General features: G+C 69.8%; 37 protein-coding genes (1 of these 37 only partly in view). 18 read left to right on the top strand and 19 right to left on the bottom strand.

Translation table 11 applies throughout. The annotated features are described in order from the left end of the window. Nucleotides 1-1167, top strand: a 1167-nt coding sequence (locus tag ACFVJQ_RS33815) for a xanthine dehydrogenase family protein molybdopterin-binding subunit (protein WP_385789426.1), incomplete at its 5' end; no start/stop codon positions are given. A 15-nt stretch (nt 1168-1182) separates the two neighbouring features. Here the strand turns inward: ACFVJQ_RS33815 and ACFVJQ_RS33810 are convergent. Next, complete coding sequence (locus ACFVJQ_RS33810) at nt 1183-2391, bottom strand: FAD-dependent monooxygenase (RefSeq protein ID WP_385789424.1); 1209 nt, start codon at nt 2389-2391, stop codon at nt 1183-1185. A gap of 110 nt (nt 2392-2501) precedes the next feature. On the opposite strand from ACFVJQ_RS33810, the gene ACFVJQ_RS33805 reads away from it, so the two are divergent. Next, the gene (locus tag ACFVJQ_RS33805) at nt 2502-3203 is read left to right on the top strand and encodes a TetR/AcrR family transcriptional regulator (RefSeq protein WP_385789422.1); all 702 of its coding nucleotides are present in this window, start codon (nt 2502-2504) and stop codon (nt 3201-3203) included. A 61-nt stretch (nt 3204-3264) separates the two neighbouring features. Here ACFVJQ_RS33805 and ACFVJQ_RS33800 read toward each other — a convergent pair whose 3' ends face one another. Next, nucleotides 3265-3621, bottom strand: a complete 357-nt coding sequence (locus tag ACFVJQ_RS33800) for a PRC-barrel domain-containing protein (protein WP_385515751.1) — start codon at nt 3619-3621, stop codon at nt 3265-3267. A 238-nt stretch (nt 3622-3859) separates the two neighbouring features. On the opposite strand from ACFVJQ_RS33800, the gene ACFVJQ_RS33795 reads away from it, so the two are divergent. Next, nucleotides 3860-4030 carry a hypothetical protein gene (locus ACFVJQ_RS33795; RefSeq protein ID WP_385789420.1) on the top strand — a complete coding sequence of 57 codons (171 nt, stop codon included), beginning with the start codon at nt 3860-3862 and terminating at the stop codon, nt 4028-4030. A gap of 946 nt (nt 4031-4976) precedes the next feature. On the opposite strand, the gene ACFVJQ_RS33790 is transcribed toward ACFVJQ_RS33795, so the two are convergent. The 7 genes from ACFVJQ_RS33790 to ACFVJQ_RS33760 form a co-directional block, all read right to left on the bottom strand. Then, nucleotides 4977-6374, bottom strand: coding sequence for a glycoside hydrolase family 172 protein (locus ACFVJQ_RS33790; RefSeq protein WP_385789418.1), 1398 nt, complete (start codon nt 6372-6374; stop codon nt 4977-4979). Between the two features lie 59 nt (nt 6375-6433). Then, nucleotides 6434-7273 carry a carbohydrate ABC transporter permease gene (locus ACFVJQ_RS33785; RefSeq protein WP_385789416.1) on the bottom strand — a complete coding sequence of 280 codons (840 nt, stop codon included), beginning with the start codon at nt 7271-7273 and terminating at the stop codon, nt 6434-6436. Continuing rightward, a complete protein-coding gene (locus ACFVJQ_RS33780; protein ID WP_385514158.1) occupies nt 7270-8232 on the bottom strand; it encodes a carbohydrate ABC transporter permease in 963 nt (320 codons plus the stop codon). The genes ACFVJQ_RS33785 and ACFVJQ_RS33780 overlap by 4 nt, the downstream gene beginning before the upstream one ends. Further along, a complete protein-coding gene (locus tag ACFVJQ_RS33775; RefSeq protein WP_385789414.1) occupies nt 8222-9520 on the bottom strand; it encodes an ABC transporter substrate-binding protein in 1299 nt (432 codons plus the stop codon). Before ACFVJQ_RS33775 ends, ACFVJQ_RS33780 begins: the two co-directional genes overlap by 11 nt. Before the next feature lie 99 nt (nt 9521-9619). Then, nucleotides 9620-10525 carry a carbohydrate ABC transporter permease gene (locus ACFVJQ_RS33770; protein ID WP_385789412.1) on the bottom strand — a complete coding sequence of 302 codons (906 nt, stop codon included), beginning with the start codon at nt 10523-10525 and terminating at the stop codon, nt 9620-9622. Next, the gene (locus ACFVJQ_RS33765) at nt 10522-11397 is read right to left on the bottom strand and encodes a carbohydrate ABC transporter permease (RefSeq protein ID WP_385514161.1); all 876 of its coding nucleotides are present in this window, start codon (nt 11395-11397) and stop codon (nt 10522-10524) included. The genes ACFVJQ_RS33770 and ACFVJQ_RS33765 overlap by 4 nt, the downstream gene beginning before the upstream one ends. Further along, nucleotides 11394-12755 carry an ABC transporter substrate-binding protein gene (locus ACFVJQ_RS33760; protein ID WP_385789410.1) on the bottom strand — a complete coding sequence of 454 codons (1362 nt, stop codon included), beginning with the start codon at nt 12753-12755 and terminating at the stop codon, nt 11394-11396. Before ACFVJQ_RS33760 ends, ACFVJQ_RS33765 begins: the two co-directional genes overlap by 4 nt. A gap of 385 nt (nt 12756-13140) precedes the next feature. Here ACFVJQ_RS33760 and ACFVJQ_RS33755 point away from each other — a divergent pair, with 385 nt between their 5' ends. The 4 genes from ACFVJQ_RS33755 (at nt 13141) to ACFVJQ_RS33740 (ending at nt 18442) form a co-directional block, all read left to right on the top strand. Further along, a complete protein-coding gene (locus ACFVJQ_RS33755) occupies nt 13141-14145 on the top strand; it encodes a LacI family DNA-binding transcriptional regulator (protein ID WP_385514163.1) in 1005 nt (334 codons plus the stop codon). A gap of 154 nt (nt 14146-14299) precedes the next feature. After that, on the top strand, nt 14300-15538 hold the full coding sequence (locus ACFVJQ_RS33750) for an RNA-guided endonuclease InsQ/TnpB family protein (RefSeq protein WP_385789435.1): 1239 nt from the start codon (nt 14300-14302) through the stop codon (nt 15536-15538). Nucleotides 15539-15582: 44 nt separating this feature from the next. After that, nucleotides 15583-16962, top strand: coding sequence for a glycoside hydrolase family 172 protein (locus ACFVJQ_RS33745; RefSeq protein WP_385789408.1), 1380 nt, complete (start codon nt 15583-15585; stop codon nt 16960-16962). Beyond that, nucleotides 16955-18442, top strand: a complete 1488-nt coding sequence (locus tag ACFVJQ_RS33740; RefSeq protein WP_385789406.1) for a glycoside hydrolase family 32 protein — start codon at nt 16955-16957, stop codon at nt 18440-18442. The genes ACFVJQ_RS33745 and ACFVJQ_RS33740 overlap by 8 nt, the downstream gene beginning before the upstream one ends. 266 nt (nt 18443-18708) lie before the next feature. Here ACFVJQ_RS33740 and ACFVJQ_RS33735 read toward each other — a convergent pair whose 3' ends face one another. Next, entirely contained in the window at nt 18709-21642 is a 2934-nt protein-coding gene (locus ACFVJQ_RS33735; RefSeq protein WP_385789404.1) for a GH32 C-terminal domain-containing protein, read from the bottom strand. Nucleotides 21643-21906: 264 nt separating this feature from the next. On the opposite strand from ACFVJQ_RS33735, the gene ACFVJQ_RS33730 reads away from it, so the two are divergent. From ACFVJQ_RS33730 to ACFVJQ_RS33710, 5 genes are all read left to right on the top strand, one after another. Further along, nucleotides 21907-22941: a LacI family DNA-binding transcriptional regulator gene (locus ACFVJQ_RS33730; protein WP_385514168.1), complete on the top strand. Its 1035-nt coding sequence runs from the start codon at nt 21907-21909 to the stop codon at nt 22939-22941. Nucleotides 22942-23085: 144 nt separating this feature from the next. After that, nucleotides 23086-24390: a sugar ABC transporter substrate-binding protein gene (locus ACFVJQ_RS33725; protein WP_385789402.1), complete on the top strand. Its 1305-nt coding sequence runs from the start codon at nt 23086-23088 to the stop codon at nt 24388-24390. Nucleotides 24391-24476: 86 nt separating this feature from the next. Then, entirely contained in the window at nt 24477-25403 is a 927-nt protein-coding gene (locus tag ACFVJQ_RS33720; protein WP_385514251.1) for a carbohydrate ABC transporter permease, read from the top strand. 2 nt (nt 25404-25405) lie between these two features. Then, the gene (locus tag ACFVJQ_RS33715) at nt 25406-26278 is read left to right on the top strand and encodes a carbohydrate ABC transporter permease (RefSeq protein WP_385514170.1); all 873 of its coding nucleotides are present in this window, start codon (nt 25406-25408) and stop codon (nt 26276-26278) included. Nucleotides 26279-26373: 95 nt separating this feature from the next. Beyond that, nucleotides 26374-27828 carry a glycoside hydrolase family 32 protein gene (locus ACFVJQ_RS33710; RefSeq protein WP_385789399.1) on the top strand — a complete coding sequence of 485 codons (1455 nt, stop codon included), beginning with the start codon at nt 26374-26376 and terminating at the stop codon, nt 27826-27828. Here the strand turns inward: ACFVJQ_RS33710 and ACFVJQ_RS33705 are convergent. Next, nucleotides 27808-29295, bottom strand: a complete 1488-nt coding sequence (locus tag ACFVJQ_RS33705) for an IS200/IS605 family accessory protein TnpB-related protein (RefSeq protein ID WP_385789433.1) — start codon at nt 29293-29295, stop codon at nt 27808-27810. The two genes, ACFVJQ_RS33710 and ACFVJQ_RS33705, sit on opposite strands and share 21 nt — an antisense overlap. Beyond that, on the bottom strand, nt 29292-30257 hold the full coding sequence (locus ACFVJQ_RS33700; RefSeq protein ID WP_385789397.1) for a pirin family protein: 966 nt from the start codon (nt 30255-30257) through the stop codon (nt 29292-29294). The genes ACFVJQ_RS33705 and ACFVJQ_RS33700 overlap by 4 nt, the downstream gene beginning before the upstream one ends. A 132-nt stretch (nt 30258-30389) precedes the next feature. On the opposite strand from ACFVJQ_RS33700, the gene ACFVJQ_RS33695 reads away from it, so the two are divergent. Next, nucleotides 30390-30884, top strand: coding sequence for a MarR family winged helix-turn-helix transcriptional regulator (locus tag ACFVJQ_RS33695; protein WP_385514229.1), 495 nt, complete (start codon nt 30390-30392; stop codon nt 30882-30884). Further along, a complete protein-coding gene (locus tag ACFVJQ_RS33690; protein ID WP_385789395.1) occupies nt 30881-31321 on the top strand; it encodes a MarR family winged helix-turn-helix transcriptional regulator in 441 nt (146 codons plus the stop codon). The genes ACFVJQ_RS33695 and ACFVJQ_RS33690 overlap by 4 nt, the downstream gene beginning before the upstream one ends. A gap of 183 nt (nt 31322-31504) precedes the next feature. On the opposite strand, the gene ACFVJQ_RS33685 is transcribed toward ACFVJQ_RS33690, so the two are convergent. Then, nucleotides 31505-32923, bottom strand: a complete 1419-nt coding sequence (locus ACFVJQ_RS33685) for a PepSY-associated TM helix domain-containing protein (RefSeq protein ID WP_385789393.1) — start codon at nt 32921-32923, stop codon at nt 31505-31507. Between the two features lie 133 nt (nt 32924-33056). On the opposite strand from ACFVJQ_RS33685, the gene ACFVJQ_RS33680 reads away from it, so the two are divergent. Next, on the top strand, nt 33057-33704 hold the full coding sequence (locus ACFVJQ_RS33680; RefSeq protein WP_385514232.1) for a peptide deformylase: 648 nt from the start codon (nt 33057-33059) through the stop codon (nt 33702-33704). A gap of 39 nt (nt 33705-33743) precedes the next feature. On the opposite strand, the gene ACFVJQ_RS33675 is transcribed toward ACFVJQ_RS33680, so the two are convergent. Continuing rightward, on the bottom strand, nt 33744-35177 hold the full coding sequence (locus tag ACFVJQ_RS33675; protein ID WP_385789391.1) for a dihydrolipoyl dehydrogenase family protein: 1434 nt from the start codon (nt 35175-35177) through the stop codon (nt 33744-33746). Between the two features lie 143 nt (nt 35178-35320). On the opposite strand from ACFVJQ_RS33675, the gene trxA reads away from it, so the two are divergent. Next, nucleotides 35321-35704, top strand: a complete 384-nt coding sequence (gene trxA, locus ACFVJQ_RS33670) for a thioredoxin (protein WP_385514234.1) — start codon at nt 35321-35323, stop codon at nt 35702-35704. A gap of 25 nt (nt 35705-35729) precedes the next feature. Here the strand turns inward: trxA and ACFVJQ_RS33665 are convergent, their stop codons facing one another. The 3 genes from ACFVJQ_RS33665 to ACFVJQ_RS33655 all read right to left on the bottom strand — a co-directional run bounded on the left by ACFVJQ_RS33665 (nt 35730) and on the right by ACFVJQ_RS33655 (nt 39026). Then, on the bottom strand, nt 35730-37166 hold the full coding sequence (locus tag ACFVJQ_RS33665) for a benzaldehyde dehydrogenase (RefSeq protein WP_385789389.1): 1437 nt from the start codon (nt 37164-37166) through the stop codon (nt 35730-35732). Nucleotides 37167-37248: 82 nt separating this feature from the next. Beyond that, on the bottom strand, nt 37249-38283 hold the full coding sequence (locus ACFVJQ_RS33660; RefSeq protein WP_385514236.1) for a LacI family DNA-binding transcriptional regulator: 1035 nt from the start codon (nt 38281-38283) through the stop codon (nt 37249-37251). 80 nt (nt 38284-38363) lie between these two features. Then, a complete protein-coding gene (locus tag ACFVJQ_RS33655) occupies nt 38364-39026 on the bottom strand; it encodes a TetR/AcrR family transcriptional regulator (protein ID WP_385514237.1) in 663 nt (220 codons plus the stop codon). A 114-nt stretch (nt 39027-39140) separates the two neighbouring features. On the opposite strand from ACFVJQ_RS33655, the gene ACFVJQ_RS33650 reads away from it, so the two are divergent. Both ACFVJQ_RS33650 and ACFVJQ_RS33645 read left to right on the top strand, forming a co-directional pair. Continuing rightward, nucleotides 39141-39704, top strand: a complete 564-nt coding sequence (locus ACFVJQ_RS33650) for an NAD(P)H-dependent oxidoreductase (protein ID WP_385789387.1) — start codon at nt 39141-39143, stop codon at nt 39702-39704. Nucleotides 39705-39878: 174 nt separating this feature from the next. Then, complete coding sequence (locus ACFVJQ_RS33645; protein ID WP_385789385.1) at nt 39879-40886, top strand: FkbM family methyltransferase; 1008 nt, start codon at nt 39879-39881, stop codon at nt 40884-40886. A gap of 7 nt (nt 40887-40893) precedes the next feature. On the opposite strand, the gene ACFVJQ_RS33640 is transcribed toward ACFVJQ_RS33645, so the two are convergent. Both ACFVJQ_RS33640 and ACFVJQ_RS33635 read right to left on the bottom strand, forming a co-directional pair. After that, nucleotides 40894-41859: a TerC family protein gene (locus ACFVJQ_RS33640; protein ID WP_385789383.1), complete on the bottom strand. Its 966-nt coding sequence runs from the start codon at nt 41857-41859 to the stop codon at nt 40894-40896. Nucleotides 41860-42110: 251 nt separating this feature from the next. Then, nucleotides 42111-42820, bottom strand: partial view of a LacI family DNA-binding transcriptional regulator gene (locus ACFVJQ_RS33635; RefSeq protein ID WP_385789431.1) — the 3' portion only. Its footprint extends 295 nt past the window's final position; 710 of the gene's 1005 nt are visible here — the last part of the coding sequence; its start codon lies off the right edge, out of view; it ends in the stop codon at nt 42111-42113.

The following is a 42820-nucleotide window of genomic DNA, read 5'->3' as shown; positions in this document are numbered from 1 at the left end:
GAGGGGCAGGGCAACTTCGCCCTCGAGTCCGCGATTGACGAAGTCGCCCACGCCATCGGCATGGACCCCCTCGAGATCCGCCTGCGCAACTACGCCGAGGAGCACCCGGTCCTCGGCCTTCCCTGGTCGAGCAAGGCGCTGCGGGAGTGCTATCTCGAGGGCGCCGAGCGGTTCGGCTGGTCGCGGCGCACCCCGGAACCCGGCTCCATGCGCGACGGCCGCTGGCTCGTGGGCTACGGCCTGGCCGGTGTCTCCTACCCCTTCTACCAGGTGCCGTGCCAGGCCCGTGCCTCGGTGCGCCACGACGGCTCGGCATACGTGCGCAGCGCCGCCACCGACATCGGAACCGGCACCTACACGGTCATGACCCAGCTGGCGGCCGAGCTCCTCGGCGTCGACGTCACCCGGGTGCGGTTCGACCTCGGCGACTCCGACATGCCCTACGCCCCCCAGGCCGGCGGCTCCGGCCTCACCGGCGCCCTCGGCAACGCCGTCCACGCCGCCTGCCGGCGCCTGCTGCGGGAGTTCCTCGACGTGGTGCGCGACGACACCGCCTCCCCGCTGCACGGCGCCGCGCCCGACGACGTGACCGTCACCGACGGGCGCATCCACCGCATCACGGACCCCGGACAAGGCGAGTCCTACGTCGACATCCTGGGCCGGCATGGTCTGGAGGAGCTCAGCGCCGACGGCAGAAGCACGCCTCCTCGGGCGGAGGAGCTGGGGATGGCGCTCTCCGGCGCCTTCGGGGCGAAGTTCGTCGAGGTGCGCCTCGACCCCGAACTGGGCCTGCTGCGGGTGGCACGGGTGGTCTCCGCGATCGACGGCGGGCGCATCCTCAACGAGAAGACCGCCACCAGCCAGATCATCGGCGGCACCGTCGGCGGCATCAGCCAGGCGATGTTCGAGGAGACGGCCACCGACCAGGTCACCGGGCGCATCGCCAACGCCACCTTCGGCGACTACCTGATGCCGGTGAACGCGGATGTTCCCGACATGGAGGTGCTCTTCGTCGGCGGACCCGACCGGGCAACCGCGGTGGGGACCAAGGGAGTCGGCGAGGTCGGCCTGGTCGGGCTGGCCGCGGCCATCGGCAACGCCGTCTTCCACGCCACCGGCCGCCGCATCCGCTCCCTCCCGATCACCATCGACCGACTCATGCTGTGAGGTCTGACGGGCCGGTCAGGCCGCGGCGATGTCGATCAACTTGTCCTGGAACTTCCTGGCAGTGAGGGCCTTCATCGCCCGCTTGCCGACCGGATTGCCCAGCAGGTTCTGCGTGAGAGTACGGGTCGCCTTGTCCCGGGGTGTCTGGGGGACGAACATCACCAGGTCCTTGCGTCCGATCTTCTGGTGGGTGGCCATGAAGGGCCGCAGCTTCTGCTCCCACTCGCGCAGTGCCCGGGCGGGGTTGCCGGGGTTGCGCTGCAGGCTGGTGCCGAGCAGGTCGGCGCCGGCCAGGGCGGTGGACGCACCCATGCCCGAATAGAGGGTCAGGCACCAGGCCGAGTCGCCGAGGAGGACGACGCGGTCGGTGTGCCAGGTGGGCATCAGTACCTGGTGCGTGGAGTCGAAGAGGAAGTCATCGGCCTCCTCGAACTGCTGGAGGAGGTTCTCCAGCACGGCTCCGGTCGGTTCGGGGCCGAAGGCGCGGCGCAGTGACTCGATGGGCGGGCGCCGGAACTCGGCGTCCTCGTCGTCGGTGCGGTAGTTGAAGAGCACGGTCGGCTGGTGGTCGGCGAACGGGAAGACCCAGGCGGAGCGGCCCGGCTCGGCGAGGACGAGGCCGTCGGTGGGCCGGTACCCGGGTACGGGGCTCTTGAGGACCGTGGCGCCGATGATGTGGTGGAGGGGCTGGAGGTAGTCGGTGTCCGGACCGAAGGCCAGGCGGCGCACCGTGGAGCGCAGGCCGTCGGCCCCTACGACGAGGTCGAACCGCTCGGTGGTGTCGACGGTGGCGCCCGCTGTCGTACGCAGCGTGACGTCCACGCCCTCGGGACCCTCGTCGATGGCCAGCGGCGTCGTGGCGAAGCGCATCTCGGTCAGGGGCTCGACGGCGTCGTAGAGGGCGGCCTCGATGTCGCCCCGGAGGACCAGGCGGGGGGAACCGGGCAGGTCGCCGTAGCCCAGGCCCGGCCGGCGACGGCGGCCTTCCCGGTCGATGTCGTAGGTCGTGCTCGTGGCGTCGTACCGGTTGCCGATGGCGTCGAGCACACCCAGCCGCTGCGCGGCGGCGCGGCCAGTGCCGAAGAGCCCGATGAAGTATCCGGAGGCACGGCGTTCGGGGGCGCGTTCGACGAGCAGGGTGTCCCAGCCGATGTCGTGCAGGCGCAGTGCCGTGGCCAGGCCTCCGATACCCATGCCCACGACGAGGGCGCGCGGCTTGTTCATGTCGGTCCTCTCCTGTGGATGCCGAGGTCACCATTATTGACTGCTAAAACGCTGCCAGTCAAAAACCTGCCAAGGCAGCTACCATGCAGGCAGGCGAGAGGAGAGACGGCGTGGCACGTCCGGCACAGGACCGAGCGGAAGCGATCCTGGCTGCGGCCAGGGCACAGTTCCGTGAGACCGGCGCGGAGCGCACGACGGTCGACGACATCGCGGCTCGCGCCGGCGTCGGCAAGGGGACGGTCTTCCTCTACTGGCCGTCCAAGGCACGCCTGCGGGATGCCGTTCTCCAGCTCGAGCTCGCCGGGCATTTCGCCGTGCTCGCGGACGACCTCCGCAACGATCCGTCCCTCCTGCGTCTGGGCACCGTCATCCGGCGTGAGATCGCGGCCGGCCTGGACAATCCGGACATGGCCCCGCTGCTGGCCGACCAGCCCATTGGGTCGCCCGGCCGCTTTGAGCCGCCGACCCGGGCGCTGTACCGGGTTCTGGCCGTCATGCGCGCCCACCACCTGGTCCGCGAGGTGGCCGACGACGAGATCGTCATGGGGATCGAGGCAGTCCTGGGCGGTGCACTCGTGAGGGGCTTCGCAGATCCCGATGGGCGAGACCTGCTCCTGGACGCCGTGGAGCGCCTCGTGTCCTCCAGCTACGACCGCGAGGACGTCGACCAAGGTGCCGTCGAGGCGGCGGTCCCCGACGTGGTCGACGCGCTGGAAGACGGCATCGACCAACTGGTCGCCGCCGCCGCGCCCGACCGACCGACCACAGCCCGGCTCAGACCCCGGCAGCGCCCGGCCACCACCCGAAGCTGACACCAGCCACCGCCGGTCACCGCGCCATCGGGCGAGTGCCTCCTCGGGTGTGGCGGCCGGTTCAGCGGCGTGCGAGTTGCCGCTCGCCTTTGGTGCCGGGGCGGTAGGTCATGCCGTAGTGGTGGAAGATCGCTGGTTCGTCCTCGGCGGGCAGTACGCCGTCCGTGCCGATGGACGGAGCTTTCCGTACCTGCCCCTTGGTGTACGCGACCTTGAGGTAGTCCGGGCCGACGATCGCCTCGTCGAGCGGGACGAACACAAGGCGCTGGCGAGTGGGCAGCCCTGTCCGGACAGTGGCCATGGCCGGTTCGTCGGTGGTGGTGTCCACGTAGACCGCTTCCAACGCGCCGATCTTGCGTCCCTTCGGGTCGACGACGTCGTGGTCGCACCATTCACGGATGTCGGCTGGCTGAATCATGCGTTCCGCTCCCTGGACAGACCGTGGTCGGAGTGGCCGCCCACGGCGGCAAGAGCGGCTTACGAGCCCCGGACGGTCACCCTGCGCTCTCCAGCCTGCCCCGGTGCGCCGTCGGCTGCCACGCGGCAGCCGCGCTGCGAGTGACCGGGCCCGAGGGCCGGCCCGCCGATCCGGAACGTCAGGGCTCGCTTACCTTGGCGGGGTCTTGGCCGCGCGGCAGTGGATGCAGTCGGCCCCGGTGACGCCCAGCAGGCGGTTGCCTTCGGTGGCCTCGTACGGAGCCGGAGCGGTACGACGTCTCGGCGGGCTCGGGGCGTCCTCACCGCAGCAGCTGACGGCCAGGGCGGAAACGCTGGCGGCGATCGTGGTCAACGGTCTGCTGGCGACAGGTCCGGGCGGCAGCCGCTGAGCCGGACGTGGCTGCCGTCCGGAAGGCCGGTCCCGGACGGGGAGTCAGCGCCTACACGTCATCGCCGCCGAGGGCGGCCTCGAGTTCCGATGCGGGCACCCGGCTGGCGTGGAATCCGATGGAGACACGGTGGTTGAGCTTGACGCCTGCCCCGGGCAATGATTGCTCTGTGCCCTGACTGCCATGCTCTTGAGACCCGCGGCACTGTGACCGACGAGTTCCGCCAACTGTTGCACGCTACTGCCCTCGCCAAGCACCGGCGACTGCTCGCCGACGCTTGATGAGCCTGCTAGGGGCTGACATTGAGCGGCACCACCATGGTCGATGTGCCACGTGGTCCCCGTTGCAGGCGGTGGTGAGCCTGGAGCCAAGCAACCGTCCACGTTGGGCGCCAGCACCCCCGCGCAGGCTAGGCGATTCGGCCATTTGCGCTGCCAGCTCCACCGCACTCGCGTGGCCAAGGCGCGCCGTGAGGGGCGCGGTTTCCCTGCAGGTGGGGCTTCGTCGTCCCACGCGCGCTCTCACACAGCTCTCACCAACTGCGCCGACTCCCCCGGACCGGATGCCCTGAGCTGGCATTACACGCCCGTCCTGGACTGGCCTGGACGCCCACGGACAGTCGTTACAACCTGTGCCAGGTGGGACCGTTCTGTCCCAGAGCGAGTGGCCACTGCCCTGCGGCCACGGCCGGCGCATTATCGCCCTGCTTCAGCAAGGTGCGGGCTTGAGCAAGCAGGGCGGCGTCAGCCAGTGCCGCCGCTGTCCGACCGGGAGTCCAAGCGCTTGCCGCAGGACCCGGCGGGCTGCCCGGAAAGAGTTCCGGTCATCGGCACTGGCCGTCATTCAATGGAGAAAGGGCGCCTGAGCTGAGCAGATGCCCGTCAGGCGCTCTTTCGGCGTTCCATGCTGTCGCCAAGTACGCGAACGCAGCAGAGGCGCGACGTGATCAGCGCCGTGCGCCGACGAGGAACCTGGCACGCACCTCGGCGGCGAACTCCTTGTTCCTGGCGGCGCGTTCGCGGGATTCGACGGCTCGGCGCTCGAACCACTCGACGCGTTGGGCGGTGAAGTCGGCCATGCGGGCGTCGCGCTGCTCGTGCATCCGCTGACGGAGTGGGTCGAGCGTGGTGCGGTCGACGGTGAGGAGGTCCTTCATGCCAGGGCCTTCCGCCCTGCGGGGGAGGCGCTGCTCGACGGGGAGGATGTCGAGGCGGGGGGCCGGGAGGGTCTGGTACCAGTACGCGGTGGTGGACCAGTCGTCGGCGAGGTGGTTGCCGTGGCCGTGCTCCATGGTGACGCGGATGCGTTCGTTGAAGCGGACGGGGTCGGCGAGGTGGAAGCGGTAGTGGACCTGGAGGCCGGGGACGTCTTCCTCGTGGATGATCGTGCCCTGGAACGGATAGTTGATCTTCTGCATGCCCCAGCCGTGGCTGAAGTAGTCCTCGCCGCCGGTGCCGTGCATGGACGGGGGCCAGCTGGTGGTGCCGTCCGGGTTGAAGTCCTCGTCGATCCAGATCATGTCGTCTCCCTCGCCCCACCAGGTGCCGGTGAAGTGGTTGACGGTGTGGACGCAGCCGATGTAGTTGCCGGCGCCCTCGGTGTCGAGGATGACGTAGTTGTCGTTGCCGTCGAGGTTGGGGACCTGTGTCTCCAGGCTGTTGACCTGCAGGTCGGGACCCCAGCCGTTGCAGGGGTTGTCGCGGCGCCAGTGGGCGTGGAAGTAGAGGGTGTCGTCGGGGAGGTCCTCGGCGAAGAGTTCGTAGTCGATGTAGAAGTACTGGACGTACGGGTGCTCGCCCTGGTTCTCGACCTCGATGCGGGCGCGCCGGTTGAAGGGCATCGGCAGGAAGCAGTTGAAGGCGGCGGGGCCGCCGTACACGCGTTCCGAGTCGTCCTTGACGGAGACCGTGAAGGGCATCGACTGGAAGCTGGCCGGCATGGAGTTGCCGACGCCGAAGAAGTCGCCGAGCGGGGCTACGACGGACGGGTGCTCCTGGTCGTCCCAGTACATCTTGATGACGACCTTGCGGTAGTAGTCGGGGTCGTTGACCTCCCAGTTGTAGCCGAGCGCGTTGTTGAACTCGACCATGGCGGTGCCCGCCTGGCGGGCGTCGAACAGGCCGGGGCCGAGGACGACGCGGCAGCCCTGGACGAACCACAGGTGGGTGATCGCGCCGGGGCCTTCCAGGTCGGCGAGGACGGCGGTCTCGCCCGGCATCACGATGAACGCGTCCTCATTGAGGCCGGTGTGGTCCCAGCTGGCGACCCGTGCGGAGCGGGAGCGGCGGCGCCGGGCGGCGCGGCCGAGCAGGTCGTCGCCGAGGGAGAAGGAGCGGACGGACATGGAGCAGGGGTCCCTTCGGTTGTGCAGCCGGGCGGTCGGCCCGGGGCAGAGGGGGTGGATCAGCCCTTGACCGCGCCCAGGGTGAGGCCGGCCACGATCCGCCGTTGCAGGACGAGCGTGAGCAGGATGAGCGGGATCGAGTAGAGGGTGGCCATCGCGGTCATGGGTCCCCACTGGAGGCCGTACTGGGTCTGGAAGTTGGCGATGAGGATCGGCACGGTCTGGGCTTTGACCGCGGTCAGGAGCAGGGCGAAGAGGAATTCGTTCCAGGACGCCAGGAAGGCGAAGATCGCCGTCACGGCGACGCCGCCCGAGACGACCGGGAGGACCACCCGGATCAGTGCGCCCATCCGGCTGCAGCCGTCGACCTTGGCCGCGTCCTCCAGCTCGGCGGGCACGGCCTCGAAGAAGCTGACCATGAGCCAGATGGACAGCGGGAGCGAGATCGTCGTGTGGGCGATCGCCGTCCCGACCGGTGTGTCGGTCAGGCCCAGGGTCTTCATCATCCCGATCAGCGGCACGCCGATGGCGACGGGCGGGACCATCCTGGTCACCAGGGCCACCACGATGAACACCCGGCCGCTGACCGTGCCGAAGCGGGACACGGCGTAGGCCGCGGGCACGGCCAGCACCAGGGAGATCAGGGTGCTGAGCACCGCGGTGGTGACGCTGTTGATGAACGCGGCGGTCACGCCCGGGGTGTCCAGCGCCTTCGTGAAGTTCTCCAGGCTCCACACCTTCGGCAGGATCGTCGGCGGCACCGCGAGGGCGTCCGACGGCGTCTTGAAGGAGGTCAGCATCAGGTACAGGAACGGGAAGGCGTACGCGGCGACCACCACGAGCAGCAGTGCCCACAGCAGCGATCGCTTGGTGGCGAGCCGGTCCGGTACGGCGGTCATGACTGCCCCTTTCCGGGCCGCCAGATCATGCGCATCGTGACGATGGCGACGGCGAGCATGGCGATCAGGTAGAGGGTGCCCATGGCGGAGGCCAGGCCCTGCTCCCCGAAGCGCACAGTGGTGCGGTAGATCAGCAGGCTCAGGGTGGTCGACGCGGACTCGGGGCCGCCGTTGGTCTGGATGACGATGGTGTCGAAGGCGCGGGCGGCGTCGATGCCGCGGACGATCAGCGCGACGGCGATGACCGGCCGCAGCAGCGGCAGGATGATCCGGAACAGCTGCTGGCGTGCGCCCGCGCCGTCGAGCCTGGCCGCCTCCAGGACGTCGCCGGGGATGTTCTGCAGGCCGGCGAAGAGCACGAGGGTCATGAAGGACGTCGTGAGCCAGATGTCGGGCAGGGCGACCGAGATCAGCACGATGTCCGGGTCGGACAGCCAGCCGATGTCGGCGGGGCGGTCCAGGATGCCGACCTTGGTGAGCAGTGCGTTGACGAGTCCGAAGTTGTCGATCAGCAGGAACCGCCACAGCAGACCGGCGACCACGGGGGCGATCATCAGCGGGTACAGGAACACGGTGCGCAGCACCCGGGAGCGCTGCCCGAGGGCGTTGAACAGCAGCGCGGCGCCGAGTCCGAGGCTGAACTCCAGCGTCACGACGACCACGGTGTACAGGAGGGTGCGCAGCGCGGAGTGCAGGAAGTCCGACGAGGCCAGCGCGTCCGTGTAGTTGTCGAACCCGATGAAGCGGCGGGTGCCGGCCAGCGGAGCGATGTCGTAGAAGCTGTCGATGACGAGCTTGACCAGCGGCCAGGCGACGAAGACGGCGAGGAACGCGGCCGCCGGCAGGATGAGCACGAGGGCGAACCGCTTGTCCGACATCGGCCGTCTGCGCGGAGGCTTGACGGCCGGCGTCGGCGGCGCGACCGCTTTGTGCACCAGGTGATCGGTGCTACTTGACAAGCTTCTCCACCTCCTGACGTGCCGTGGCCAGCAGCGCGGCGTAGTCCGCGCCCGGGGTCAGGGACTTCTGGATCGTGGGCACCAGCACCGTGTCCACGATCTGCTGCCACTTCGGGCTGGCGGGACGCGACTTGGTGGCCGGCCCGTCCAGCGTGGTCAGCAGCGCCTTGAAGTGCTCGTAGCCGGGCTTGCTCGCGTAGGAGGAGTACGCGGACTTGCGCGCCGCGAGCCCGAGAGAGGACTGGATGGCCAGCTTGTTGTTGTCGTAGGCGAACTTGATGAACTGCTTGGCCAGGTCGTTGTTCTTGCCGGCGTTCGGGATGGACAGATAGAAGGGGCCCGGGATGGCACCGATCCCGGCGCTGCCCGCGATCATCGGTGCGACGCCGACCTTGCCATGGACCGGGGAGTCCTTCGGGATCAGCGGGTAGGCGTGTGCCCAGAACCGCATCATCGCGGTCTTGCCCTGGTTGAACAGGTTCTGCGCACCGGCCCAGTCCAGCTGGGCGGCCCCGGGCGGGCTCACCTTCAGGCGGTTGTTGAGGTCGGAGTAGAACTTCAGCGCGGCGACGTGCTGCGCGTTGTCGATGATCACGTTGCCGGAGTCGTCGAGCACGACGCCGGGGGAACCGGCCTGCAGCACATGGGCGAGCCACTCGGTCTCCACGGCGCCCTTCACATCGGTGCCGTAGAGCTTGGTGCCCCGGGTGAAGAAGGCGGCCGTGTCCTGGAACTGCTGCCAACTACCGGGAGGCGCGAGCTCGTAGCCGTACTTCTTCCGGAATGCAGCCTTCTCGCTCGCGTCCTCGAACAGGTCCTTGCGGTAGAAGAGGATCTCCGCGTTGGTCCACGCCGGCATGCCGACGTACTTGCCCTTGATCTGGGCCCCGTCCACCAAGGACGGGAACAGGTCGGCCGTCACGTCGGCCGTGAACAGGTCGTCGAGCGACTGGAAGGCATTGGCGAAGGTCGGCAGCCAGATCGCGTCGACCGCGGCGAGGTCGAACGACACCGATCCCGTGGACAGTTCGCTGTTGAGCCGGTTGTACAGGCCGTCGTAGGGCAGTTCGACGAAGGTGACGGCGTGTCCCGTCTCCTTCTTGAACGCCGCGGCGATCTTGGTCAGTTCGGCGTGGCCGCCCGACTCGCACAGCACGGTCAGGGAGCCGGACGAGCCGCCGGACGAACTCCCGCCGGCACCGCAGGCGGTGACTGCGGCGGCCAGCCCGGTGGCCCCGGTGATCTGCAGAAAGCTTCGCCGGGACAGTCCTGGGGTTGTTCTGTTCATGATGTTCTCCGCGCTCTCAGGAAGAAGGGGAGGGAGAAGAGGCAATGCCGTCGCCTGGCAGTCCCGACGAAGGGGAACCGGTGATGTGCGAAGGAAGCTTCAGCGGACGGCGCCCGCGGTCATGCCCGCGATGACCTGCTTCTGGAAGGCCGCGTAGATCGCCAGCTGCGGCAGCAGGACGAGGGTGGCGGACGCCATCATGGCGCCGTAGTTGACGCTGTAGACGCCCTGGAACTGGGAGACGCCGAGGGAGACGGTGGTCATGTTCGGGTCGTTGATGAGGGTGACCGCGAAGGGGAACTCGTTCCAGACGTAGATGACGTTGAGGATCGCGAGGGTGGCGACGACCGGTCGCATGAGCGGGAAGACGACCTTACAGGCCATGCGCCACAGCCCGACCCCGTCCATCACCGCGGCCTGCTCGATCTCCTCGGGGAAGTCCCGCAGGAAGCCGGTCAGCAGCAGGATGTTGAAGGGGATCGTGACGGCGATGTACGGCAGGATCAGCGCGAAGTAGGTACCGAACAGGCCGAAGGTGATGTCGAGGCGGTACACCGGGAACAGCAGGATGTAGACCGGGATGGCGAGGCCGGCCAGGAAGTAGAAGCGCAGCGTTGTCTGCGTACGGCGCCGGCCGCTGCGGAAGACCATGCGGGTGAGTGCGAACGCGGCCATGTAGGAGATGACCAGCCCGATCGTGACCGAGACGACGGCCAGGATCAGCGTGTTCTTGTACATCACCAGCAGGTTGAGGGTCTCCAGGGCCTGCTGGTAGTTGGCCAGGGTGAGGTCCGACAACGAGAACGGGTGGCCCAGGATGTTGTCGTTGGTCTGGAACGACAGCAGCACGATCCACAGCAGCGGGAACAGGATCACGAAGGTGATCAGGTAGGCGACCGCCGAGACGACGATCCTGCCGCGGCTGCGGCGTCGCGGCCTGTGCGGGGTCTCGCCGGGGACCGCCGACGACGCGAGCGACATCTTGACCTCGGTGTCGATACTCAACGGACTTCTCCCTTACGGCGGTTGCCGAGGAACGTGGCCGCGGAGGCGAGCGCGCCCACCACGAACACCACCACCGCCAGGGCCATGCCGTAGCCGTACTGCTGGGTGGTGAAGGTGATGTGGTACATGTAGCTGACCATGACCTCGGAGAGGTGGACGGGACCGCCGCCGGTGAGGGCGTAGACGAGCTCGAAGACCTTGAAGACGCCGGTGACGACGAGGGCGGTGACGATGCCGAACGTCTCGCGCAGCATGGGGATCTGGATGTGCCGCAGCTGCTGCCGGCGGCTCGCCCCGTCGAGGCTGCTGGCCTCCATCACGTCGCGCGGCAGCATGCGCAGACCGGCGTAGAAGATGGTCAGCACGAACCCGATCTGCTGCCAGAGGTAGACGAGGCCGATCGAGTACGGGCTGAGCGTGGGGCCGCCGATCCACTGCGGGTGCGCGGGCACGCCGATCGCCAGCAGGAAGGCGTTCACCAGGCCGATCTTCGGGTCCAGGATGAAGATCCAGATCAGTCCGACGAGGATCGGCGCGATGATCGCCGGGGCGAAGACCAGCGCCCGCAGCGCCCCGCTGCCCTTCACGCGTCCGCTGAGCAGGATCGCGAGGAGGAAGCCCAGCGGGATCAGTAGGAACAGGGCGACGCCGAGGATGATCCCGGTGTTGCGCATCGACGTCCAGAAGGCGTCGTCCTGCGCCATCTGCCGGTAGTTGTCGAGGCCGGCGAAGCCGCCTGCGGAGACGCCGTCGAAGTTGGTGAAGCTGTAGTAGAGCGAGTACAGGATCGGACAGATCATGTACAGGCTGTAGATGATCAGCGCCGGCGCGACCATCAGGGCGAAGTGCCGGCGCGTGGTGAGCCAGTTCATGGGGTGACCGCCGGAACCTGCTTGATGGTCTTCTGGACGTTCTGCACGGCCTCTTCAGGGCTGAGGCTGCCGCCCATGACGCCGTAGAAGCTGTCGTACATGGCGCTCGCCGTGGCCGCGGAGACGACCAGGTCGGGCTGCGCCTTCGGGCTCGTCCAGCCGGGCTTGGACGCCTCGGCGAGGACGGCGGCGAACACGGAGTTCTTCGTGGCGTCCACGGACGGCTTGTACGTCGTCACCGGCGGCTGGGCGTTGTCGACGAGGATCTTCTGGCCCGCGTCGCTGTAGTAGAACTGGATGAACGCCTTCACCGCGGCGTACTTCTTCTTGTCGTCCTTGACCTTGGCGCTGACGACGAACGGCGCCGAGGGCACGTTCATGACGAGCTTCTGGTCGCCGACGCCGTCGGAGAAGGTCGGGCCGGCCCAGAAGCCGGTGTCCTTGCCCACTCCGCTCTTCTGGATCTTCGCCGCCTCCCAGACGCCCGCGTCGAGGAAGGCCGCCTTGCCGGACGTGTAGGAGGCGACGGCCTGGGCGTAGGTCTGGGTGTTCATGTTGGAGGGGAAGGCGCCGGCCTCGGCCAGCTCCGCCACGTGCTTGTAGAGGCGCAGGAAGTCGGCGTTGTCGTAGCTCGCCCTGCCGGACAGGATGTCCTGGTGCTTCGCCTCGTAGCCGAAGCGGTCGAGCATGGTCAGGAACGCCCAGACGCTGAACGAGGAGTTGTTCGCGCCCTGCGCGATCGGCACCACGCCGGCCGCCTTGAGCTTCTTCACCGCGGCGAGCAGGTCGTCGAACGTCTCGGGGACGGCGATCTTGTGCTCGTCCAGGATGGCCTTGTTGTAGTAGAAGCCGGTGACCAGCGCCTGGTACGGGAGGCCGTACTGGACGTTTCCGGAGCGGAAGCCGGCGAGCATGCTCGGGACGAACTTCGCCTTCAGGTTGTCCTCCGCGAGGATCGGGGTCAGGTCCAGCAGGTCGCCGCTCTTGACCATGGTCTTCGCGAGCGAGTCGTACACCCAGAAGATCTCCGGCAGCGTGCCGCTCTGCGCCGCGATGGTCATGCGCTGCTCGTGCTGGTCGACCGGCTGGCCCTCCAGCTTGATCTTCATGTCGGGGTGCTGCTTGTTGAACTCCTGCACCATCTGCCAGGTCGCCGGGTCCTGGGTCTTGCTGTCCGGGTTGTGCATGGACAGCGTGATCAGTCCGTCCGACGCCGATCCGTCCGCCGTGTTCACCGCGGAACCGCAGGCCGTGGCGGTGGCGAACAGGGCGCTCGCGGTGGCGGTGAGCAGAAGTCGGCGCGAGATGCCGGAGGGCCGTCTCGACGTCGGAGGTGCGCTCTGAGGAGAGGTCGCCATGGTGCTGCTGCCTTCCGGGAACTGGGTGAGGAGGCGGAACCGGCGGGGGGATGGATGTCCGGTGCGCGCGGTGGTCCGGCCGTGGGGGCCGCTCTGCGCCCGTGACGCAAACGTTTCGATGAAAGGTGCCTCGGGAGTTCCAGCGTGTCAATACTGCGTGACGGAGCAGTTTCCGGGAGGGACAGCTCTGTGCTGGCCACAGCCATTGACTGCCTTCGCCGCGACGTGCGAAGGTCTGCGCAATCGTTTCGATGAACCTGACGGTGAGCGGAACGAGTGGACGGCGAACCGGCCCACCCTCATGGACCGGTGGACCGTATGGCGTTATGCAGTTACGGACCCGGATCATGGATCGGTCCGACGACACGAGGAGGCGCGAGCGGCAGTGGCCACGATCTCCGACGTTGCACGGATGGCGGGCGTCTCCACGTCCACCGTGTCGCACGTCATCAACGGCACACGGCCGGTCCGTGAAGAGACCCGCACCCGGGTCGAGGAAGCGGTCAGGGCCACGGGCTACCGGCGTGACAGCCTCGCCCGCGCGCTGCGCCGCTCACGCACCGACTCCGTCGGGCTGATCCTGACGGACGTGTCCGAGCCGGCCTTCGCGGCAATGGCCCGCGGTGTCGAACGGGCGGCCATGGGTGCCGGCCTGACGGTGCTGCTGGCCAACTCGGGCGAGGACGCGGAGCTGGAGGCACGGGCGCTGGAAGTTCTCGCCGAGCGCCGGGTCGACGGCCTGCTCATCGCTCCGGTCGCCCGGTCCCATCGGGAGGCGATCACCGCGGTCATCGACCAGGGCACACCCGTTGTCCTGATCGACCGGCTCGGCGGGGTCAAGGCCGATCAGGTGGGCGTCGAGAACACCGCCCCCATGCGGGAGCTGGTGCTGCACCTGGTGGAACGGCACGGCCATCGGCGGATCGCGCTGGCCGCCGGCGACACCGGCGTCTCCACCATCTCCGAGCGGCGGCGCGGCTACCTCGAAGCACTCGACGAGGCGGGCATCGACGTCGACGACACCTTGATCGTCACCGGCAGCGGCCGGGCGGACGACACCCGTGAGCGTATGACGGGCGTACTGCGGCAGCAGCGGCCGTCGGCGGTGGTCGCCGCCAGTACCGAGACCGCGGTGGGTGTGCTCGCGGCGGCGAAGGGGCTGGGGCTGGCCACGCCCGAGGACTTCGCGTTCGCCACCTTCGACGGCTTCCCGCACACGGACCTGTTCCGTCCGGGCATCACGGCGGTCGCCCAGCCGGCCCACGAGATCGGTGCCACGGCGATGGAGCTGCTGCTCAGCCGTATCGACGGCAGCCTCACCACCCGCCCCCGCACCATCCGCCTGGAGCCGGAGATCACCTACCGGGAGTCCTGCGGCTGCCCGGCCTGAGCGCATCCTCATGACTTTGCGTGGAGCGCTCGCAGCATGGCTGGTCTGTGCCCAGCCATGCAGTGTGCCCCGCATGACATGAGCTGTCACCTGATCTGGTGATGAATGGTGAACATGGAGCCGATAGCCGTACATGTATCTATGTTGGATGATTGTGAAGCTGGTGGTGCAGGTAAAGCTGCTGCCGACGCCCGTACAGGCGGCGGCCCTTGAGGCGACTTTGCGAGCCTGCAACGAGGCTGCCACTTGGGCCAGCCAGGTGGCATTCGAGAAGGACGTGAAGCGTAACTTCGCGCTGCGCCAGCACACTTACGGCCAAGTCAAGGCGCGGTGGGGACTGGGAGCGCAAGCAGCCCAGCATGTGATCAAGAAGACGTGCGACGCGTATGCCACTCTGAGGGCCAATCTGAAGGCTGGAAATCTGGGCAGGCCCGGATCTAGGCGGTACCGGAAAGCCGCCGAGAAGCCGGTTGCTTTCCGCCCGGAGAGTGCGCAGCCGTATGACGACCGGATGTTGTCCTGGCAGACTGCCGAGCGCCGGATCTCCATCTGGACGGTTTCGGGGCGGGCAAAGGATGTGGAGTTCACCGTCGGCCCTGAGCAGTTGGCCACCCTGACCCTATACCGCAAAGGTGAGTCGGACCTGCTGTGCCGGGACGGTATGTGGTTCCTGCTGGCCACCTGTGAGGTCCCGGAGCAGTCGCTGAACACCGAACCGGTGGACTTCCTCGGCATCGATCTGGGCATCGTGAACATCGCCACTACAAGTGACGGCGAGATCATGGCCGGGCGCGAGCTCAACCGTGTGCGGGGCCGGGAACGAAAGCTCCGCGCGAAACTCCAGAAGAAGAACACCTCGTCCGCCAAGCGTCGGCTGAAGAAACGGCGACGCAAGGAGGCGCGGCGGGCGCGGGACATCAACCACAAGATCGCGAAGCATGTGGTGGCCGAGGCTGAACGCACCGGTCGTGGGATCGCCCTGGAGGACCTGACGGGCATCCGCGAGCGGGTACGGCTTCGTAAGCCCCAACGGGTCACCCACTCCAGCTGGTCGTTTGCCCAGCTGGGCAACTTCATCGCGTACAAGGCCCGCCGGGCGGGGGTGCCGGTGGTGTATGTCGATCCGGCGTACACCTCCCGCACCTGCGCCGAGTGCGGGCACATCGACAAGGCGAACCGGGTCTCGCAGGCCTGGTTCGCGTGCCGGTCCTGCGGCGTCGTTGCGCACGCGGATCGGAACGGCTCCCGCAACATCCGCGCCCGCGCATGGGAGTTGCGGCGACGCGGGGTGCAGTCAATCACCCCAGCCCAGCCCTCGGAACCAGTGGGCGGGGCAGGACGCAAACGCAGCGCCACGGCCAGTGACGCCCGTTGTGCAAGTCCGTCGCTTTAGCGACGGGTAGTTGGCCGAACCATCACTGAAAGGGTCACTCTCCCATGCCCTCGCACGCCCTCGAACACCTCACCCGCCCCACCCGGGCCCGCACCGCCCGCGTCTCCAGCTGGGACCAGCGCGGCCGCAACCAGGACTACTGGACGACCCCCGCCCACTCCAGCCGCGTCCTGGCCGACCTCGAAGGTCCCGGCCGGATCACCCACATCTGGATGACCCAGTTCTGCCGCCGCACCCTCGGCCCCGGCCTGATCGACCCGCTGGAAGCCGACACCGTGGCCCCCGTGATGGAGATCCACAACGCGCTCGGCGTCAACTGGGAGGAGCCGGACCCGGACTACTACCGCAAGGTCCTCATCCGGATCACCTGGGACGACGAGGAGGAACCCGCCGTCCTCGTCCCGCTCGGCGACTTCTTCGGCATCGGCCACTGCATGCCCAACAGCTACCAGTCGGCCCTGTTCACCGTCTCCGCCAAGCCCGATGAGTCCCTGATCTTCGGTGGCAGCGCGGCCCTGAACTGCTGGGCGCCGATGCCGTTCAACAAGCGAGCCCGCATCGAGCTGGTCAACGAGAACGACCTGCCCATCCAGCAGTACTTCTACATCGACTACGAGCTGTTCCCGGACGAACTCCCCGAGGACACCCTCTACTTCCACGCCCGCTGGAACCGCAGCAACCCCTGCAACGGCTGGGCGCCCGACATCCAGACCAACAGCCCCGAAGTCAACATCGTCGACGTCACCGGCGAGGACAACTACGTCATCCTCGACACCGAGGGCAAGGGCCACTACGTCGGCTGCAACCTCTCCGTCCACCACCGGCAGGGCAGCTGGTGGGGCGAGGGCAACGACATGATCTGGATCGACGACGACTTCCTGCCCGACGGCTCCACCAGCTGGCCGCCCTCCCTGCACGGCACCGGCACAGAGGACTACTTCAACCACGCCTGGGGGATGCAGAAGAACGCCTACCTCTACCACGGCGCGATCCTGCACGAGGCCGACGTCCCCGGCTACTCGGTCAACTACCGCTTCCACGTGGCCGACCCGGTCCGCTTCGAGGAGCGGATCCGGGTCTCGATCGAGCACGGCCACGGCAACCACCTGGCCGACGACTGGGCGTCGACGGCGTACTGGTACCAGACCCTGCCGTCCCCGAAGGCCACGATCCTGCCGCTGGAGCAGCGCCTTCCCGTGCGCCCGGCCGGCCGGCCGATGCCGGTTCCCGCTGCCCGCTCCGGTCCGGTCGCCGAGGAGATCGCCGTGATGCGCGAGCGGTACCAGGCCCGCTTCGAGCGCCACATGCGGCATTTGGAAGAGCGCACCCGGCAGCGCGGCGAGCGCTCGTTGCAGGAGTCCGAGGCCAACATCAAGCAGGCCGCGGCCGTCCGCCGCCGTTACGACGAGCGCGCCGATGACTGAGACCGAGACCCGGGCGGCGGTGGCGCTCGACACCCACTTCCCGGCGGTCCACCTCCGCCCGCCGGCCCACTGGATCAACGACCCCAACGGCCTGGTCTTCCACGACGGCCACTATCACGTCTACTTCCAGTACAACCCGCACAGCGCCCGCCACGCCGACATGCACTGGGGCCACTACCGCAGCCCGGACCTGATCCACTGGGAGCTGATGCCGGTCGCCCTGGCCCCCACCCCCGGCGGCGACGACAAGGACGGAGTCTGGTCCGGCAACGCGATCTCCCACGACGGCCGCCTCACCGCCTTCTACTCCGCCCGCCACAACGACCGTTGGCACCAGCCGGTGACCTCGGCGGTTTCGAACGACGGCGGTACGACCTTCACCAAGCGCGGCCGACTCCTGATCCCTGACGCGCCCGAGGGCACGACGATGTTCCGCGACCCGTACGTGTGGCGGGACGGCGACCGCTGGCGCATGCTGGTCGGCGCAGCCCTGGCCGACGGACGCGGCGCCGCCCTGCAGTACACGTCGGACGACCTCGACCACTGGTCGTACGAGGGCGTCTTCCTGGCCCGCCCACCGCATCCCCTGCGTGATGGCCGGAACACCGAGGAAGGCTGGGAGTGCGCCCAGTACGCCACCTTCCCCGACTGCACCGGCGCGGTCCTCGCCAGCGCCTGGAACCCGCAGGAAGGGGCGAGCTGCGCGATCTACTGGCCGGGCCACGAACAGGACGGCGAGTTCCATGCGGACAAGCCCCACCTCCTCGACCACGGCCCCGACTTCTACGCCCCCGCCCTGCTCCACGCACCCGACGGACGCCGGCTGATGTGGGCCTGGATCTGGGAGGCCCGGGACGAGGAACACGTCGGCGCACCCAGCGCCTGGACCGACGAGGCCGGCTGGGCGGGCATGCTCTCCCTGCCCCGCGAACTGACGCCCGGCCCGGATGGAGAGCTGGTCCAGCGACCGGCCCGCGAACTGCTCGCTCTGCGCGGCGAACGAGGGATCGCCGCGGCGGGCGAGGCGAGCGCCGAACAGCCGGTGGACCTCGGCGAGGTGTCCCGGGCCACCGACCTGACCGTGACCCTGGAGCGCGGCGGACGCCTGCGGCTGCTCACCTCACCGGACGGGACCGAGTACCTCGACATCGTCCATCACCCGGTCACCGGCGAACTGGTCGTCGACCGCGACCACGCCTCCCTCGACCCCCGCGCGAAGGGCGGCAGTTGGCGCCTTCCCTCCGAGGGGCCCCACGCGACCCTGCGGATTCTGCTCGACCACTCGGTCGCGGAGATCTTCACCGCCTCCGGCCGCACCCTCACCCTGCGCGTCTACCCCGTCGGCAACGGCCCCTGGCGCGTGCGGATGGGAGCCACCGGCGTGGCCTCCGCCGCGTACACGGTCGGGGCATGGGATCTGACACCGCCGGAAGCGCCTGTTGGTGACACGACGACACGAGCGGCGGGAGATATCCGATAGCGAGAGGTTCATCGACCCGGTCGGCACGTCCAGCGTGCCGACCGGGTCGATGGTGCTGCGGGTCAGTCGGTCAGGTTGCCTGTCTCGAAGCCGGGGTTGGACAAGCTGCTCTCGCTTGCGCCGGCCTGTCCCGACATGAGGGGCGTTGTCAGGCCGAGACATGCCATGAGCGCGAGCAGTATGCGCAGCAGGCTGCCCGAGGGCCCTGTCCTGGTCGCGGGCACACGACAGGGCCCCGGGAGAGTGGAACGTGGGTGTGCCGGTGGTCAGGGGCGCTTGACCGGCACGTTGACGTCGTCGACGTTGATGTGACCCCAGCCGCCCGTCGCCTTGTCGACGACCTCGACGTAGATCCGCTCACCTGTGTGAGCCGACAGGTCGAGGACGACACGGCGGTACTGCTCGACACCGCGGCCGGTCGCCTTGGCCAGCACCTTGTCGTCGCTTGCGCGGACTACGGCGGCGTAGAGCCGATCGGGGTCGTTGCCGCCGGAGACGAGGAGATCGACGATGCCGTCTCCGCCGAGGGTGACCGTGGCGGAGCGGAGGACGCCGACCGCGTCGTCGCCGCCGGCGGCCGGGTTGAAGCCCCACAGATGGTGGCCGGCCGGGTCCTCCTCGGTCTCGGCCTGGTGGAAGGGCCCACCCCAGCCCCAGTCCGTGCGGGTGGTCACGTTGGCGTCGCTGAAGGTGGTGCCCGAGACGACGGTCCATCCGGTGAGATCGCCGGTGGCGAAGTCGTGGTTGGGGAGGGCGTCGACGTCCGTCGGGCGCGGCGGGTCGTAGGCGGCCGGAGCGACAGGTGTGTCGTAGGCGCCGTTCATGCGCCAGACGTCCAGGGACACGACCTGGGCGGAGCCACCCTCGCTGGTCAGCCGCAGGCCGGTGGCGTCCTCGCGGGTCGGGTAGACGCGGCTGGTGAGGCTGTTGGTGCCGCTCACGTACGCCTCCAGCATCGAGCGGTCGAGCAGAACCCTCAGCTTCAGTCGCCCTTCGTCGAGTTCCACGGCGCCCCCGTGGATGCCCTTGCGCACGTCCGGGTCGAGGCTGGAGCGACTGCGGTCGATCCGGAAACGGCGCTCGGTCGTGTCGTAGGAGAGCAGGGTCTGCTCGCTGCCGTCGGCGCTCACCCGGACGGCCAGGGTGATGGTCGTGGCGTCGCGCGGTTCTATGACGGCCTCGATGTCCAGCATGTCGCCGGAGACGTCGGCGAGTTGACGGTTCGCCTCCGTCACCGAGGTCTGGCGGATCTCGGCGAGTCGGCGGCCTCGCAGGCCAGCCGCCTCGGCGATCGGTTCGACCCCGAGGGTTCCGTCGTGGCGCAACGACACGCTGACGGGCATCCCGGCGTTGTGCGCCCAGCCGGACTGGGCGTGCTGCTGTTCGCTGCGGCGGTCCTGGGTGATGCTGAAGAGCACGGACCGGCCGTCGGGGGTGACGAAGCCGGAGGGCCCGGTGAAGTGCTCGCCGAAGTCGAACTCGCGGGGCTTTTCGTGGTCGGGCACGAAACGGCACTCGCCCTTGTCGAAGGTGCCGATCCAGTAGTAGGTGTGCTTGACGGCGTTCGGGTTGAACGCCTCCCACCACGGGCTGACCAGCAGGATGTGCTTGCCGGTGCGCTTCCCCGTGGGGCCGGGGAGCGGGAGGAGTACCGGCAGCTCCCACGCCTCTCCGGGCTCGGGCAGCGTGGCGAGATCGTTCCAGTGCAGCGGGCCGCGGTACTTCCACGGCCCTTCGGGCCTGCGCGCGGTGTAGACGAGTGCGGTTCCGCCGTGCTTCTTGGTGACCTGCGTGCCGTTGTAGTCGACGATGCCGCTGCCGACCAGCTGGTACCAGACGCCGTCCTCCTCCCAGACGAAGGGGTCGCGGAAGTTCTCCGCCCATGCGGTGCCGGGGCCGGCCGGGAGCCCGGCCGGGGCTTCGGTGACCGGGTCGGACTTCATCGTCCAGGTGGGCAGGTCCGTGTCGCCGTCGTCCGAGTAGGCGGACACCGCGAGGCCGGTGCGCTGGCGGTAGGGCAGGCGGTCGTCGCCGCCGGTGAAGAAGAGCACCGGTCCCCGGTCGCCGTCGACGTAGGCCGAGCCCGACCAGCAGCCGTCCGGGCCGACCGAGTCCCCTGCGGGTGCGAGGGCGATGGGCATGTCCCGCCAGTGCACCATGTCGGTGCTGACCGCGTGTCCCCAGTGGATCTGGCCCCAGAACGGGCCGAGCGGATCGTGCTGGTAGAAGATGTGGTACTTGCCCTTGAAGTACACCGGCGCATGCGGCTCGTTCATCCAGTGCCAGGGCGGCAGCATGTGGAACTGAGGGCGGTGCCGGTCGCCGTCGAAGCGCGCCCGGTCGGGGGTGGTGTCAGGGCGGGGCACGCGGTGGCTGGGGAGCGCTGCGATCCTTTCGGCGTGCTCCTGCTGCGCCGTCGCATCGTCCAGGGTGCCCGGGCGGATCACGAGGCTGTCCATCAGACCCATGTACATGTTGGCGTGGAACTCGCCGTTCAGCAGGGTGGGTCGGTTGTGGCGACCGATCAACAGCGGCTCGTCGGCGGCCGGTTGCGGCGCCTGGTCGGGGGTGGTCGCGGTACCGATCGGTCGGCCGTCGCGATAGAGGCGCAGCTGACGGGCGGCCGGGTCGTAAGTGGCCGCGACGTGGGTCCACCGGCCCTTGGCGGCCGGCTGGTCGGGGGCTCCCTTGACCTCGATCAGATCGGTGCCGAAGCCGAGTTGGAAGACGATCTGCCCGAAGCGGCGCAGGCCGAGCAGGAATCCGGTCTTGGCGTCCGGGTTGTGCTGGTTGACCAGGGCCTGGGGCTTGCCGTCGATGCCGTGCTCGTAGGCGTAAGGAGCGATCCACACGTCGATGGTCATGCCGTCGGCGGGGGTGAGCTTGCCGGAGCCCTGGGCGGTGACGACGGTGGAGTAGCCGTCGAAGTACAGCGCCCGGCCGCTCACTCCGCGGCGCCGTACGGGGTCGCTGTCGGGCTTGTAGCGGGCGTCGGTGAAGACGTAGTCGATGGGGTCGGCGGAGCCGGAGACCGCCTCGCGGGTGACCGTGCCGGTGCGCTCGTCGAAGTCCCAGCGGGCGATGGGGCGTTGAGGGCCGCTCCGTCCCTTGGCGGCGGCGGGAGCGGGAGCGAACGAGAGAGGGACGACGGCGCCGCCGACAGCGGCCGATACGACACTGAGGGCTGTTCTTCTCCTCATGACTGGCTCCTGGGTCATGCACGGCATGCCTGACGCCGCGCCAAATCGGTTTAGTCGATGGGTCGGCATGGTTCGCGCGCCGCTCCTGCTAACGCAAGAGCTAATGCATGCCGATTTACCTCGGCGACACCTGACGACCTCACAAAACACCCGATATCGCCCACGTTTCGCATTCGATATGGCCGGACTGTTGACATCAGGCGAAGTGCGCACCAGTCTCGTCGCAACTTGCTAATCCGATTTAACAACGGAGCTGAGCAGCTGATGTCTGAACGCCGCGTGACCATGGCCGACGTTGCCCGCAGGGCGGGCGTCTCGCCGACGACCGCGTCGTTCGCCCTGTCCGGACGCACCGACATGCGTATCTCCGACGCCTCCCGCGAACGCGTGCTGGAGGCCGCCCGGGAGCTGGGTTACCGCCCGAACGTCACAGCGCGCAGTCTGCGGACGAAGTCGACGCAGACCATCGGGTTCGTGTCGGACCGGATCACCACGACGCCGTTCGCGGGCGAGGTGATCCGCGGCGCGATGGAGGCCGCGCGGGAGCGGGACAACCTGCTGTTCATCACGGAGGCGGGCGGCGACCGCGACGCTGAGTCCTCGCTGGTCCACGCGCTGCTGGACCGTCAGGTCGACGCGGTGATCTACGCGTCCATGTTCACCCGGTACGTGACTCCGCCCAAGGAACTGTTCGGGCGCCGCGTGGTGCTGCTGAACTGCCTGGCCCCCGGCTTCGACGCGCCGTCGGTCGTGCCGGACGAGCTGGAGGCCGGCCGTGACGCGGCCCGTGCCCTGCTGGCCGCCGGCCACACCGAGGGCATCTGGGCGATCGGCGGCCACCAGGCCGTTCCGGCCACGCCCGAGGGGATCATCGCCGGCAACGAGCGCATGCGCGGCCTGGAGGAGGTCCTGCGGGAGGGCGGCGCGCGCCTGGACGGCGTCATCGAGTGCGACTGGAACACGCCGGACGGACACCGAGAGGTCTCCGCGCTGCTCGCAGCGGGCCACCGGCCCCGGGCGCTGGTGTGCCTGACCGATCGGGTCTCCCTCGGCGCCTACCAAGCGCTCGGTGAGGCGGGTCTGTCGGTGCCCGGCGACGTGTCGGTGGTCTCCTTCGACGATCAGGACATCGCGTCCGTCCTGCGCCCGGCGCTCACCACGCTGAAGCTGCCGCACTACCTGCTCGGTCGCCTTGCCGTGGAGCTGATCCTCCGCAAGGGGCCGCTCGAAGCAGTCGTACACCGTGTGCCCATGCCGCTGCGGGAACGTGCCTCCATCGGCGCCCCCGCACAGGGATGACACCGGGCACCCGACAACAGGTTGTCCCGCCGCTCGGGACCTGAGACTCCCGGGCGGCGGGACGACCACCAAGAACAGCGACCGTCGCAACCGGTCGCCAAGGCGGGTCCGGCAAGACCCGTCTCAGTGAGATGGAGGAACCTCGTGGTGTTCAGAACAAGGCGCCTCGCTGGTGCGAGTGTAGCCGTCGCGGCGGCGACCGCGCTGGTCGCCGGATGTGCGTCCGGCAGCGGCAGCAGCACGTCCGGAGCCGACGACGACACGCTGACCCTGTGGACGCACAACGCCGGCAACTCGGCCGAACTCGACGTCGTCAAGAAGATCATCAAGGACTTCAACGGCTCCCAGAGCAAGTACAAGGTCAAGCTCCAGGCGTTCCCGCAGGGCGACTACAACAAGTCCGTGGTGGCCGCCGCCTCCGCCCGCAAGCTGCCCTGCCTGCTCGACGTGGACGGCCCCAACGTGGCGAACTGGGCCTGGGGCGGCTACCTCGACCCGATCGATGTCTCCGGCAGCGAGGTCCCGCTGTCCGACCAGCTGCCCAGCACCGTCGGTCGCTACAAGGACAAGGTCTACGCGTTCGGCTTCACCGACGTGTCCCTCACCTTCTTCGCCCGCAAGTCGGTGCTGAACGAGTACGACATCCGCATCCCGACCATCGACAAGCCGTGGACGAAGGACGAGTTCGACTCGGCGCTCGCCAAGCTCAAGAAGAGCGGCAAGTTCGAGTACCCGTTGGAGATGGGCACCGGCCTCGTCGGCGAGTGGTACCCGTACGCGTACTCACCGCAGCTGCAGAGCTTCGGCGGGGACCTGATCAACCGCGACGGCTACAAGACAGCCTCGGGCACCCTGGACGGCGAGAAGGCCGTGGAGTGGGCGACCTGGTTCGGCTCGCTGGTGAGCAAGGGCTACCTGTCGAAGAAGTCCGGGCAGGACCCGAACAAGGACTTCCTGGCCGGCAAGAGCGCCCTCCACTGGGACGGCAGCTGGAACGCGGCCAAGAACGCCGAGAAGCTCGGTGACGACCTGGCGATCATCCCGCCGGTCGACTTCGGCGACGGGCCCAAGATCGGCGGCGCCTCCTGGCAGTGGGGCATGAGCTCCACCTGCGCCAACAAGGCCGGGGCCGAGGCGTGGCTGAAGTTCTCCCGCCAGACCAAGTACTTCGTCGACTACGCCAAGGCCACCGGCACCATCCCGGCCAGCGAAGCCGCCGTGAAGCAGGTCGCGGACTACCAGCCGGGCGGGAAGTTCAACGTGTTCGTCCAGTTCGCGCGCAAGTACGCGGTGGTGCGCCCGGTCACCCCGGCCTATCCGTACATCGCCACCGAGTTCGAGAAGGCGACCCAGGACATCCTGGCCGGGGCCGACCCCAAGAACGCTCTCGGCCAGGCCGTGAAGGACATCGACAACGACCTGAAGTCGAACAACAACTACGCCGGCTGACCCGCTCCGGTCCGGTTCGGGCCCCGACCGCGCCTTCCTCGCGCGCCCGAACCGGACCGGCACCCCCTGGAGCTACCGTGACCACCATGATCGCAGCCCTCGCCCGGCTGCGTCCGGTGCGGCGAACCCGAACGACCCACGCCCGTCGCCGTGAGAGCCTCACCGCCCTCGGCATGGCCACCCCGGCCGTGGTGCTGCTGATCGTCTTCGTCGTCGTACCGCTCGCCCTCACCTTCGCCCTGGCCTTCACCGACGCGCGGCTCGTCTCGCCCACCCCGGCCCGTTTCGTGGGCCTCAGGAACTTCACCCGGCTCTTCGAGGACCCGGTCTTCTTCAAGTCCCTGCGCAACACGGTGTACTTCACCGCCGTGATCGTCCCCTTCCAGGCCGGGCTCGCCCTGGTGCTGGCGCTGCTGGTGAACGCGAAGGTGCGGGGCGTCAACTTCTTCCGCACCGTCTACTTCCTGCCGGTCGTCACCTCGATGGTCGTGGTGTCCCTGCTGTGGACCTTCCTCTACCGACAGGACGGTCTGGTCAACCACGTGATCTCGGCGCTCACCCTCGGCCACGCCGACGGCCGGGACTGGCTGGGCGACCCGGCCACCTCCATGCCCGCCATCATCCTGATGTCGGTGTGGCAGGGCGTCGGCTTCCACATGGTCATCTGGCTTGCCGGGCTGCAGACCATCCCCGCCGAACTGTACGAGGCCGCCGACCTCGACGGCGCCACCCGCTGGCACCGCTTCCGCCACGTCACCTGGCCCGGACTGCGCGCCACCCGCACGTTCGTGCTGGTCACCATCACCATCCAGGCGTTCGGCCTCTTCACCCAGATCAACGTGATGACCAAGGGCGGCCCCCTCGACTCCACCACCACCGTCGTCTACCAGGCGGTGCGCTCCGGCTACGAGCAGCAGCAGACCGCGTACGCGGCGGCCATCTCGCTGATCTTCTTCGTGCTCGTACTGACCGTGTCCCTCGTCCAGCGTTTCCTGACCCGGGAGAAGGACTGACCATGCCTTCCCTCCTCAAGCACCTCGGCGGTCACGCCGGCCGTGTCGTTCTGGCCCTGGTCTTTGTACTCCCCCTGCTCTTCATGCTGGTGTCGTCGTTCAAGACGGACGACCAGATCTTCAGCGACATGGGCTCCCTGCGGGCCTTCCTGCCGGTCGGCGCCCTGTCACTCGACAACTACGCCGGCGTGTTCGAGCGCGTCCCGGCGGCACAGTTCCTGCTGAACTCCGTGCTGATCTCGTCCGTCACCGTGGTGCTCGGCATCATCGTCAACAGCATGGCCGCCTTCGCCCTGTCCCGGATGCGCATGCCCGGCCGCAAGGCGGTCCTGACCGCCGTCATCGCCACCCTCATCGTGCCGTTCGAGACCTTCGCGGTGCCGCTGGTGTGGTGGATCAACCAGCTGCCGCTGCTCCGCGTCAACGGCTTCCACCTGGAGTTCACCACCGGCTGGATGGACACCTACCAGGTGCAGATCCTGCCGTTCGTCGCCAACGCCTTCTCGGTCTTCTTCTTCCACCAGTACTTCCAGAGCATCCCGAAGGAGATCGACGAGGCGGCGGTCATGGACGGCGCCGGCTGGTTCACCATCTACCGCCGTATCGTCATGCCGCTGTCCGGCCCGGCGGTCGCCACCGTCGCCATCCTCACCTTCCTGCCCGCCTGGAACTCCTACCTGTGGCCGCTCATGGTCGTGCAGAGCGAGGAGCTGCGGCCGGTGATGGTGGGCATCTCCTACTTCTTCCAACTGAGGGTGAGCTGGGGCGAGATCATGGCGTACTCCTCCGTGATCACCGTGCCGATCCTCGCCCTGTTCGTGGCGTTCCAGCGGTCGTTCGTCAACAGCATCGCCTCGACCGGCGTCAAGGGCTGACCCACGCACCAGCACCGCCCCGCCACCTCTCCTTGTCTTCTGCCCCGTGCGCTTCTGACTCCCATGTGCTTCGCGCACTCCGAGAAAGGCCCCGTGTGTCCACGTCGCCTGCCGACCCCCACCTGCCCGCCGTACACCTGCGGCCGCCGCGCAACTGGGTCAACGACCCCAACGGGCTGGTCTTCCACGACAGCCACTACCACGTGTTCTTCCAGTACAACCCGTACGGCCCGCAGCACGCGAACATGCACTGGGGCCACTTCCGCAGCCCCGACCTGATCAACTGGGAACCCCTCCCGGTGGCCCTCGCCCCCACCCCCGGCGGCCACGACGCCGACGGCTGCTACTCGGGCAACGCCGTCTCGGTCGACGGCCGGCTCGTGGCCTTCTACTCGGCCCACCGCACCAACCGCTGGTGGCAGCCGGTCACCACCGCCGAGTCGTACGACAGCGGAATCACCTGGGCCAAGCGCCCGGAGCTGCTCATCCCCGAGCCGCCCGCCGACACCACCATGTACCGGGACCCCTACGTCTGGCAGCAGGACGGCCGCTGGCGGATGCTGGTCGGGTCGGCCCTCGCCGACGGCCGCGCCGCCGCCCAGCTGTACGAGTCCGACGGCCTGGAACACTGGGAGTACCGCGGCCCCTTCCACACCAGCGATGCCGCGACCGGCACCGGCCCCGTCGGATGGGAGTGCCCCCAGTACGCGACCTTCGGCGACCGCAGCGTGCTGATCATCAGCGACTGGACCCCGAAGGGTGGCCCCAGCCACACCACCGTCCACACCGGCCGCGAGCAGCACGGCCGCTTCACGCCAACCGCGTGCCCGGTGCCACTGGACCACGGCCCGGACTTCTACGCCCCCGCCCTGCTGAAGGTCCCCGGGGAAGACCGGTGGCTGCTGTGGGGCTGGGCCTGGGAGGCCCGCGACGACACGTGGGCGCATGATGCGGGCTGGGCAGGTGTCCTCACCCTCCCCCGCGAGGTGACCCTCACCGCCGACGGCACGGTCGTCCAACGCCCCGCCCGCGAACTCCTCGCCCTGCGTGGCGAACGCGTACTGCACCGCACCGGACACGTCACACAGTCCGAGCCGGCCGAACTCGGACAGGTCAGCCGCACCTTCGACCTCACCGCCGTCCTGACCCCCGACACCACCGGCACGAGCGGCCTGCGCCTGGTCACCTCCGCGGACAGCACCGAGTACCTCGACATCAGCCTCGATCCCACCACCGGCCATCTCACCGTGGACCGCAGCCACGCGTCACCGGACGCGCGAGCGCGGGGAGGCTCGTATGCCGTCCCATGCCCAGCCGCAAGGGCCGGCACCCCCGTCGAGCTACGCGTAATCGTGGATCGTTCGATCGCGGAGATCTATCTCGCCGACGGCCAGGTCCTCACCCTCAGGTTCTATCCGCTCGCCGACGGACCCTGGCGAATGCAAGCCCGTACGACAGGCACCGGCCGCAGCGACTTCACCGTCGAGGCATGGAACCTGACCCCGGGCGGAATCCGTCAGGAACCGTTCCTAGAGACTGAGCGGGAGTGAGTCTTGCTGCCGGAACTCATGCTCAGCCGAACGCCCCGAACGGTGTTGGGCGTTCTGGTCCACCGCGTTCGCTCCGCGTCCGGGCGGCATGGATCGTGTCCGTGGTCCGGGGATGCGGGGGCGGTTTCCCTCACGTCCCGGGGCCACCGATTCGGCCTGGACGGTCCGATGCCCGTATCCATCGCTCTGGTGGGTGCGGGGCGGTGCCGTCCGTCGCCGGATCGGGTGTCCCTGGGCGCGTCGTCCGATCGCCACGGCGGCCGCGTCGTGGCGGGTGGTCTTGCGCTTGTTGCTGGTGAGGGGCTTTTGCCAGTGCTGGGCGCCCCATTTGGAGGTGTAGGCCGGATCGACGGCGATGATGGCGATACCTGTCTGGTCGGCCATCGAGGTGAGGCGCGCCCGTAGTTTGCCGGTAGGCATGCCGCTGATCAGCTGCCGGAAGTGCTTCTTGCGGCCGTGCTTCTCGCGGGTCTTGTCTGCGGCGAAGTCGAGGTTCTCGATGGCGATGGCCTTCACGCCGCAGGTCTTGGCCCAGTTCAGCAGGCGGGTCAGGGCGTGGCGGACTTGGGCGTCGCGGTGGGTGGTGGTGCCGGAGCGGTCGAAGAAGAAGCGGCGCGGGCTGCCGATCGGGTTGCCGTCGGTGTCCAGGCGCCAGGCGGCGAGGTGGTCGTCGTTGGTGTCGACGCCGATCACGCCGTCGGCGAGCGCGGCGGTCAGGGGAATGGTCTGCGCGGGCGGGACCTGCCAGGACGCGGTCAGGTACCAGCGGCCCCGGGCCACGTCGTAGTGAATGCGATAGGCCACGGCCCGGTTCGCCGCGACGCGGTCGGCCCACTCGCTGCCCCGGTGCCGGAACCGCACGCGGCCGACCAGGACGTACCGGCCGTGCCGGGCGTTGGCGTACTCGGCGAGCGGGGCCGGCAGCTTGATGCTGATCTCACCGTCCGGGGTGACGCGGATAGTCTCGTTGCCGTGCCGCTTGCCGGACTCGCCGTCCGCGGCGAGGAACCAGCGCGCCGCCTCCCACCGCTCCCGCCAGGCAGTCTCGGTCAGCCCGGCCGCCTCCAGGTTATGCCGGGCCCGCACGAGCTTCTTGCCGCCGCGCACGACGCGCACGACTCCGTTGTCCCGGTCGGCCTGCTCGCGCTCCAGCCGGCCTTCCAGCACGTGCAGGCGGCGCGTCTTGGCGAACCACTCCTGCCGGGTGCGGTAGCCGCCCGGCACCCGCTTGCCGCCCTTCTCCCCCAGCGGAAGCGACAACCGGTGCGCGATGGTGCGCACACCGGCCTCCAGAACCTGAATGTGCACGAACTGCCCCCGGCGGGACAGTGCCCACTGGTCATGCGTCGCCTTCGTGATCGACCCGGCCCAGCGGGAGGAGGACTCGGCGGTCAGGGCCTGCTTGCGCGCCGCCCACGTCTGACTGGAGTGCTCCAGCCCGTCCCGGCAGCCGTTTTCGCAGGTCAGCGGACCCTTCCCCGTGGCTTCAGCGGTGTCGGCGGCAGCTCCGGGGCCAGCAGCGGAGCCCCGTCGTACCCCTTGACCTCCCCGAACCGTGTCCCTTCCATCCAGTCTCGGCGGGCCTGTACGATCTCCTCCTGCGACCGTCCGATCCAGTTCCAGAACATGATGAGCTCCTCCTCGAACGGCTCACCCCCCAGGAGCATCAGCCCCGCGTCCGACTCGGCGCGCAGAGGCAGTTCGCTGCGTCCGCAGCCGAGGTAGAGCATCGAGCCCGGCAGCACGGGCACCCCGTCCACGTGGGCCTCGCCGGACATGGACAGGACGGCGTACTCGAAGTCCGGCTCCAGCGGCAGGCGTACGTCCGTGCCGCGGGCCAGGGCGAGGTCGGCGCCGACAATCGGGGTGTACGTCGTGCCGGGCGAGGTGGCGCCGTCGAGGTCGCCGAGGATGAGCGTCGCCTGCAGGCCCGGTGCCGTGACGACCGGCAGGTCGGCGTGGTGCTCGAAGCGGGGGTCGGTGTGGCGGTGGCCGTCCGGTAGCGCGACCCAGAGCTGGGCACCGTGCAGGAAGCGGGCGTGGGACTTCGGGCTCTCCTCGGAGTGGCTGATCGCCCGGCCGGAGGTCATGAGTCCCAGTTCGCGCGGGCGGATCATCTGGAGGCTGCCGGTGGAGTCGCGGTGCAGCACCTCGCCCTCGTGCAGCCAGCTCACCGTCTGCAGTCCCATGTGCGGGTGGGGCGGCACCTGCATGCCGGGCTCGTCCGCGATGTCGTCGGGGCCGTAGTGGTCGACGAAGCACCAGGCGCCGACCATGCGGCGGCCCAGGTTGGGCAGCAGCCGGCGGACTTCGCTGGACTCGCCGAGCTTGACGCGGCGGGGGCTGAGGAGTTCGCGTACGGGCTCGGCCACCACGAATCCACGGCCGCCGCACACGGCGGGAACCGCCTCGCGATCAAGATTGCTCATGGCGACAACCTAGTCCCGCCGGGGACCTCCCGTCAGTCGGTTGCGGCGCCGTCCGCCGGGCAGCGTCGGTGGCTTCACCTCAACGCGAGAAAATAGTAGCCATGGACATAGTAGCCATGTACCGTATCTGTCATGAGTGAGGCACCCGAGGGCGGCCCGACGCCCGGTTTCCTGGTCTGGCGGCTGTCCATGAAGTGGCGCGTGGCGGTCGACCGCGCGGTCGCGCCGCTCGGGCTGACCCATGCGCAGTACTCGTTGGTCGCGTCGCTGTACGGCATGCAGCGCTCCGGACTGCGGCCCAGCCAGCGACGCCTCGCCGACCACACCGGGCTCGAACCGCTCTACGTGTCGAAGCTCGCCCGCGCCCTGGAGACCGCCGGCCTGCTGGAGCGCACCCGCGATCCGCAGGACCCGCGCGCCGTCCAGTTGGCGCTCACCGACCAGGGCCGGGACGTCACACGCCGGGCCATCTCCGTCGTACAGCGACTGCTGGGACAGCTGCTGGAGCCGCTCGGCGGTCTCGACAGCCCGCGTGCCCGGGAGTTCACGCGCGATCTCGCCACCTTGCTCGACGCACCGCTTGATCCGTTCATCGACCACGACGAGCACCAGCAGGAGCAGTCATGACCACCACACCCACCGTCAACGGCCGGGTCATAGGCCTGGCCCACTACGCCGGTCGCGCCGTCCTCGAGACCGTGCTCGCCCGCTACGGCGCCACCTTCCAGCAGTCGGTGACCCTCCGGCTGGTCGCCGTCGCCGAGGCCCCGGTCGAGCGCGACGCCCTGGTCGCCCAGGTCGTCGGGTCGCTGAAGGCCGACCCGGCCGACGTGTATGGCGTCGTCGACGAACTCATCGAAAAGGGGCTGCTCGAACCGGCGGCGACCCAGCTGCGGATCACGGACGCGGGACGGAAGGTGTACGAAACGACCGCCGCCGAGACCGGGGAGATCTCCGCCCGGATCTACGCCGGGATCCCGGCGGAAGACCTGGCGGTGGCCGGCCGGGTGCTGGCCCTGGTCACGGAGCGGGCCGACGCGGAGCTGGCCGCCATGACGAAGTAGGCAGGCATCCCGGAAAGCAAACAGTGGAATGAGGAGGTGCCGGAGCAGACCGGACCGCGGCTGCTGCCGACGCGCGCCTACTCCCACTCGCCCCGACTGCGCCGCGTCGAGGCCCACATCGATGCGGGCCCGGCCTCCTCCCCCCCGAGAGAGGCCGGGCCCGCCGTCCGTCCCGGCGCGGGCCTACGGGGCGGCGGTCCCGCTGCGGCTGCCGTACGTCCGCCGCCCCCGCCGGTGTGCGATCTCACCGAGGATCACGTCCACGACGAGGAACGCGGCCAGCGGGATACCGAGCAGCGGAACGAAGTAGCCGACGACGGCGACCACGGCCAGCAGCGGGACGAGGATCTGCGGCGGCACCTGGGCCCAGGCACCCCGCGGGACGGGCCGGCCGAAGGCGGAACCGCGGCCGCGCTGCCACCACATGCGGTAGCCCAGCACGATCAACAGGATCAGGGACAGCGCCAGGAGCATCAGGGCGATCTGGTTGACGAGTCCGAACAGCACGCCGGTGTGCAGGTCGATGCCCCAGCGGGTCAGCTTCGCGAGCACCGGATAGTCGGCGAACCGCAGCACGTCGGTGACCTCACCGGTGGCCGGGTCGATCGCAACCGAGTCCTGCTTCTCGGGCCAGCTGCGCTGCACCTGCTTGACCACGTACGCCGAGCTCGCGTCGGCGGGCGGGACGATCTCCACCGGGTCGCCCAGGCCCTCGGCCCGGGCGGCGGCCAGCACCTTGTCGAGGCCGACACCGTGCTCGGCGGTCCCCCCGGAGCCCGCCGCCGCGCCATGGCCCCCGTGGTCGCCGCCCGACGTCGCCGAGACCGACGGGGTGGCGTGGCCGAGGGAGGTGCGCAGTTCGTCGATGTTCGCTCCGGCGTACTGCGACCAGGTCAGGCCGGTCGCCGACAGGAAGAAGAACCCGGCGGCGGCCCAGACGCCGACGGTGCCGTGCAGGCCCAGCGTGCGGCGCCGCCCGCTGGTGCCATGCAGCTTGCGCAGGGCGCGACGGCGGGAGAACCACAGCACCAGGCCGCCGGCCGCGATCACCCACAGCCAGCTCGCGGCGAGCTCGCTGTACAGGCGGCCGCTCTCGCCCAGGTGGAGGTCGCGGTGGAACTCGTCGATCCAGGTGCGCAGCGGCAGCGCCCCCGTGGAGCCGTACTGCTCCAGGGACCCGCGCACCTCGGCGGTGTACGGGTCGACGAACACGGCGAGTGTGTGGTCCTCGTGGACGCCCGGCACGCCGGACAGCAGGACGCGCGTGGTCGCGTCGGCCTCCGGGGAGGGCCGCACGGCCGAGACCGTGCCCTCGGGGTGGGCCTCGCGCGCGGCCGCCACCTGCTCGGATATCGGAAGCTTGGTGTCGCCGACGTCGGGGACGGTCATCTCGTCGGCGTACAGGATCTTCTCGGCCTGGAAGGAACCGGCGTACAGGAAGCCGGTGGTGGCCGCGACGAGGAGGAACGGCGCGACGAGCAGACCGGCGTAGAAGTGCAGTCGCAGGATCAGCGGGCGCAGGGGCGCCCATCTGCCGGGGGACGGCGCCGACTCGGCCGACTGCGGGGCCTCGTCCGTGTCGGGCGAGGAGGTGATGGTCATCGGTGGGTGTTCTCCGGGGAGTGGGGACGGTTTTCAGCCAGGTGGTGCATGAGTCGGGCTGCGGAGCCGTCGAGTTCCCGGAGGGTCAAGTGGCCTGCGTCACATGACGGGGCGTCATGGCATGCTGGCATGCATGGCTGCCTCCCGTGATCGCCTGCCACTCGCCGAGCAGGTCGAGCAACTCCTCGCCGTGGACGGTCCGTTGCCCATCGTCATGGCCGGCGATCCCGTACTGCGGCGTGGCGCCGAGCCGTTCGACGGCCAGCTGGAGCCCGCGCTGCTGGCCCGGTTCGTCGAGGCCCTGCGCCGTACGATGCACGCCGCTCCGGGTGTCGGCCTCGCGGCGCCGCAGGTGGGCGTGCCCCTGCGGATCGCGGTGGTCGAGGACCCTGCGCCGGTGCCGGAGGAGGTGCGGCTGGCGCGGGGGCGGGTGCCGCAGCCGTTCCGGGTGCTGGTGAATCCGTCGTACGAGCCCGTCGGCGCCGGGCGTGCCGCGTTCTTCGAGGGCTGTCTGAGCGTGCCGGGCTGGCAGGCGGTGGTGGCCCGGCACGCTCAGGTGCGGCTGACGGGCGCGGACGAGCACGGCCGCGCGGTGGACGAGCTGTTCGAGGGCTGGCCCGCGCGGATCGTGCAGCACGAGACGGACCACCTGGACGGCGTGCTGTACCTCGACCGGGCCGAGCTGCGCTCGCTGTCGTCGAACACGGCGGTGGCGGAGCGCTGGGCGCGGCCGACACCGGACGAGGCGGCGCGGGAGCTGGGCTTCGAACTCCCGGAGTGAGCCCGGGCGTTCGTCGCACGCTCCCGCCACCGCAGCACGTCAGCTGTCCCGGTATGCCTCCAGCAGCCGCAGCCACACCTCGCTGACCGTCGGATACGACGGCACCGCGTGCCAGAGCCTGCTCACCGGTACCTCCCCGGCGACCGCGATGCTCGCCGAGTGGATGAGTTCGCCGACGCCGGGGCCGACGAAGGTGACACCGCGGAGGATCTCGCGCTCCAGGTCGACCACCATCCGGGCGCGGCCGCGGTAGCCGTCGCCGTACAGGCCCGCTCCGGCGACCGAGGAGAACTCGACGTCGACGGCGCGGACGCGGTGGCCGGCCTGTTCCGCCTCCGCCAGCGAGAGTCCGACGGCCGCGGCCTCCGGGTCGGTGAACACGACCTGCGGGACGGCGCCGTGGTCGGCGGTGGCGGTGTGCGCGCCCCAGGGTTCGGCTTCCAGGACGGACCCGCCGGAGGCGCGGGCGGCGATGGCTGCGCCCGCTATGCGGGCCTGGTACTTGCCCTGGTGGGTGAGCAGGGCCCGGCGGTTGACGTCGCCGACCGCGTACAGCCAGTCCGTGCCGGTCACCCGGAGGCTGTCGTCGACCGGCAGCCAGGAGCCGGGTTCCAGGCCGACGGTGTCGAGACCGATGTCGTCGGTGCGCGGGGCGCGGCCGGTGGCGAAGAGGATCTCGTCGGCCTCGATGCGGTCGCCGCTGTCGGTGACGGCGACGACCGTGCCGTTCTCGCGGGTCACCGACGTGACGGAGGTGCCGGTGCGGACGTCGGCGCCCGCCTCGGTGAGCGCCTCGGCGACGAGCTCGCCGGCGAACGGCTCCATGCGGGACAGCAGGCCCTTGCCGCGGACGAGGACGGTCACCTGGGAGCCGAGGGCCTGCCAGGCGGTGGCCATCTCGGTGGCGACGACACCTCCGCCGACGACGATCAGCCGGCCGGGGACGACCTGGGAGCTCGTCGCCTCCCGGCTGGTCCACGGTCCGACGTCCGCAAGGTCCGGCAGCCCGGGCAGCTGGGCGCGGCTGCCGGTGCAGACGGCGACGGCGTGCCGGGCGGTGAGGGTGTGCCGCACCCCGTCGGTGCCGGTCACCACGACCGTGCGCGGCCCGGCGAGCCGTCCGTGCCCGCGGTAGAGGTCGGCCCCGATGCCGTCGAGCCACCCGACCTGGCCGTCGTCCTTCCAGTGGGAGGTGAAGTAGTCCCGGCGGGCGAGCACCGCGGGCGCGTCGAGGGGGCCCTGCACCGCCTGTCGCAGGCCGGGGAGGCGGCGGGCGTCGGCGCGGGCGAGGACCGGGCGCAGCAGCGCCTTGCTGGGCATGCAGGCCCAGTACGAGCATTCGCCGCCGACGAGTTCGCCCTCCACGACCGCGGTGGACAGCCCGGCCGCGCGGGTGCGGTCGGCGACGTTCTCCCCCACGGGCCCGGCACCGAGCACCACGACGTCATAAGCGATGGATTCCGTTTCCGTCATGGGCTCAGTCTGGTGGGTGGTGTGGCGTGAGGCCACATGGGTACGCACGCCGTTACGTGCCCGCCGGGCGTACGGAATACGTCACGGTCCGGCCGTGTTGTGCCGACGGCTTTGCCCCCACCCCAGGAAGAGGGATTCACGCCATGAGCCACACCGTGGAGCTCACCAAGGAGAACTTCGACCAGACGGTCACGGACAACGAGTTCGTCCTGATCGATTTCTGGGCGTCCTGGTGCGGGCCGTGCCGGCAGTTCGCCCCGGTCTACGAGAAGGCGGCGGAGGACAACCCCGACCTGGTCTTCGGCAAGGTGGACACCGAGGCGCAGCCGGAACTTGCCGCAGCGTTCGGTATCCAGTCCATTCCGACACTGATGATCGTCCGGGACCGGGTCGCGGTCTTCGCGCAGCCCGGTGCACTTCCCGAGGCGGCCCTGACGGACGTCATCGGCCAGGCCCGCAAGCTCGACATGGACGAGGTCCGCAAGGCCGTGGCCGAGCAGCAGGCCCAGCAGGGCGGCGAGCAGTAGGGCACACGCATCCCGTCGGCACTGCCTAGAACGGGTACGCCGGCACGTCACCGCGCACCGTCGTCCAGCGCACGTCGGTGAAGGCCTCCAGGTTGGCCTCGCCGCCGAAGCGGGCGCCGGTGCCGGACGCGGCAACCCCGCCGAAGGGCGCCACGGCCTCGTCGTTCACGGTCTGGTCGTTGATGTGGACGATGCCGGTCGGGATCCGCTCGGCCAGTTCGAGGCCGCGGGCCGCGTCGCGGGTGACGATCCCAAGGGAGAGGCCGTACGGGCTGCGCCCGGCGAGGGCGGCCGCCTCCTCGGCGGTCCTGAAGGACCGCACGGGCGCGACCGGGCCGAACACCTCCTCCGTGTAGGCGGGGGTGTCGTCGTGGACGCCGGCGAGGACGGTCGGCCGGTAGAAGAGGCGCTCGTAGGTGCCGCCCGCGGCCAGCCGGGCTCCGTCGGCGGTGCTCGACTCGACCAGGCCGTGCACCTTGGCCAGCTGGGTGGCGTCGATGACCGGGCCGAGGTGCACCTGCTCGCGGAGCGGATCGCCGACCGCGAGTGAATCCGCCTTGGCGGCGAGGCGCTCGACGTACTCCTCGTACAGCGACTGGTGCACCAGGTGACGGCCGGTCGTCATGCAGATCTGGCCCTGGTGGAAGAACGAGCCCCAAGCGGCCGTGGAGATCACCGTGTCGAGGTCGGCGTCGTCGAGCACGATGAGGGCGGAGTTGCCGCCCAGTTCCAGGTGGGCCCGCTTGAGGTGGCGTCCGGCGGCCTCGCCGACCGCCCGGCCCGCCTCGGTCGAGCCGGTGAAGGAGATGACCGGCACCCGCGGATCGGCGACCAGGGCCCGTCCCGTGTCCGGGCCACCCGGCAGCACCTGCAGCAGCCCCTCGGGCAGGCCCGCCTCGGCGAGGACCGCGGCGAGGGCGACTCCGCCGCACACGGCGGTGCGCGGGTCCGGTTTCAGGACGACGGCGTTGCCGAGCGCGAGGGCCGGTGCGACGGAGCGGATGGCCAGGATCAGCGGCGCGTTGAACGGGGCGATCACGCCCACGACACCGACCGGGACCCGTCGTGTGTACGACAGTCGGGGCGCCTCGCTGGGCAGGACCTGACCGGCCGGGCGGGAGGCCAGCGCGGCGGCCTCGTAGCACTCCTGGGCGGCGACGTGGAGTTCGAAGTCGGCCTTGCCGGGGATGGAGCCGGACTCGCGGACGACCCACTCGCGCAGTTCGTCGGCGTGCTCGGTGAACAGGTCACCGGCCCGGCGGAGGACTCCGGCGCGCACGAGATACGGAAGGCGCCCCCACTCCCGCTGGGCGCCGCGGGCGGCCTCGGCGGCGGCTGAGACGTCCTGCGCGGTTGCGAGGGCGAGGGTGCCGAGCGGCTCGCCGGTGGCCGGCTCGACGACGGCGTACTCGGGTCCCGACAGGGTGCGGGACTGCCAGGTCCCGGGGTCGAGCAACGGCATGACGGCTCTCCGTTCGATCACCGGCGCCCCCCGTCGGCATGCTACTCATCTCGTACGGGTGACGCCTTGCCGTACGCGTCCGTCAGCTGGACTCGCGGTGCACCACCGCGGCCCCCAACACCTTGTGCCGTTCGGGCTCGGCGCCCGGGTTGCGTACCGCGCGGTCGACCAGCTCGGCGAGTTCCCGGCCGGACGGCAGCTCGATGTGGACCGTGCTCAGCCGGGGCCGCAGCAGCCGGCCGAGCATCAGGTCGTCGGCGCCGATCACCGCCGTGTCCTCGGGGATGCGCACGCCCTCGTCCTGCAGGGCGCGCATCAGCAGCATCGCGTATTCGTCGTTGTAGGCGAAGACCGCGTCGAGGCCCAGGGTGTGCCAGCGCGCGGCGAGGCGGGCGGCGGCCTCCTCCTCGTGGGCGAGGGGCAGCTCGGTCAGGACGGCGTCCGTGCCGTGCAGGGCCCGGCGTACTCCGTCGAGGCGGGACCTCGAGTAGATCTCGAGGCCGGGCTCCTCGGGGACGACGACGCCGATGCGGCGCCGGCCGCCGGCGTACAGATGGGCGGCGGCGACCTGGCCGACGGCCGCGTGGTCCATGAGCAGGGCGTGTGCGCCCTCGACCGCCTCAGGGCCGAGGGTCACCACGGCGCGAGCGCCGGAGCGCTTGAGCACCCCCACGCCCTGTGGACCGAGGCTCGAGCCGGGTACCAGGACGGCGACCGGCCGCAGCTCGGCCCAGGCGCGGGCGGCTTCGTCACCGTGCAGGCCCAGGGTGCCGTGCTGGACGACCGTGTAGTCGAGCCGGCTGAGGGCCCACTGGAGTTCGTTGATGAACTGGCTGTACAGCGGACCGACGGGGATGGTCGGGGACGGCATGAGGACCATCCGGCTGTGCCCGGCGCGCAGACTGCGGGCCGCCGCGTGCGGTACGTATCCGAGTTCCTTCGCGGCCGCGTGCACGCGACGGCGCGTGGGCTCGCTGATCCGCACGGCGCTGGTGTTGTTCAGGACGTAGGAGACGGTCGCGCGCGAGACGCCGGCCAGCCGGGCCACGTCGGCGCTCGTGGGCACGGAGCGCTGGGCGGGCAGCGCGGACGCGGGAGTGTTCGGTATCTGCACCATTGCGAACGCATCTTGGCAGAGGCGGCAGCCGGGGCCACGGGCGGGGGGACGTCGTCCCTCATTGAACGAACTTGCTCGCCTCAGCCGGGCGGTTCGGTCCGCGTCACCCGGGCGACCAGATCGATCCACCCGCCCTCGAGCCGCTCCAGCGGCATCCCGCACTGCTTCGTCAGGTGATGGATCACCGCGGGATCGAGATATCCCATGAGGGTCTGCGCGAGCAGTTCGCAGTCCGCGTCCGGGACCGCCTGCCGCAGCAGCAGGACGACGTGCCCGTGCAGCAGACGCCGGGCCGGGTGGGTGAAGCGGCGGTCGGGGCCGCTTTCGGCCGCGAGCTGGAGGTCCAGCTCCTCCACCGCCCGGCGCAGCGCGGCGCAGCCGAACGCGCGCAGCCGCTCGACCGGCGACGCCCCGGGCCCCAGGGGCGGGGGCCCGCTGAGGAAGGCAGCCTGGAACTTCTTCTCGGAGTGGTCGAGCAGTGCCGTGAGCAGGCCGACGCGGTCCCCGAAGCGGCGGAAGACCGTCCCCTTGCCGACCGCGGCGGCCGCGGCCACCGCCTCCATCGTCACCGCGGATGCGCCGTGCTCGGCGACCAGCCGGCCGGCCGCCTCCAGCAGCCGTGCGCGGTTGCGCGCGGCGTCGGCCCGCAGGCACGGCTCCTCCACGGGCGTGCCGAGTTCGAGCAACTCGGGTGCGTCGATGGGTTCCTGTTGCTCCGGGATGGGCGGGAGGGAGGCGGACATGAAGACAGGGTAAAGCACCGGGAAGAAACTGGACCGCGGTCCGGTTAGAGTGCTACAAAAGCAACCGGACCTCGGTCCGGATATCTCAGTCGCGATTCACCTCGGGAGTTCCCCATGTCCGTACGCATCCTCGCGCTCGTCGGCAGTCTCCGCGCCGGTTCGCACAACCGCCAGCTCGCCGAGGCGGCCGTCAAGGTCGCCCCCGAGGGCGCCGACGTCCAGCTCTTCGAGGGCCTGGCCGACATCCCCTTCTACAACGAGGACATCGACGTCGAGGGCAGCGTCCCGGCGTCCGCCGTCCGCCTGCGCGAAGCCGCGGCCACCGCCGATGCGCTGCTGTTCTTCACCCCCGAGTACAACGGCACCATCCCGGCCGTCCTGAAGAACGCCATCGACTGGCTGTCCCGCCCGTACGGCGTCGGCGCGATCACCGACAAGCCGGTCGCCGTGGTCGGCACCGCCTTCGGCCAGTACGGCGGTGTCTGGGCGCACGACGAGACCCGCAAGGCCGTGGGCATCGCCGGCGGCAAGGCGCTGGAGGACATCAAGCTCTCCATCCCCGGTTCCGTGACCCGCTTCGCCGAGACCCACCCGGCCGACGACACCGAGGTCGCCGCCCAGCTCACCGAGGTCATCGCCCGGCTGCACGACCACGGCAGCGAGCAGGCCGCGGCCTGACCCGCCGAGGGGGCCGGAAACCGGCCCCCTCGCCGTCACACCCCGCCGGCCGGCCGCGCGCCCAGGCCGTCCGATGAGGCCCGGCGACGCGGCACGGACACTCACCGGCTTCCGGAAAGACGAAAAACGTTCAACCACACGACGCCCTGACAACATCTCTGCCAGGGTGGGCGGATGCAGACCCTTTACCGACGACTGCTCAGGTTGATGCCCCGGCTGGGGGTACAGGTGACCGACCTCGGACCGGGGACCGCGGTGGTGTCCCGGCGCGGACGGCGGGCCCGGATCCCGCTCGGCCCGGGGGCGGATCTGCTGGTCAGGGACGACGGCCGGTACTCGGTGTCGGACGCCGGCAAGGACACCTGGCTCGTGCTGGGCGGCGAGGCCCGTACGGCAGCCGGTCCCGCCCCGGAATGGACCGGCGTCCCCCTCGGCGACACCGGCGCGCGACTCCTTCTCGACCGGCAGGCCGACGCGGACGAACGCAGGATCCAGCTGGCGGCGGCCGAGTATCTGTGCGCCCAGCACGTGGCCGCGATGCTCGAACTGTACGGCGTGAACTGCGTCTTCGACGTCGGCGCCAACACCGGGCAGTACGCCCGCCGCCTGCGTCGGCTCGGCTACACCGGGCGCATCGTCTCCTTCGAGCCCACCGCGGACGCCTTCGCCAAGCTCAGCAAGGCCGCCCGGGACGACCCCGACTGGCAGGTCCACCACTGCGGTCTCGGCCGCGAGGACACCGTCACATCCATCCACACCGGCTGGAAGACCATGAACTCGCTGCTCCCGCCCAGCGATTACGGCCGCGACCGCTACCGCCGGTTCGCCACGACCCGTACGGAAGAGATCGAAATCCGGCGGCTGGACGGCGTGATGGAGCAGGCCCTCGCCGGCATCGAGGAGCCGCGCCCCTACCTGAAGATGGACACCCAGGGCTACGACCTGGAGGTCTTCGCCGGTGCCGGCACTCGCATCGCCGACTTCGTGGGCCTGCAGTCGGAGGTCGCCGTGCTGCGGCTGTACGAGGGCAGCCCGCCGATGAGCGAGGCGGTCGCCGCGTACGAGTCCGAGGGCTTCGAGATCACCGGCATGTATCCGGTGACCCGCGAGGCGGCCACGGGGCGGGTGGTCGAGTTCGACTGCGTGATGATGCGCGCGAAGGCGGCTCCCGCCGCCGACTGACCCCCCTCTAGGCGACCCGGCTCACCTCGGCCTCTCGCTTCCTCGCCGCCCGGAGGCTGGTGAGGGTGGTGACCGTGAGGACGAGGACGATGAAGCCGAGCGAGAAGGGGATGCTGATCTCCGGGACGTGGACCCCGGACTCGTGCAGGGCGTGCAGCACCAGCTTGACGCCGATGAAGCCGAGGATGACCGACAGGCCGTACGACAGGTGGACCAGCTTCTTCAGCAGGCCGCCGATGAGGAAGTACAGCTGCCTGAGGCCCATCAGGGCGAAGGCGTTGGCGGTGAACACGATGTACGGGTCCTGGGTCAGCCCGTAGATGGCGGGGATGGAGTCCAGCGCGAACAGCACGTCGGTGGAACCGATCGCGAGCATCACGACCAGCATCGGGGTCATGACGCGCTTGCCGTTCTGCTCCACCCACAGCTTGGTGCCGTGATAGCGGTCGGCCACACCGAAGCGCCGCTCGACGGCCTTCAGCAGGGTGTTCTCCTGGTACTCCTCCTCGTGCTCCTCCTTGCGGGCGTCCTGGATCAGCTTCCAGGCGGTCCAGATCAGGAAGGCGCCGAAGAGGTAGAACACCCACGAGAACGCGGAGATGATCGCCGCGCCGACGGCAATGAACCCGGCGCGCAGCACCAGGGCCATCAGCACGCCGATCATCAGCACCCGCTGCTGGTACTGCGAGGGCACGGCGAACTTCGCCATGATCAGCACGAAGACGAAGAGGTTGTCGACGCTCAGCGATTTCTCGGTGATGTACCCGGCGAAGAACTCCCCGGCGGGCCCCCCACCGCCGTAGAAGGCCAGGCCCACTCCGAAGAGACAGGCCAGGACGATCCACACCACAGTCCAGGTGCCGGCTTCCCGGAGCGACACCTCGTGCGGTTTGCGGCCGATGAAGAAGTCGACGGCGACGAGGACACAAAGGGCGGCGACGGTCAACAGCCAGACGGTGAGGGAGACGTTCACAGTGGTACTCCTGGTGCCGGTAGAGGCTGGAAAGCGTCGCCGGATGGCCTGATCTCTTCCACCGACAAAAGGTGAACAAAAGGTCTCGCTAGTTCAAAGAGAGAGTCGATGATGTGGGCGAGAGCGACAAGTGCGGCCAAGTGATCGCCGGTGGCGGCGAAGGTCGGCGCGGCGGTGTGCGGCCGACGCGGGGCGGGTCGGCCGCGGACGCCGGGACGGGGCGCGTGACCGCCGAGGGCCTCGTCGACCGCTCAGCCGGCCGCCGCCTCGGGCGCCGGCCCGCTGGTCCCCCGTACCACCAGCTTCGGCTCCAGCACCGCCTCGCGCGGCTCCAACTCCTCGTCGTCCAGGCGCTCCACGGCGAACCGCACCGCGTGCTCCGCCATGAGGACCGCGTCCTGACGCACCGTGGTCAGGCCGATCGGCATCAGGTGGGAGAGGTGGCTGTCGTCGTAGCCGACGACGGACATGTCGCGTGGAACCTCGACGCCCGCCCGCGTCAGGGCCAACAACAGGCCCATCGCGCAACGGTCGTTGCCCGCGAGGACCGCCGTCGGCAACCGCCCCCCGCTGTCACGCTCCGCCAGAAGCAGGCGGCCGGCCTCGATGCCCGACAGCTCGGTGTGGTCGCCGGGGATCACCCGCAGTTCCGACTCCAGCCCATAACGGCGCATCGCCGCCCGGTAGGCACGCCGCCGCTCGGCCGAGCCGGGGCCCCGGCCGCCGTCGATGTGCACGATCCGGTGGTGGCCCAGTTCGACGAGGTGGTCCATGGCCTGCCGTATGCCCTTGCTCTCGGCGCTGTGGACGCTGTCGAGGCGGGCCCCTGGCACGCGTCGGCCCACCGCGACGGCGACCGTGCGCCGGCCGAGTGCGTCCAGGTCCGCCGACGCCGCGTCCGTGCCGAGCAGGATCACCGCTTCGCAGCGGTGGCCGAGCAGGGACTCGACCGCCTTGGACT

It is taken from the genome of Streptomyces sp. NPDC127197, from assembly GCF_042672405.1.
Classification (GTDB): domain Bacteria; phylum Actinomycetota; class Actinomycetes; order Streptomycetales; family Streptomycetaceae; genus Streptomyces; species Streptomyces flavusporus.
Note: the sequence above shows the minus strand (reverse complement) of the source record. Positions and strands in the feature narration are given on the sequence as shown.

Coding starts and splice junctions, on each gene's coding strand:
- ACFVJQ_RS33715 (WP_385514170.1), top strand. CDS start 25,406: ATGCCTTCCCTCCTCAAGCACCTCGGCGGTCACGCCGGCCGTGTCGTT.
- ACFVJQ_RS33660 (WP_385514236.1), bottom strand. CDS start 38,283: ATGGTGCAGATACCGAACACTCCCGCGTCCGCGCTGCCCGCCCAGCGC.
- ACFVJQ_RS33685 (WP_385789393.1), bottom strand. CDS start 32,923: ATGACCATCACCTCCTCGCCCGACACGGACGAGGCCCCGCAGTCGGCC.
- ACFVJQ_RS33760 (WP_385789410.1), bottom strand. CDS start 12,755: ATGGCGACCTCTCCTCAGAGCGCACCTCCGACGTCGAGACGGCCCTCC.
- ACFVJQ_RS33730 (WP_385514168.1), top strand. CDS start 21,907: ATGTCTGAACGCCGCGTGACCATGGCCGACGTTGCCCGCAGGGCGGGC.
- ACFVJQ_RS33675 (WP_385789391.1), bottom strand. CDS start 35,177: ATGACGGAAACGGAATCCATCGCTTATGACGTCGTGGTGCTCGGTGCC.
- ACFVJQ_RS33720 (WP_385514251.1), top strand. CDS start 24,477: ATGATCGCAGCCCTCGCCCGGCTGCGTCCGGTGCGGCGAACCCGAACG.
- ACFVJQ_RS33665 (WP_385789389.1), bottom strand. CDS start 37,166: ATGCCGTTGCTCGACCCCGGGACCTGGCAGTCCCGCACCCTGTCGGGA.
- ACFVJQ_RS33775 (WP_385789414.1), bottom strand. CDS start 9,520: ATGAACAGAACAACCCCAGGACTGTCCCGGCGAAGCTTTCTGCAGATC.
- ACFVJQ_RS33810 (WP_385789424.1), bottom strand. CDS start 2,391: ATGAACAAGCCGCGCGCCCTCGTCGTGGGCATGGGTATCGGAGGCCTG.
- ACFVJQ_RS33700 (WP_385789397.1), bottom strand. CDS start 30,257: ATGAGCAATCTTGATCGCGAGGCGGTTCCCGCCGTGTGCGGCGGCCGT.
- ACFVJQ_RS33790 (WP_385789418.1), bottom strand. CDS start 6,374: ATGTCCGTCCGCTCCTTCTCCCTCGGCGACGACCTGCTCGGCCGCGCC.
- trxA (WP_385514234.1), top strand. CDS start 35,321: ATGAGCCACACCGTGGAGCTCACCAAGGAGAACTTCGACCAGACGGTC.
- ACFVJQ_RS33680 (WP_385514232.1), top strand. CDS start 33,057: ATGGCTGCCTCCCGTGATCGCCTGCCACTCGCCGAGCAGGTCGAGCAA.
- ACFVJQ_RS33740 (WP_385789406.1), top strand. CDS start 16,955: ATGACTGAGACCGAGACCCGGGCGGCGGTGGCGCTCGACACCCACTTC.
- ACFVJQ_RS33800 (WP_385515751.1), bottom strand. CDS start 3,621: ATGATTCAGCCAGCCGACATCCGTGAATGGTGCGACCACGACGTCGTC.
- ACFVJQ_RS33745 (WP_385789408.1), top strand. CDS start 15,583: ATGCCCTCGCACGCCCTCGAACACCTCACCCGCCCCACCCGGGCCCGC.
- ACFVJQ_RS33690 (WP_385789395.1), top strand. CDS start 30,881: ATGACCACCACACCCACCGTCAACGGCCGGGTCATAGGCCTGGCCCAC.
- ACFVJQ_RS33735 (WP_385789404.1), bottom strand. CDS start 21,642: ATGAGGAGAAGAACAGCCCTCAGTGTCGTATCGGCCGCTGTCGGCGGC.
- ACFVJQ_RS33650 (WP_385789387.1), top strand. CDS start 39,141: ATGTCCGTACGCATCCTCGCGCTCGTCGGCAGTCTCCGCGCCGGTTCG.
- ACFVJQ_RS33655 (WP_385514237.1), bottom strand. CDS start 39,026: ATGTCCGCCTCCCTCCCGCCCATCCCGGAGCAACAGGAACCCATCGAC.
- ACFVJQ_RS33645 (WP_385789385.1), top strand. CDS start 39,879: ATGCAGACCCTTTACCGACGACTGCTCAGGTTGATGCCCCGGCTGGGG.
- ACFVJQ_RS33785 (WP_385789416.1), bottom strand. CDS start 7,273: ATGACCGCCGTACCGGACCGGCTCGCCACCAAGCGATCGCTGCTGTGG.
- ACFVJQ_RS33765 (WP_385514161.1), bottom strand. CDS start 11,397: ATGAACTGGCTCACCACGCGCCGGCACTTCGCCCTGATGGTCGCGCCG.
- ACFVJQ_RS33695 (WP_385514229.1), top strand. CDS start 30,390: ATGAGTGAGGCACCCGAGGGCGGCCCGACGCCCGGTTTCCTGGTCTGG.